Raw genomic sequence first — 55,587 nt, forward strand, 5'->3', positions numbered from 1 at the left:
TAGCCGCCGCGGCGAACACGACGGCGGGGACGGCCCCCAGCGCCAATGGCGGAGCGGTGGCGGCCCCGTCGGCGCTTGCGGCCCCTTCGGCCTCCGCGCCGGCGCTGAGCCAGGACGCGATCGATGCCGCGCGCAAGACGGCGCTGTGGATGTTCGTGTCGCTGCTGATTGGCGCATTCACGGCGAGCTGGCTGGCCACCATCGGCGGCCGCCAGCGCGACCGGTTCGAGTGACCGGGACCTTCATCCAACGACAAGGAGAACCGACATGCGATCACTGCTGCTCTACCTGCTCGGCGTGCCCATTCCGATCATCATCCTGATCGCGCTGATCCGATGAGCATGGCTGACGCCGGACCGCGCTTCGCGGTCCGGCGAATCAGTTCAGCGCCGTGGGCGCCAGCGCGCCAGGCGCGTCGGCGCTTTCGCCATAGCGGCGCCACGTCTCGGGCGCATGTGACAGCCTGTCCGCCACGACCTTGAGCACCGCGGGATTCCAGACCAGGCCGCAGTGGCTGCCGTCGACCTCGACGTTCTCGATCATCGGGTGGTCCTCCGGCTGCACGCAGGCCTGCCAGGCGACGACGCCATCCGTGCGGCTGTAGATCGAAGTCGTGGGCACTGGGGGCGCCGTGATGAGACGCGACTTGAAGTCCTCGTCCAGCACCGGCAGCGTGCCGTTCACCCATCGATAGATCAGGCTGACGTTGGTCTGCGCGGCTTCGCCGGTGATCGGCGTGCCGATCGTGATGACCTGGCGCACGGGCAGCGCGATGCGCTTGGCGACTTCGCGCGCATAGATGCCGCCCAGGCTCCAGCCCACCAGCGACACGGGCTGGGGCCGATCCGCCACCAGCGCCTCGATGTCGGCCGCGAGCGCGTCGAGCCAGCGGTCGATGTCGCCGGCGGGGCCGGTGTTGAGGCCGCGGCCCCAGTCGCGCGCGGCGTAGCCCAGGCCGTGGCAGAAGCCCACCAGCGGCGCGATCGACTGCGCGTCGGCGGCCAGGCCGGGGAAAACGATCACCGGATGACCATCACCGGGGGGATGGCCGCTGCGGTCCATCAGGCGGCAGCTGGCGTATTCCATCGCGGCGCGCAGCGGCTCGATGCCCAGCAGCGCCCAGGACGGGGAGGGGATCGGCGGTGCCGGGACGGGCACCACGCGCGGACGTGCGGCGATCTTTTTCATGTTGCCAGGGGCGGCCGCTCCAGCGCGTGCTGACGGGGCCGACGTAAGGACAGGTTGAGTCGATCTTTCCGCAAGGGCTGGCTGATGGATACCCCCCGAACGGCGCATTGCGCCGTCGGACGGAACCTACAGGAGAGGGAGCATCGGCGGGCGATCGAGCGTTCTCTCCCCCCATTGGGACTCAATGAAAATCCCGGCTCTCCGTCCTCAAGCGCCCCAGCATCGGCGTCAGGTCTTCCATGTGGCCGGCGATCAGGTTGCGGACCTCGCCGCTGCGCTGCCACTTCCCCTTCACCGCCATCAGCCGCGAATGCAGCATGACCTGGCGCTGGCGCTGCCACAACGCGCGGTGCACGATGACCTGGATGTCCCCCGTCTCGTCCTCCAGCGAGATGAAGATCGTCCCCTTGGCCGTCGCCGGCTGCTGCTTGACCGTCACGATCCCGCAGCCGCGCGCCGGCCGGCCATCCGGCAACTCGTTCAGCTCCCGCGCCGACATCCAGCGCTGCTCTCGCAGCATCGGCCGCAGCAGCGACAGCGGATGCCGCCGCAGCGTCAGGCCCAGCGACGCGTAGTCGAAGACGATCTCCTCGCCCTCCGGCGCCTGCGGCAGCGCCAGGAAGTCCTCCTGCACCGGCGCCGTCGCCAGCAGCGGTGGCGGCGCGTGCTGCGCGGCCGCGTCCCACATCTGCTGGCGCCGATGACCGCTCAGGCTCGTCAGCGCGTCGCCCGCCGCCAGCATCGTCATCTGCTGCTGGTTCAGGCCGGTGCGGCGCGCCAGATCTTCCGCGTCGTTGAACGGGCCGCGTCTGCGCTCGAGGCAGATCGCCGCCGCCGAGGCCTGCTGCAGGCCCTTCACCAGCCGCAGTCCCAGCCGCACCGCCACCGGCGCGGCGTCGATCGCCAACGCTTCGTCCGACTCCAGATAGGGGTCGCCGTCCTCGTCCTGCGCGATGCCGTCCTGGTCCAGCGGCCGCGCATCGAGCGCCTCGGTGTCCTTGCCGCGACGCGTGGGCCGGATCACGCGGCCATCGGCACGCTCCAGCGTGCAGTCCCAGTCGCTGTGCATCACGTCCGGCGGCCGCACCTCGACACCGTTGCGCCTGGCGTCCTGCACCAGCTGACTGGGTGAATAGAAACCCAGCGGCTGCGAGTTCAGCATCCCCGCCAGGAACTCCGCCGTCCGGTGCTTCTTGAGCCAACTGCTCGTGTAGACCAGCAACGCGAACGACGCGGCGTGCGACTCCGGGAAGCCGTACTCCGAGAAGCCCTTGATCTGCTCGAAGATCTGCTCCGCGAAGGACACCGGGTAGTTGCGCGCGCGCATCCCCTCGATCAGCCTCTCGCGGTATTTCCCCAGGTCGCCCTTGCGCTTCCAGGCCGCCATCGAGCGCCGCAGCTCATCGGCCTCGCCGCCGGTGAACCCGGCCGCGATCATCGCGATCTGCATCACCTGCTCCTGAAACACCGGCACCCCCAGCGTGCGGTCCAGCACCGATTCCAATCCGCTCGGATAGACCACCGGCTCCAGCCCCTGCCGCCGCTGCAGGTAGGGATGCACCATCCCGCCCTGGATGGGGCCAGGCCGCACGATCGCCACCTCGATGACCAGGTCGTAGAACTTCTCGGGCTTGAGCCGCGGCAGCATGCTGCGCTGCGCCCGGCTCTCGATCTGGAACACGCCAATCGTCTCGGCGCGCTGGATCATCTTGTAGGTGGCCTCGTCCTCGGCCGGGATGTCCTTGACCTCGAAAGGACTCCGCTGGCGCTTGCCGATGAAGTCCAGCGTCTTGCGGATCGCCGTCAGCATGCCCAGCCCCAGCACGTCGACCTTGAGCAGCCCGACCGCGTCGAGGTCGTCCTTGTCCCACTCGATCACCGTGCGGTCCGGCATCGACGCGTTCTCCACCGGCACCATGCGCGTCAGCGGTCCCTGCGTCAGCACGAAGCCGCCCGGGTGCTGCGACAGGTGACGCGGGAAGCCGAGCAGCTCCGAGGTGATCTCCACCAGTTGCCGCACCGCCAGGTCGTTGGCGTCCAGGCCCGATTCGCGCAGCCGCTCCGCGTCGATGGTCTGGCCATCCCACCACTGGTGGTTGCCGCACAGCGTGTCCAGCGTCTGCGGCTCGAAGCCCAGCGCCTTGCCGACGTCGCGCAGCGCGCTCTTGACGCGGTACGAGATCACCACCGCCGCCAGCGCCGCGCGCTCGCGCGTGTACTTGCGGTAGAGGTACTGGATGACCTCCTCGCGGCGCTCATGCTCGAAGTCGATGTCGATATCGGGCGGCTCGTTGCGCTCCTTGCTGATGAAGCGCTCGAACAGCACCTGCATCCGCTGCGGATCGACCTCGGTCACGTGGGTGCAGTAGCAGACGATGGAGTTGGCCGCGCTGCCGCGCCCCTGGCACAGGATGCCCTGCGAGCGCGCGAAGTGGACGATGTCGGCCACGGTGAGGAAGTAATGCTCGTAGCGCAGTTCCTCGATCAGCGCGAGCTCGCGCTCGATCTGCTCGCTGACCGCCGCGGGAATGCCGTCGGGCCAGCGCCGGCCCGCGCCTTCGTAGGTCAGCCGGCGCAAATGGCTGGCCGGCGTCTCGCCCTCGGGCACGACCTCGGACGGGTAGTGGTAGCGCAGCTCGTCGAGCGTGAAGTCGCAGCGTTCGGCCACGCGCAGGGTCTCGGCCAGCAGTTCGGCCGGGAAGGCCAGCCCGAGCCGGCCGCGCGCGCGCAGGTGGCGTTCGGCGTTGCGGTCCAGCGCCTGGCCGCACTCGGTCAGCGGCCGGCCCAGCCGGGTCGCGGTCAACACGTCCTGCAGCGGCTTGCGGCTGCGCACATGCATGGTGACGTCGCCGACGGCCACCAGCGGGATCTCGGTCAGCGCGGCCGCCTCGCGCAGCCGCAGCAGGCGGTTTTCGTCGTCGAGCTCGCGGGTCTGGGTCACGCCCAGCCAGCAGCGGCCGGTGAAGCGCGACAGCAGCCAGCGCGCCATCGTCAGCAGCGGCGCTGGCGCCGCGTGCCGGTCCGGGCAGGCGATGACGACGCAGTCATCCAGCGCCTGGGGGCCGATGTCGTCGATCGTGCAGCGATAGCTGCCCTTGTCGGCCGAGCGCCGCAGCCGCGAGATCAATTGGCACAGGTTGCCGTAGCCGTTCAGGTTGCAGGCCAGCGCCACCAGCGTGAAGGGGGTCTCTCCGTCCGGGCCGGCGCCGTCGCGCGGGTCGATGCGGAACTGGCTGCCCACGAGCAGCTTCAATCCATGCTGCTTCGCGGCCACGTGCGCGCGCACGATGCCGGCCATCGAGCATTCATCGGTGATCGCGAGCGCGCTGTAGCCGAGTTCCTGGGCGCGCTCGACCAGTTCCTCGGGCCAGCTGGCGCCCTTGAGGAAGCTGAAGTTGCTCAGGCAGCGCAGTTCGGCGTAGTCCGGCAGCGCGGGGGGCAGGGCGGGCGGGGCGGTCATCGCTCGACCCCTGTCAGGCGTAGACGCCGTGCAGGAACCAGGCGCTGCCGCCATCGTCCAGCGGCTGCCGGAAGATGGCGACGACGCCGGCGTTGTCGTTGACCGCGATCCAGTAGTCGCGCACGACGTTGCGGTGGCCGGCCGTCACCGTCGCCGCGTCGTCGTGCGGCACGAGCGCGGTGAAGGCCGGCGCGCTCTTGTCCCGGGCGCCGGCACCGGTGTCTGACGCCTCGTGCGCGGGCGCTCGCGCCGGCAGGCGATCCCACCAGCCGCCTTCGACGCGGTCGGGACCGAGCAGCAGCGTCAGCGCGCCCTGGTAATGCGGCCGGTGCTCGCGCAGCGCCAGGCGCAGCGGCGGCTCCAGCAGGAAGCCCGGCTCGGGCATCGACGGCGCGGCCCGCGCCGCCGCGCGGCGCCGGCCCGTGCTCCGGCCTTCGGTGGCGGGCTGCCAGCGCGTCATCCATTCGAGCCGGTGATCGTCGCCAGGCGCCGGCTGCAGCACCCGCTCCGGGCCGAAGCGCGCGGCGATGCGCTCCAGCGTCAGATAGAGCGTCTCGCCGGTGCGCACCGTGTCGGGCAGCAGCGAGGCGCTGTCCTCGGTCAGGGCCTGGACGCCGATCGCTTCCAGCCGCAGTTCGCCCACCGGCGCCAGCAGCCGGGTCTTGGCCAGGTGCTCGGCCATCAGCCGGCAGAAGTGCTCGAGCGCGCGGATCGGCTCGGCGGTGCGGATCGTCAGCGATCCACCGTCGCCGGCATCCTTGGCGCGCATCGAGTCGTGCACCCAGTGCAGCGTCACGCCGGTCGCGCCGGCATGGCGCGCCGCCAGCCAGCCGCACAGCCGCATCAGCAATGGGCGGGCGCCCAGCAGCAGCGCCGGCGCGTGGTCCACGCGGCCGGGCAACTCGATGCGGGCGTGGAAATCCTCGGGCAGCGTTTCCCAGCGATGCGCCTCCGGACGCAGCCCGTAGGCCTGGTCCAGCATCGCCAGCAGCGCCGCCCCGAAGCGCCGGCTGATGCCGCCGCGCGGCAAGGCCCGCAACTGGCCCAGCGTGTTGATGCCGGCGCGGCTCAGCGGCTCGGCGTGGCCGGCCCCGGCGCTCAGCGCCTGCAGCGGGAGCGGATCCAGCACCGCCTGCAGCAGCCGGCCGCCCAGGTCGGGCACGCCGCAGCGCGCCAGCACCAGCGCGGCGGTGGCCGTCGGTGCCCAGCCGATGCCGGCGGCGCCCAGGTCCGGCGCCTCGTCGGCGATGCGCGCCTTGAGCGCGCCCAGGCCGCGGAACAGCCGCAGGCTGGCCTCGACCTCCATGACGACAGCGTCCTCCATCAGCGCCACGCGCGGCGTGAACTGCAGGCACCACACGGCCAGTCCCGCCTGCGTCTCCGGACAGATCCCCCAGGGATGGTCCGGCGGCGCGGCCGGATCAGCGGACGGCGCTGGCGGACGAGGCGGCAGGATCAGCGCGACCCACAACATCGGGGGACTCCGGGAACAGGGCGAGCGGCTGGGGCGCGCGCGAGGATTCGGACAAAGCGCCGGGCAGTGCGCCGGGCACGGCCTCGCGCGGGGCGGCCGGGACCGGCGCGACCGGGCGCATCGTGCTGGGCCGCATCACGCGCGGCGTCAGCACGCGCTCGAGCCCGCCGGGGATGGACGCCAACCGCAGCGGCGTCTCATGGGCGGGGCCCTTGCGCTTGAGGATCTGGACATCCAGCGCCCAGTCGACGTCGATCGTCGCCTGCAGCCGCAGCGGCGCGGGCGAGGGGTCGTGACGCGCCGCCAGCGGCCGGAACAGGAACACCGGGCCCTCGAAGGACTGGGCCAGCACCTGCAGGCGCCGAAGCTGCTCGGGCGCGGCCTGCGGCATCCAGGCCAGCACCGCGCCAGCGGCATTCGACTTGATCAGCTGTTCAGCGCACCAGAGCCGCTCCGAGGGCGTGCGCGCGTCGATCCACACCAGATGACGCTCGTCCAGCCCCAGATGCATCAGGCCGGGCAGGTGCGGGCGCTTGGGCGGTCCGACCAGGGCCACGGCCGCGCCGTCCGCGACGACGCGCCGCAGCGCCGGCCCCGCGAGCCGCCATTCGGCCAGCGAGAACTGCGGCAGCAGCAGCTCGGTCAGTTGGCGGCCGGGCCAGCCGCCGCCGGGCAGTTCGGCGTCGAGCGCGTCGAAGCCGCTGGGCCAGACCGTGTCGGTGCCGCGACCCAGCGCGTCGCCGCGCCAGACGGCCTCGGCCACGGCGGGGGGAAGGGGCAGGGACGGGGAAGGCATGGCGGGTCGGTCGGGAGAGACGACAACGCCGGTCGTGACACCGGCGTTGAGAACTGTATGTGCATACAGTATAGGGTGACGGCCGACCCGTCCAGCGGATGTTTCACTTCAAGTGGGGAGAATGTCCGTCCCGAAGCTCAGCGCGAAGCGCGTCCCGCCATGGGCGGGCGCTTCCAGGCTGACGGTCCAGCCCAGGTGCTCGGCCACCCGCTTGACGATGGCCAGCCCCAGCCCGGCGCTTCCAGCGCCGGCCGGGTCGACCTGCATGAAGCGGTCGAAGATGCGGTCGCGCACGGCCGGCGGAATGCCGATGCCGGTGTCCTCGATGACGACGCGGCCGGCCTCGAGCCGGATGTCGACGCGGCCTTCCTCGGTGAACTGGCAGGCGTTGCGGATCAGGTTGCCCAGCGCGATCGCGGCGAGCTCGGGCCGCGCCGGCACTTCCAGGCCGGCATCGGCGGGGGCAGCATGCAGCGTCATCTCGACGGCCTTGCCCTTGAGCAGCGGGCGGCAGCGCTCCATCTCCTGGCGCAGCAGCGGCAGCACCGCGGTCGGCGGCGCGCCGATGCTGGCCGGATCGCGCGACAGCAGCAGCATCGCGACCACGCGCTCGCTGGTGTCGGCAGCGGTGCGGCGGATGCGCTCGGCCAGTTCGACCATGTCGTCGCGGCCCTGCAGGCGCGCCTTCAGCACCTCGGCGGCGCCCAGCATGATGGCCAGCGGCGTGCGCAGCTCATGGCTGACGTCGCCGGTGAACCAGCGCTCGCGGTCCAGGTAGCGCTGCTGGGCCTCGGTCTTGGCGGCGAAGGCGCGCGACAGCACGCCCAGTTCGTCGGTGGACTCCTGCAGCGGGTATTCGCGCGGCGCGGCGCCGGTCTCGACGGCGCGGGCCAGCGCCGTGACCGGCGCGACGATGCGGCTCGCGGTCAGTTGCGCCAGCAGCAGCGCCAGGCCCAGGCAGCACACGAAGGCCAGGCCGAGCAGGCCGTAGACGCCGGCCTCGATCTTGGCGAAGTCGTCGTCGCGGTCGGTCAGCACGAAGGGCGCGCCCAGGTCGTCGCGGATCAGCACGTTGACCTCGACGCCGTCCTGCAGGATCGAGTACTTGCCGGGCGGCTGGCCGCGCAGCGGCGCGGGGATGCCGGCGCCGCGGTAGAGCGTGACGCTGGGCGGGAGGTCGGGCGCCAGGCCCTGGCGCTCGCGCGCGACGAGTTCGTCGGCGGTGCGGCTCAGGCGCTGGTCGATCAGCCGGTCCTCGATGCTGGAGGCGATGCGCACCGCCGCGACCGCGAAGGCGCCGCAGACCAGCAGCGTGAGCAGCAGGAAGGCGGCGGCGACGCGGGTGCGCAGCGTGGTCGGCGCGGCGGTCGAGCGCGGCCGCCGGCCGTCGCCCTCGTCACGCATCGGGCGAGACCAGGCGGTAGCCGATGCCGGGGTGGGTCTTGAGCAGCGGCACGGGGAAGGGCTTGTCCAGCGCCGCGCGCAGCGCGTGGATGTGGGTGCGCAGGGCGTCGCTGTCGGGCGGGTCGTTGCCCCAGACCTCGCGCTCGAGATCCTCGCGGCGGACCAGCTTGGGAGCCTCGCGCAGCAGCGCGGCCAGCAGCTTGTAGCCGGTCGGGGTCAGCTGCAGCGGCTTGCCGGCGCGGGTGGCCTCGAGCGTGTCGGGGTCGAAGTTGACGTCGGCGTAGCTGACCGCGGCGCTGAGCTGCAGGCCGTGGGAGCGGCGCATCAGCGCCTTCAGGCGGATTTCCAGCTCGACCAGCGAAAAGGGTTTGACCAGGTAGTCGTCGGCGCCGTTCTCGAAGCCGTTGACCTTGTCGGCGATGGTGTCGCGCGCGGTCAGCATCAGGATGGGGGTGGGGCGGCGGAAGTCCTTGCGCAGCCGGCGGGCGACGTCCAGGCCGTCCAGGCCGGGCAGGGTCAGGTCCAGCACGATCGCGTCGTAGGAGCCGGCGGCGGCTTGCGCCAGGCCGCCCAGGCCGTTGCGGGCCACGTCCAGCTGGTAGCCCATCGGCTCGAGGTAGGCGAACAGGTTGGCGACGATGTCCGGGTTGTCTTCGATGACCAGCAGCTTCATCTCGAGGCTCTCGTTCTGCGGCGCCAATTCGCCGCGTCGTCCGACGGAAGCGGGCCCGGAAAGGGGGAGGTCCCTCGCGGCAGGCCCGCGGAAGCTGGGAATCCTATGCCAGGGCCCGGGGGCCGACCTTGCGCGGGGCTGTCGGCTGGCCTACCGGGGGCTGTACGCGGCGGCGCGGCGGTTTCCGCGCGCGGCGCTCGCCCATTCCGGTTGGAAGAAAGAAGCCGCAAGAAGCCGCTGACCGTGCGCAAGTGCCGCCATCGGCGCGCGGCCCATGGAACCGGTGGAGACTTGATTTTTGGCGCAGGCGCATAATGTGCGGGTTAACCCTATGTTTGCACCTGCCTTCTCCATTCCCGCGGTCGAGCGGCTCACCGGCACCCGCCGGCTGATCCTGCGCCCGCCCGCGGCGGCCGATGCCCGGGCCTTCCGCGAGTTGCTGGTCGACCCGGCCAACCGGCGTTTCGACGTCGGCGGTCCGGCCGCGTCCGAGCGGCTGGAGCTGTGGCGCGCGCAGTGGGCGCGGGATGGGCTCGGACCGTGGGCGGTGTCGCTGCGGGAGCAGCCATCGCTGGGCGCGATCGGGTTTGGCGGCCTGAGCCGGGGAATGGCGGGTGGCACGCCGGCGCTGCTGCTGGAGTTCCACTTCCTGTCCGACCACTGGGGCCGCGGCTATGCGGCGGAGATGTCGCTGGCGGCGCTGGGTCTGGCCTTCGAGGGGCTGCATGCGGGCTCGGTGCAGGCGCTGCTGGGCGCGAGCAACACGGCGGCGCGCAAGACGCTGGAGCGGGTAGGGCTGAGGCTGACCGGCTCGGTCGCCGACCACCCCGGCGAGGCCGCCAGCCTGCTCTACGAGATCAATGCCGCGCAGTACGCGGCGCTGCCGCGCCAGCAGCCGGAAGCGACGCCGTTCGGGGCCTGATGGGCGAGGGCCGGGAGGCTCTGCGCCGCGACGTCTTCCAGCACAACGAGTCAGACAGACCACCGATTCGTTGGGAAGCTGCACGAAGCTGCCCATCCTTGATCGCCTTCCTGCTGCTCGTCTTCGGCGCCAACGCGCTGCTGATGCTCGATCGATTCGCCGTGCTGGAGTCGATCGCGCGAGCGAGCGGCATTGCCTTGCTCATGGGAGCTGGCGTGTATGTCCTGGCCATCTGGAACGCCCGCCAACGACGCCGGAAAGCCGCCGAGGCCGCCGCCCCGATCGTCACTGCTGCGGATAGACCCGCAGCCCCGCCAGGTCCAGCACCCTGAGGCCGCCGTATTCGACGGCGATGAGGCGCTGCTCCTGCAGATGGCGCAGCGCCTCGTTGACGCGCTGGCGCGAGAGCCCCACCAGATGCCCCAGCTCCTGCTGCGTGATCCGCAGCAGGCCGTTCACGCCCGGGTACAGCTGCGGATGGAACAGCGCCGCCAGGTTGCGCGCCACCCGCAGGTCGGGATCGCTCTGGCGATCGATCTCGCGCGCGGCGATGAACTGGCCCAGCCGCTCGTTCAGCTGGTTCAGCACGTAGCGGTTGAAGCCCAGGCTGGTCTCCAGCAGTTCATGGAAGCTCTCCAGCGGCAGCCCCGCCACCACGCTGCGCCGCAGCGCCTGGATGTTGTAGCGGTAGCACTCGCGCTTGAGCAGCGTCCCTTCGCCGAACCAGCCGCCCGGCGGCACGCCGGTGAAGGTCACCGGCCGCGCCGCGGCGTCGTCGTTGCTCATCTTCAGCAGGCCGTCGATCACGCCGAACCAGAAATTGGCTTCGCGCCCGATCCGGCAAACGCGCTCGCCGACCTCGACCTCCGCCACCTGGATGCTGGAGGCCACGCGCTCGCGGCGCTCCGGCTCCAGCGCCTTGAGCCACGGAATGGCCGCCATCTCCTGCGCCGACGCAGCGCGGGCGCGCAGCCGCAGCGGCTGCGCCGGCAGAGCAACGGACGCGGCGGATGCGGCGGATGCGGCGGACGCGGGCGAGCGCAGGGGCGCGTCGAGCGCGGCGCGGACATCGGTGTCGGACGTGGCAGCCATCCCCCGTTCATCGCGCCCGCGCATGACAGCAACCTGACGCGACCCCCTGGGGAAAACGCTCCCCCGAACTCTCCCTAGGAATGTCGTCGCAACGACAACACGGCGTCAATGAGCCGGCCTACAGTCCGCCCAGGCCCGCGCCACGAGCGTCTCCTCCAGAGAGGCGACCGCGGGACACAAGGAGACGACGGTGGAGCAGACCTTCCCCCGATGGTTGCTCGCCCATGCCCGGCAGCGTCCCGACGCTCCCGCGCTGCGCGAGAAGGAACTCGGCATCTGGCAGACGCTCAGCTGGTCGGCGCTCGCGGCGCTGGTGCGCGATCTCGCGCACGGCTTCGCCGCCGCCGGCATGACGCGCGGCCAGCATGTCGTCGTCGTCGGCGAGAACCGCCCCCGGCTCTATGCATCGATGCTGGCGGCGCAGTCGCTGGGCGCGATCCCGGTGCCGCTCTACCAGGACGCCGTCGCCGCTGAGTTCGTCTTCCCGCTCAAGAACGCCGAGGTCGCCTACGCCGTCGTCGAGGACCAGGAGCAGGTCGACAAGCTGCTCGAGATCCGCGACCAGTGCCCCGCGCTGCGCCGCGTCTGGTTCGACGACCCGCGCGGCCTGCGCCATTACGAGGCCCAAGGCCTGGCTTCGCTCGACAGCCTGTGTGGCGAGGGCCGCGCCCATGCGCTGCGCCATCCGGGCTGGTTCGAGCGCGAGGTCGACGCGGGCCAGGCCGGCGATGTCGCGGCGATGTTCTTCACCTCCGGCACGACCGGCCATCCCAAGGGCGTGGTCCACACGCACGCGACGCTGATCGATCGCGCGCTGGCCGGCGCGCGCTTCGACAAGCTCACGCCGCGCGAAGAGGTGCTCGCCTACCTGCCTTGCGCCTGGATCGGCCAGAACATCTTCAGCTATGCCCAGTGGCTGGCCTGCGGCTACGTCGTCAACTGCCCCGAGTCGGCCAGCACCGTCAGCATCGACCTCAAGGAGATCGGTCCGACCTACTACTTCGCGCCGCCACGCGTCTTCGAGGGCCTGCTCACCAGCGTGATGATCCGCATGGAGGACGCTGGCGCCGTCAAGCGCTGGCTGTTCGCGCGCTGCATGGCGCTCGCGCGCCGCGTCGGCCCCGCGCTGATGGACGGCCAGCCGGCCGGCGCCTGGGACCGCTTCAAGTACCGGCTCGGCGACCTCGCGATCTACGGGCCGCTGCGCAACTCGCTGGGTTTCTCGCGGGTGCGCGTGGCCTACACCGCCGGCGAGGCCATCGGCCCGGACCTGTTCAGCTTCTACCGCTCGATCGGCATCAACCTCAAGCAGCTCTACGGCTCGACCGAGACCGCCGTCTTCGTCTGCCTGCAGCCCGACCACGAGGCCAGGTCCGACACCGTCGGCGTGCCCATCGATGGCGTGGAGATCAAGCTCGCCGACAACGGCGAGATCCTGGTGCGCTCGCCCGGCCTGCTCAAGGGCTACTACAAGAACCCGGAAGCGACCGCCGAGGTGCTGGGCGCCGACGGCTGGTACCGCACCGGCGACGCCGGCTTCCTCGATGCCGGCGGTCATCTGAAGATCATCGACCGCGCCAAGGATGTCGGCCGGCTGCGCGGCGGCGCGCATGACGGCGCGATGTTCGCGCCCAAGTACGTCGAGAACAAGCTCAAGTTCTTCGCCTTCGTGAAGGAGGCGGTGGCCTTCGGCGATGGCCGCGACCGGGTCTGCGCCTTCATCAACATCGATGTCGAGGCGGTGGGCAACTGGGCCGAGCGCCACAACCTGCCTTACGCCGGCTATACCGACCTGGCCGGCAAGCCCGAGGTCTACGCGCTGATCAAGGACTGCGTCGAGCAGGTCAACGCCGACCTGGCGCAGGACGAGCGCCTGGCCGGCAGCCAGATCACGCGCTTCCTGGTGCTGCACAAGGAGCTGGACGCCGACGACGGCGAGCTCACCCGCACGCGCAAGGTCCGCCGCGCCGCGATCGCCGAGAAATACCGCGTGCTGATCGACGCGCTCTACGAGGGCCGGACCTCGCAGTTCATCGAGACGGCGGTCCGCTTCGAGGACGGCCGCGCCGGCAAGGTCGCCGCCGACCTGCGCATCGAGGAGGCCAGGACCTTCTCCCCCACCCGGAGGGCCGCCTGATGAGCGCCATCGCTACCGCCGACGCGCCAGCCCTGGCGCCACCCGCGTCCGGGGACCGACAGGACGGCACCGATGCCGGCAGCGAGCCCGGCGCGCCGGCCGCCGCCCCGACGCCGGCCGCGCGGCGCGGCGTCGGCGAGGTGATCCTGGAAGTCGCCAACATCACGCTGTCCTTCGGCGGCGTGAAAGCGCTCAACGACATCAGCTTCGACGTCCGCGAGCACGAGATCCGCGCCATCATCGGCCCCAACGGCGCGGGCAAGAGCTCGATGCTGAACTGCATCAACGGCGTCTACCAGCCGCAGCAGGGCCGCGTGCTCTTCCGCGGCGAGGACATGCGGCAGCTCGGCCCGCGCATCCGGCTGCGCCGCATGGCCGAGATGGGCGTCGCGCGCACCTTCCAGAACCTGGCGCTGTTCAAGGGCATGAGCGTGCTGGACAACATCATGAGCGGCCGCAACCTGCGCATGCGCACCGGGCTGCTGGCGCAGGCGCTGCGCAACCCGTGGTGGAGCCCCGCCGAGCGCGAGGAGATCGCGCACCGCGAGCAGGTCGAACGCATCATCGATTTCCTCGAGATCCAGGCACATCGCAAGACGCCGGTGGGCCGGCTCCCGTATGGCCTGCAGAAGCGCGTCGACCTGGGCCGCGCGCTGGCGATGGAGCCCAAGGTGCTGCTGCTGGACGAGCCGATGGCCGGCATGAACGTCGAGGAGAAGCAGGACATGTGCCGCTTCATCCTGGACGTCAACGACGAGTTCGGCACCACCATCGTGCTGATCGAGCACGACATGGGCGTGGTGATGGACATCAGCGACCGCGTGGTGGTGCTGGACTACGGCCGCAAGATCGGCGACGGCCGGCCCGACGAGGTCCGCGCCAACGAGGACGTGATCCGCGCCTACCTCGGCGCCTCGCATTGACGGCAGGACGCAGGAGCGATCGACATGGGCTTCTTCCTCGAAACGCTGATCGGCGGCCTGATGACGGGCATGCTGTATTCGCTGGTGGCGCTGGGCTTCGTGCTCATCTTCAAGGCCAGCGGCGTCTTCAACTTCGCGCAGGGCGCGATGGTGCTGTTCGCGGCGCTGGCGATGGCGCGTTTTGCCGAATGGATCCCGCGCTGGACCGGCCTGAGCGGCAAGCTGGCCGTCAATCTGCTGGCCTTCCTGGTGGCGATGGCGCTGATGGTGGCCGTCGCCTGGCTGATCCAGAAGCTGGTGCTGTCGCGCCTGGTGAACCAGGAGGGCATCACGCTGCTGATGGCCACGCTGGGCATCACCTACTTCCTGGACGGCTTCGGGCAGACGCTGTTCGGCTCGGACATCTACAAGATCGACGTGGGACTGCCCAAGGACCCGGTGTTCCTGATGGAGCAGAGCTTCCAGGGCGGCGTGATGGTCAACCAGGAGGACCTGGCGGCGGCGCTGATCGCGGCCTCGCTGGTGGCGGCGCTGACGCTGTTCTTCCGCTTCACCGGCACCGGCCGCGCGCTGCGCGCGGTGGCGGACGACCACCAGGCGGCGCAGTCGATCGGCATCCCGCTGTCGCGCATCTGGGTGATCGTGTGGAGCGTGGCGGGCTTCGTCGCGCTGGTGGCCGGCATCATCTGGGGCTCCAAGCTGGGCGTGCAGTTCTCGCTCTCGCTGGTGGCGCTCAAGGCGCTGCCGGTGGTGATCCTGGGCGGGCTGACCTCGGTGCCGGGCGCGATCATCGGCGGGCTGATCATCGGCGTCGGCGAGAAGCTGTCCGAGATCTACATCGGTCCGTCGCTGGGCGGCGGCATCGAGATCTGGTTCGCCTACGTGCTGGCGCTGGTCTTCCTGCTGGTGCGGCCGCAGGGCCTCTTCGGCGAGAAGATCATCGACCGCGTCTGAACGGCTCGAACGCCTGAAACGGAGAACGACATGCTCTATCGCGAGAACGGCCAGTTCAAGACGAGCTACGGCGCGGACCAGCAGATCTTCCCGATCGCGCAGGACCGCGTGGCGATGCTGCTCCTGCTGGCGCTGGCGGCCGTGGTGGTGCCTGGCCTGGCCAGCGAATACCTGCTGCGCGCGATCCTGATCCCCTTCCTGATCCTGTCGCTGGCCGCGCTGGGTTTGAACATCCTGGTGGGCTACTGCGGACAGATCTCGCTGGGCACTGGCGGCTTCATGGCGGTGGGCGCCTACGCGGCCTTCAACTTCCTGGTGCGCGTGGACGGCCTGCCGCTGGTCGCGGCCATCCTGCTGGGCGGGCTGTGCGCGACGGTGGTGGGCGTGCTCTTCGGCATCCCGTCGCTGCGCATCCGCGGCCTGTACCTGGCGGTGGCGACGCTGGCCGCGCAGTTCTTCTGCGACTGGGCCTTCCTGCGCATCAAGTGGCTGACCCACGATTCGTCCTCCGGCTCGGTCGGCGTGTCCGGCCTGTCGGTGCTCGGCATGCCGATCGAGACGCCGGTGCAGAAGTACCTGTTCTGCCTGGCCTTCGTGCTGGTGTTCGGGCTGATCGCCAAGAACCTGGTGCGCGGGCACATCGGCCGCAGCTGGATGGCGATGCGCGACATGGACGTCGCCGCCGCCGTCATCGGCATCCGCCCGATGGCGGCCAAGCTCAGCGCCTTCGCGGTCAGCAGCTTCATCGTCGGCGTGGCCGGCGCGCTGTGGGCCTTCATCCATCTGGGCTCGTGGGAGCCGGCGGCGTTCTCCATCGACCGCAGCTTCCAGCTGCTGTTCATGGTCATCATCGGCGGGCTGGGCTCGATCGCCGGCGCCTTCTTCGGCGCGGCCTTCCTGGTCGTGCTGCCCATCGTGCTGGACAACCTGCCGTACTGGTTCGGCATCCCGATCGACACGGCGCTGGCCTCGCACCTGACCACGATGATCTTCGGCGCGCTGATCGTGTTCTTCCTGATCGTCGAGCCGCACGGCCTCGCGCGGCTCTGGCAGATCGCCAAGGAGAAGCTGCGCCTGTGGCCCTTCCCGCATTGACTCCACATTGATTCCGCAGTTCCTCCGCAGTTCCTCCGCAGTCCTTCCGGTTCCGACACATTCAACAAGGCATCACGAGTGCCACCAGGAGACAGACCGATGAAGCCGAACAAGACCTCGACGATCGCGGCGCGCGCCGCGCTGATGCTGGCCGCGGCGGCCAGCCTGCTGGGCGGCTCGGGCGCCGCGCTGGCGCAGGCCAAGGAGCAGTTCATCCCGCTGCTGGTCTACCGCACCGGTCCCTACGCGCCCAACGGCACGCCCTGGGCCAACGGCAAGCAGGACTACCTGAAGCTGATCAATGCGCGCGATGGCGGCATCAACGGCGTGAAGATCGCCTTCGAGGAATGCGAGACCGGCTACGCCACCGACAAGGGCGTCGAGTGCTACGAGCGCATGAAGGGCAAGGGCGCGTCGCTGTTCGATCCGCAGGCCACCGGCATCACCTTCGCGCTGACGGACAAGGTGCCGGTCGACAAGATCCCGCTGATCACGCTGGGTTACGGGCTGTCGGCCTCGCAGGACGGCAACGTGTTCAAGTGGAATTTCCCGATGATGGGCAGCTACTGGACCGCCGCCGACATGCTGATCCAGCACCTGGCGAAGAAGGAGGGCGGCTTCGACAAGCTCAAGGGCAGGAAGATCGCGCTGGTCTATCACGACTCGCCCTTCGGCAAGGAGCCGATCCCGCTGCTCGAGGAGCGCCAGAAGATGCATGGCTTCGAGCTGGTGAAGATCCCGGTGACGGCGCCCGGCGTGGAGCAGAAGTCGGCCTGGCTGCAGGTGCGTCAGCAGCGGCCCGACTACGTGCTGCTGTGGGGCTGGGGCGTGATGAACTCGACCGCGCTGAAGGAGGCCCAGGCCACCGGCTATCCGCGCGAGAAGATGTACGGCGTCTGGTGGGCCGGCGCCGAGCCCGACGTCAAGGACGTGGGCGAGGGCGCCAAGGGCTACAACGCGCTGGCGCTCAACGGCCACGGCCAGCAGGCCCGGGTGATGCAGGACATCCTGAAGTACGTGCACGAGAAGGGCCAGGGCAGCGGACCCAGGGACGAGGTGGGCTCGGTGCTGTACACGCGCGGGATGATCATCTCGATGCTCAGCGTCGAGGCCATCCGCCGCGCGCAGGAGCGCTTCGGCAAGGGCAAGGTCATGACCGGCGAGCAGGTCCGCTGGGGCCTGGAGAACCTGGCCATCGACCAGAAGCGGCTCGACGCGCTGGGCATCGGCACGCTGATCCGGCCGATCTCGACCTCCTGCCAGGACCACATGGGCTCGACCTGGGCGCGCGTGCACACCTGGGACGGCAGCAAGTGGAACTTCTCGTCGGACTGGCTGCAGGCCGATGAGCAGATCCTCAAGCCGATGGTGAAGGCCGCGGCGGACAAGTACGCGAGCGACAAGAAGCTCACCCGCCGCGCGCCGGCGGACTGCCAGAGCTGACCCCGCGATGCCGGAGCGCGCCATGAGCCAGATCCTTTTGAACGTCAACGGCATCGAGGTCATCTACAACCACGTGATCCTGGTGCTCAAGGGCGTCTCGATGCAGGTGCCGCAGGGGCGCATCGTGGCGCTGCTCGGCGGCAACGGCGCCGGCAAGACCACGACGCTGCGCGCGGTGAGCAACCTGCTCGCCGGCGAGCGCGGCGAGGTGACCAAGGGCTCGATCGAGCTGCGCGGCGAGCGCGTCGAGCGCTTGTCGACCTCGGCGATGGTCGACCGCGGCGTGATCCAGGTGATGGAGGGGCGGCACTGCTTCGCGCACCTGACCATCGAGGAGAACCTGCTCACCGGCGCCTACACGCGCCGCGACGGCAAGGCCGCGATCGCCCAGACGCTGGAGAAGGTCTACGCCTACTTCCCGCGGCTCAAGACGCGGCGCGGCTCGCAGGCGGCCTACACCTCCGGCGGCGAGCAGCAGATGTGCGCCATCGGCCGGGCGCTGATGGCCAATCCGAAGATGGTGCTGCTCGACGAACCCTCGATGGGGCTGGCGCCGCAGATCGTCGAGGAGGTGTTCGAGATCGTGCGCGACCTCAACCAGAAGGAGGGCACCACCTTCCTGCTGGCCGAGCAGAACACCAGCATGGCGCTGCGCTACGCCGACTACGGCTACATCCTGGAGAACGGCCGCGTCGTCATGGACGGTCAGGCCGCCGCGCTGCGCGACAACGAGGACGTGCGCGAGTTCTACCTCGGCATGGGCGGCGGCGACCGCAAGAGCTTCCGCGACGTCAAGAGCTACAAGCGCCGCAAGCGCTGGCTGGCCTGAGCAACGAGTAAGGCGACGAGTAGGCGACGAGCGAGCGACGAGCGAGCGGCGATCGCCGGCTGATCCGATTCAAGGGAGACCCGTTCATGGACAACGACTTCTTCGCGCCCCCGCCGTTCAAGGCCGAGGAGGCGCTGGTGCAGCTGCGCCGCGCGCTGCGCGAGTTGCGCGCGCTCACCGAGCGCGGCGACGCCTGGAGCTTCGAGGGCCAGGAGGTGCTCAAGCTCTCGGCCGGCGATGGCCAGATCACCGCGAAGCTGGCGAAGAAGCCGGCGCGCAGCCCGGACTGGGAGACGCGTGCGTGCCGCAACGCGGCGGACGTGCGCAAGCTGCAGGACGAGCTCAAGCGCCGCCTGGCGCAGTGGGCCGAAGAGTGACGCCGCTCCGGCGATGAGGGGAGCTTCCATGAGGAATCCGCGATGAGCGCCGAGTTCTACGACACCCTCGAGCACCGAGACCCGGCCGCGCGCGAGGCCGCGCTGATGGCGGCGCTGCCGCGTCAGGTGGCGCACGCGCGCCAGCACACCGAGGCCTTCGGCGCGCTGCTGTCGGACGTCGATCCCGAGCGCGTGCGCAACCGCGCCGAACTCGCGCGGCTGCCGGTGACGCGCAAGTCGGAACTGCTGGCGCGCCAGCAGGCCGTGCGCGCCGATGGCAGCCGGGCGCTGTTCGAGCCCTTCGGCGGCTTCTCGACCATCGGCTGGCGCGGCCTGCTGCGCGACAGCGGCGCACGGCGCGTGTTCCAGTCGCCCGGCACGATCTACGAGCCCGAAGGGCGGGGGCGGGACTACTGGCGCCTCGGACGCGCGCTGCACGCTGCGGGGCTGCGCGCGGGGGATCTGGTCCACAACTCGTTCAGTTATCACCTGACCCCGGCCGGGGCCATGATGGAAGGCGGTGCCGAGGCGCTGGGCTGCACCGTGTTCGCGGGTGGCGTCGGCAACACCGAGCTGCAGCTGCAGGCGATGGCCGAGCTGCGTCCGCACGCCTACATCGGCACGCCCAGCTTCCTGAAGATCCTGCTCGACAAGGCGGCGGAGCAGGGGCAGCCGCTGTCGGTGCGCAAGGCGCTGGTCAGCGGCGAAGCCTTTCCGCCCTCGCTGCGCGACTGGTGCGGCGAGCGCGGCGTCAGCGGCTTCCAGTGCTACGCGACGGCGGACCTCGGCCTCATCGCCTATGAGACGCAGGCCCGGCAGGGCCTGGTCGTCGACGAGGGCGTGATCGTCGAGATCGTGCGCCCCGGCACCGGCGAACCGGTGCCCGACGGGGAGGTCGGCGAGGTCGTCGTCACCACGCTGAACCCGGACTACCCGCTGATCCGCTTCGGCACCGGCGATCTGTCGGCGGTGTTGCCGGGCGCCTGCCCGACCGGGCGGACCAACGTCCGCATCAAGGGCTGGATGGGCCGCGCCGACCAGAGCGCCAAGGTGCGCGGCATGTTCGTCCATGCCGGGCAGGTGGCCGAGGTGCTGCGGCGTTTCCCCGAGGCGCGCCGCGGCCGGCTGGTGGTCGAGGGCGAGATGGCGCAGGACCGGATGACGCTGCGGGTCGAGACCGAGGGCGCCGCCCCCGGCGGGCTCGCCGAAGGGCTGGCCGCGGCGCTGCGCGAGGTCACCAAGCTGCGCGGCGAGGTGGCGTTCGTCGCGGCGGGGGCGCTGCCCAACGACGGAAAAGTCATCGAGGACCTGCGCAAGTTCGATTGAGGCACCGGCTTACGTAGTTTCCGTAGGCCGCGGGCGGGGGCGCCGACCTAGCATCCGCGCCATCACCCACACCTCCATCGAGGAAGAGACACCATGAAGAAGATCCTGCTCGCCTGTGCCGCGGCGCTGAGCGTTGGCGCCGCCTGGGCCGAATACCCGGACAAGCCGGTGACCATCGTCGTTCCGTTCGCGGCGGGCGGCCCGACCGACAAGGTCGCGCGCGATCTGGCCGAGGCGCTGCGCAAGCCGCTGAACGCCACCATCGTGATCGAGAACGTGGGGGGCGCCGGCGGCACGCTGGGCGCGACCAAGGTGTCCAAGGCCGCGCCGGACGGCTACACGCTGCTGCTGCATCACATCGGCATGTCGACCTCGCCGGCCCTGTACCGCAACCTGCAGTACAAGACGCTGGACGACTTCGAGTACCTGGGCCTGATCAACGAAGTCCCGATGACGCTGATCGGCCGTCCCAGTCTGCCGGCCGCCAGCTACACCGACCTGGTGAAGTGGCTGAACGCGAACAAGGGCAAGATCAACCTGGCCAACGCGGGCCTGGGTTCGGCCTCGCACCTGTGCGGCCTGCTCTACATGAGCACCATGAAGATCGACATGACCACCGTCCCGTACAAGGGCACGGGCCCGGCCATGACCGACCTGATCGGCGGCCAGGTCGACATCATGTGCGACCAGACCACCAACACCACGACGCAGATCGATGGCGGCAAGGTCAAGGCCTTCGCGGTGTCGACGCCCAAGCGCCTGGGCGGTTCGCTGTCCAAGCTGCCGACGCTGGACGAGTCGGGCCTGAAGGGCTTCAACGTCACGATCTGGCACGGCATGTATGCGCCCAAGGGCACGCCCAAGGCGGTGCTGGACAAGATCAACACCGCGCTCAAGACCGCGCTGAAGGACGCCGAGTTCCACAAGCGCGAGGAAGCGCTGGGCGCCGTGATCGTGACCGACCATCGCGTCAACCCGGCCGATCACAAGAAGTTCGTCGCCGACGAGATCGCCAAGTGGACGCCGATCATCAAGGCCGCCGGCCAGTACGCCGATTGATCACGGACTGATCGCGGACTGATCGCAGCTTCCGCGCTGAAACGCAAAGCCCGCCTTCCGGCGGGCTTTTTCCTTGCGCGGGCGCGGGCCGGCGTCCGGGGCAGTGCTCAGGCCAGTGCTCAGGCGGGGGAGCGGCACACCACCGCCAGCTTGTTGCCGTCCAGGTCGCGGAAGTAGGCCGCGTAGAAGTTGGGGCCGTACTGCTCGCGCGGACCGGGCCGGCCCTCGTCGCGGCCGCCGCCGGCCAGCGCCGCCGCGTGCACCGCGTCGACCTGCGCGCGGGTCGAGGCCGCCAGCGCCACCATGGTGCCGTTGCCGGCCGTCGCGTCCAGGCCGTTGAAGGGCGCCACCACCCACAGCTGCGTCTCGCCGCCGTCGGGGCCGTAGCCCACCATCTCGTCGTCCGAGTAGCCCGGCTTCAGGCCCAGCGGCGCGAGTGCGGCGTCGTAGAACTCCTTGGCGGCGCGGCGGTCGTTGCTGCCCAGGGTCACGTAGGTGATCATTGTTCGCTCCTCTGTCATTGCGATGCGGATGCCGCATTCTCGTCAGTTCGGAGCGCGAGATCAGCCATTCACATCCGCATCGGAATGGTCACCGGCCCATCGTTGACCAGGCTGACCTGCATGTCGGCGCCGAACTCGCCGGTCTCGACCAGCGGGTGCTGCGAGCGCGCGAAGCGTACCGCGTGCTCGTAGAGCCGCCGGCCGGGTTCGGCCGGCGCGGCGCCGGTGAAGCTGGGCCGGTTGCCGCCGCTGGTGTCCGCCGCCAGCGTGAACTGCGAGACGATCAGCAGCCCGCCGCCCACGTCCTGCACGCTGCGGTTCATCTTGCCCGCCTCGTCGCTGAAGATCCTCAGCTTGAGGATCTTGGCCAGCAGCTTCTCCGCGACCGCCTCATCGTCCTGCGGCTCGGCGCAGAGCAGCAGCAGCAGCCCCTGGCCGATCCGCCCGGTGCAGCGGCCGCCGACTTCGACCCGGGCCTCCTTCACGCGTTGCAGCAGCGCGATCATCCTCGTCCCTCCTCGGATTCCTGTTGACTCTGTTCTTCCGCCGCCAGTTCGGCGAAGCGGGTCTCGACATCCACCGGCAGCAGCTGGATGCTGGCGCGCAGCCCGGGCAGCGCGCGCATCAGCGCCTGCTCGACTTCGCCGCGCAGCGCCGCGGCGCGGCCCAGCGTCCAGCGCGCCGGCACGTGCAGGTGGAAGTCCACGTAGCGCAACTGTCCCGCGGCGCGCGTGGCGACATGGTCGAAACGCAGCTCGGGCGATTCGAAGCGCTGGAGCACCCCGGCGATTGCCTGCTGGTCGCCGGGGTCGAGCGCCATGTCCATCAGCCCGCCGGTGGAGCGCCACATCAGGTGCATCGCCTCGCGCAGGATGTTCAGCGCCACCAGGATCGCCAGCAGCGGGTCCAGCCAGGCCCAGCCCGTCAGCATCACGCCGATCAGGCCCGCGACGACGCCCACCGAGGTCCACACGTCGGTGAACAGGTGGCGCGCGTCGGCCTCGAGCGCGATCGAGCGGTGCTCGCGCGAGGCCTTCAGCATCTTCCAGGCCAGCGCCGCGTTGATCGCGGTGCTCACCAGCGACAGCGCCATGCCGATGCCCAGCTGCTCCAGCGGCTGCGGCGCGCGCAGCCGCTCGACCGCGGCCCAGCCGATGCCCAGCGCCGCGATCAGGATCAGCGCGCCCTCGAAGGCGCTGGAGAAGTACTCGGCCTTGTGATGGCCGAAGGGGTGGTCCTCGTCGGGCGGGCGTCGCGCGATCGTCACCATCGCCAGCCCGAAGAGCGCGCCGGCCAGGTTCACCCCCGATTCGAGCGCGTCCGACAGCAGCCCCACCGACCCGGTCCACCACCAGGCGGCCGTCTTCAGGGCGATGGTCGCCAGCGCGACGGCCACCGACAGCTTCATGTATTGCTGGACTTGCATGGCGGCGATTTTGCCGCTCCTACAATTGCCGCCGTCTTTCCCTCAGACCCCCCTTCACCCCCCGTCCAACCCAGCCCCCACTCAGCCGGACAGCACCATGAGCAACCCACCGCCCGTTCACGACGCCGACCTCAGTCACATCCCGCCGCGCGACAAGGCCGAGCTGCTGTCCCAGGCGCTGCCCTACATCCGCAAGTACCACGGCAAGACCATCGTCATCAAGTACGGTGGCAACGCGATGACCGACCCCGCGCTGCAGCAGGACTTCGCCGAGGACGTGGTGCTGCTCAAGCTGGTCGGCCTGAACCCGGTGGTGGTGCACGGCGGCGGCCCGCAGATCGAGGACGCGCTCAACAAGCTCGGCAAGAAGGGCCACTTCATCCAGGGCATGCGCGTGACCGACGAGGAGACGATGAGCGTCGTCGAATGGGTGCTCGCCGGCGAGGTGCAGCAGGACATCGTCGGCCTGATCAACGTCGCCGGCGGCAAGGCCGTGGGCCTGACCGGCCGCGATGGCGGCATGATCCGCGCCAAGAAGCTCAAGCTGATCGACAAGGACGACCCGGCCAAGGAGCACGACGTCGGCTCCGTCGGCGACATCGTCGCCATCGACCCCAGCGTCGTGAAGGCGCTGCAGGACGACCAGTTCATCCCCGTCATCAGCCCGATCGGCTTCGGCGAGAGCAACGAGAGCTACAACATCAACGCCGACGTCGTCGCCGGCAAGCTGGCCGAGGTGCTCAAGGCCGAGAAGCTGGTGCTGCTGACCAACACCCCGGGCGTGCTAGACAAACAGGGCAAGCTGCTGACCGACCTGTCCGCGCGCGAGATCGACGAGCTCTTCGCCGACGGCACGCTGTCGGGGGGCATGCTGCCCAAGATCGCCTCGGCGCTGGACGCCGCCCGCAGCGGCGTCAAGGCCGTCCACATCATCGACGGCCGCGTCCCTCACGCGATGCTGCTGGAGATCCTGTCGGAGCAGGCCTACGGCACGATGATTCGCTCGCACTGAGCCCGCGCCCCCGCGAGCCCCCTCCGAACGAGGGGGCTCGCGCGTTGATGGGAGCGCGGATTGCCCTGCGCAGCGCTTTGGAGCGTGGGACTGGTCGAAGGTCATACCACTGCAAGCTGGGGATTGCCGCTGAAACACGCGACATCCCAGAATGCGCCCCACAGCGGCTCCATAGCCGTGAGGGATTGCATGTCACTTTTCAGCGTCTTGATCGTCGAGGACCAGCTTCGCTTCCGCGAGGCCTTCGCCCATGCCCTCGAGAAAGCCCCCGACATCCGTCTGGTCGGCATGGCCACCGATCTGCAGCAGGGCCGGAAGATGTTCGACCAGACACGTCCCGACGTGCTGCTGGTCGACCTGGACCTGCCCGGCGGCAGCGGTATCGAACTGATCCGCCACGCCGCGCATGTCGCGCCGGAGTGCGAGGTGATGGTCATCTCCGTCTTCGGGGACGAGCAGCACGTGCTTTCGAGCATCGAGGCCGGCGCGACCGGCTACCTGCTCAAGGACTCGCTGGCGCTGGACCTGCCGGGCCAGCTGCGCTCGCTGCGCGCGGGCGGCAGTCCGATCTCCCCCGTGATCGCCCGCCGGTTGCTGCTGCGCCTGGCACCGCAGGGCGGCGGCGCGCATCCGCGCGGCTTCGGCGACTCGGCCCCGATGCCGCTGGTGGACGAGCAGGTCGTCGCGCTGTCCGAGCAGGAATCGCGCGTGCTGCACCTGGCCGCCAAGGGCTTCACCTTCGACGAGATCGCGCAGTTCATGAATGTGTCGCCGCACACGATCATGACTTACGTGAAGCGCACCTATCGCAAGCTGCAGGTGCGCTCCAAGGTCGAGGCCATCTACGAGGCGCGCCGCCTGGGCTGGCTGAGAGACTGAAGCGGGCCGCCCAAGGGGGGTGGACGGCGTCCGGCACCCGCGCCGGGACGCGGGTCGGGGTGTGCCAGAATCGCCGCACACTTCGGCCCCTCTCATGCATACCAGCCCTTCGGATACCCCGGACTCCGCCGCTGCCAAGCCGGCGGAGCTGCCACGCAAGCGGCTCAAGCCGGGCGAGCGCCGGGTGCAGATCCTGCAGACGCTGGCGAGCATGCTCGAGCAGCCCGGCGCCGAGCGCGTGACCACCGCCGCGCTGGCCGCCCGGCTGGAGGTCAGCGAAGCGGCGCTGTACCGCCACTTCGCCAGCAAGGCCCAGATGTTCGAGGGCTTGATCGAATTCATCGAGACCAGCATCTTCTCGCTGCTCAACCAGATCGCCGAGCGCGAGACCGACGGCCTGGCCCAGGCGCAGCGCATCGTCGCGGTGCTGCTGCAGTTCGGCGAGCGCAACCCGGGCATGGCCCGCGTGATGGTCGGCGACGCGCTGGTCTATGAGAACGAGCGCCTGGTCGCGCGCATGAACCAGTTCTTCGACAAGGTCGAATCCTCGCTGCGCCAGGCGCTGCGCACGGCGGCGGAGGCCTCGGGTTCCAGCACCCCGACCGTCGAGGCGCAGGCTCAGGCTTCGGTGCTCGTCAGCTTCATCATTGGCCGGCTGCAGCGCTATGCGCGCTCCGGCTTCAAGCGCCTGCCGACCGAACAGTTGGATGCCGCGATGCGAATGCTCGCGTGAGCATTCACCATGCCCGGCGCCGTCCGAGCGCCCGGCCGCCGCCTACACTCGGCGGCTATGTCCCAAGCCCCCGACGCCCTTGATGCCCTGCTCCGGCGCGCCGACGCGCTGCTGAGCCGCCTGGAGGCCGTGCTGCCCCAGCCCCTGACGCCGCCCGACTGGAGCGCCGCTGTCGCCTTCCGTTACCGCAAGCGCGGCGCGAGCGCCCGGATCGAGCCGGTGCGCCACCTGTCGGCGATCCGGCTGGCCGACCTCCGGGAGGTCGAGCCGCAGAAGGAGCGCCTGCTGCGCAACACGCGCCAGTTCGTGCAGGGACAGCCCGCCAACAACGTGCTGCTCACCGGCGCCCGCGGCACCGGCAAGAGCTCGCTGATCAAGGCCTGCCTGAACGAGTTCGCCGGCCAGGGCCTGCGCCTGATCGAAGTCGACAAGGCCGATCTGGTGGATCTGCCGGACCTCGCCGACCTGGTCGCCGATCGGCCGGAGCGCTTCGTGATCTTCTGCGACGACCTCAGCTTCGACGAGGGCGAGGCGGGCTACAAGGCGCTGAAGTCGATGCTGGACGGCTCGGTCGCCGCCGCCACCGACAACCTGCTGATCTACGCGACCAGCAACCGCCGCCACCTGCTGCCCGAGCAGATGAAGGACAACCTCGGCTACACCCACTCGGAGCGGGATGGCAACGTCGAGGTGCATCCGGGCGAGGCGGTGGAAGAAAAGATCTCGCTGTCCGAGCGCTTCGGGCTGTGGATCAGCTTCTACAGCTTCAGCCAGCAGGAATACCTGGCGATCGTGGCCCAGTGGCTGTCGCACTTCGGCCTGGACGCCGCCCGCATCGAGGCCGCGCGCCAGCCGGCGCTGGTCTGGGCGCTGGAGCGCGGCTCGCGCTCGGGCCGCGTCGCCTACCAGTTCGCCCGCGACCTGGCCGGCCGGGGAGGGACCACCGAAGAGGGGACCCCGCCATCGAAGGAGCGGGATGCCCCCGAGGGACTCGACCATGTCTGAGCCGCAGAAGCCCAATCCCCACAGCCCCGTCGAGGCCACCGACCGCGTGCCGGTGGACGTGGCCGTCGGCGTGCTGGTGCGCCGCGACCCGCAGGGCCGCGAGACGGAATTCCTGCTGACCTCGCGCCCCGAGGGCAAGGTCTACGCCGGCTACTGGGAGTTCCCCGGCGGCAAGCTGGAGGCGGGCGAGACCGTCGAGCAGGCGCTGCGGCGCGAACTGCACGAGGAACTAGGCATCACCATCGCCGCCGCCCACCCGTGGAAGATCGAACTGATGGAGTACCCGCACGCGAAGGTGCGGCTGCACTTCTGCAAGGTCCACGAGTGGTCCGGCGAATTCGAGATGCGCGAAGGTCAGGCCATGAGCTGGCAGCACCTGCCGGTGCAGGTCCAGCCGGTGCTGCCCGGCACGATCCCGGTGCTGCAGTGGTTCGCCGCGGAACGCTTCCATGTCGGGCTCACCCATGTCGTCTGAAGGCGCGCGCACCGCTGCCAGCCCGGGCGGGGACTACACTGACGCGATGGACTGGCTGGATCAGATCAAGTGGGACCGCGACGGGCTGGTGCCCGTCATCGCCCAGGAGCAGGGCTCGAAGGACATCCTGATGTTCGCGTGGATGAACCGCGAGGCGCTGGCCCGCACCGCCGAGCTCGGCCAGGCCGTGTACTGGAGCCGCTCGCGCGGCCGGCTGTGGCACAAGGGCGAGGAGTCCGGCCACGTGCAGCAGGTGCACGGCATCCGGCTCGATTGCGACAACGACGTCGTGCTGCTGACCATCACGCAGCATGGCCATGAGCCCGGCATCGCCTGCCACACCGGCCGGCACAGCTGCTTCTTCCAGAAGCTCCAGAACGGGCAGTGGACGACCGTCGAGCCGGTCCTGAAGGACCCCGCCAGCATCTACAAGGCATGAGCGCCATGAACACGATGGGCACGATGCGCACGAACGACACCCCAGCCCCGGCGGCGGCCCCCGCCAAGGGCCTGACGGCGCACGACGTGCTGGCGCACCTGGGCGACGTGGTCGCGCAGCGGCGCGCCGAGGGCGATCCAGACAAGAGCTACGTCGCCAGGCTGTTCGCCAAGGGCCTGGACCAGATCCTCAAGAAGGTCGGCGAGGAAGCCACCGAGGTGGTGCTCGCCGCCAAGGACGGCGCGCCCGACAAGCTGGTCTACGAAGTCGCCGACCTGTGGTTCCACTCGATCGTCGCGCTCGCCGCGCTCGACGTGCGGCCCGAGCGGGTGCTGGCCGAACTGGCCCGCCGCGAGGGCCTCTCCGGCCTCGAGGAATTCGCCAGCAGAAGCCCCAAGGAGCAGGCATGACCGACTCGTACGAAACGCCGTCGCCGACCGTGGTCCTGGATCCGGCCCGCGAGGCCAGCCTGCGCAGCGTGGGCATCGTCAGCTACGTGCTGCACGCGATCGTCGCCATCGGCGCGCTGCTGCCCGGCGTGCAGGCCAGCATCGTGCTGCTGATCGTGGCGGTCATCGTCGACCTGGTGAAGCGCGACGAGGCCGCCGGCACCTGGCAGGCCAGCCACTTCTCCTGGCGGCTGCGCAGCGTGCTGTGGTGCGGCATTCTTTACGTGGTCACGATCCCGCTGTGGTTCCTGTTGTTCGTCCCGGGCTGGATCGCCTGGTGCGTGATCTCGATCTGGTTCCTCTACCGCATCGTGCGCGGCTGGCTGGCGATGAACGATCGCCGTCCGATGCCGATGTGAATCCCTGGTTTCCGCCACCGGAATCCCGAATCCCTGTCCGCCGCCCGCCACCATGAGCCACGACCCCAACTGCCTCTTCTGCAAGATCGTCCAGGGCCAGATCCCCGCCAGGAAGGTCTACGAGGACGACGACATCGTCGGCTTCCATGACATCCACCCCTGGGCGCCGGTGCATTTCCTGCTGATTCCCAAGCGCCACATCGCCAGCATGGCCGACCTGCAGCCCGAGGATGCGCCGCTGCTGGGCAAGATGGGCGTGCTGGTGCCGCAGCTGATGAAGGAGCTGGGCGTCACCAACGGATTCCGCACGGTCGTGAACACCGGGGCGGACGGCGGCCAGGAGGTCTTCCACCTCCACATGCATGCCATCGGCGGCCCGCGCCCCTGGTTGAAAGGCTGAGCGCGGGAACCAGCTCGGGCTGCGCGCCCATGACCGGCGGCCGGGTTCCGGCCACCGACGCCCGTCCGCCGGTTGGATCTTCGTGCGGATTTTCGTGTGGGCTTTCGTGCTTAAGCCGCTGATGCGGGCAAGGGCAGGCATTGATCGCCGAGATGCCTGTCATGTGCGGACCTTAGAATTTCGGCTTCGACTCTGGAGAATGTCATGGGTAGTTTGAGCATCTGGCACTGGCTGATCGTGCTGGTGGTTGTGATCGCCGTGTTCGGCACCAAGAAGCTGCGCAACGTGGGCTCCGACCTGGGTGCCGCGGTGAAGGGCTTCAAGGACGGCATGAAGGACGGTTCGACCGACACGCCGCCGCAGCAGGTGGCCAACGCCAACAAGGCCGCTGATCCGAACACCGTCGACGTCGACGCCAAGCAGCGTCACTGAGCGCGGCCGGCATGGTCGATTTCGGTTTCGACAAGCTGGCGCTGATCGGCGTGGTGGCGCTGGTCGTGCTCGGCCCTGAGCGCTTGCCGCGGGTGGCCCGCACGGTCGGGCACCTGCTGGGCAAGGCGCAGCGCTACGTGGCCGACGTGAAGGCGGAGGTGAACCGGTCCATCGAATTGGAAGAGCTCCAGAAGATGAAGGGCCAGTTCGAGACCGCCGTCAGCGACGTGCACGCCAGCGTGCAACAAGGTGTGGCTTCGGCCAATCAGGCGCTGCAGTCGACCTGGTCCGACCTGTCCGTCGACGGCACGTCGGCGGACGGCTCGATCGGCGGCTACACCCCGCCGGTGCCCGTCTACACGCATCCGAAGAAGAACTGGCGCCTGAAGCGCGGCGCGACGCCGCTCTGGTACAAGCAGCAATCCGGCGTGCGCCGGCACGCGCAATCCGGCGCGGCCCGCGTGGCGCGCTTCCGCCCCCCTCGCCGAGCGACATGAGCCAACAAGAAGACGAACTCGCCGGCACCGAACAGCCCTTTGTGTCCCACCTGATGGAGCTGCGCGACCGGTTGATCCGGGCGCTGCTGGCCGTGGCGGTGGCCTTCGGGTTGCTGTGCCTCTGGCCCGGCACCAGCGGTCTGTTCGACCTGCTGGCCAAGCCGCTGGTGGCGCATCTGCCGCAGGGCTCGTCCCTGATCGCGACCAATGTGCTGTCGCCCTTCCTCGTCCCGCTGAAGGTCACGCTGCTGGCGGCCTTCCTGCTGGCGCTCCCGGTGGTGCTCTACCAGGTCTGGGCCTTCGTGGCGCCGGGCCTGTATTCCCACGAGAAGCGGCTGGTGATGCCGCTGGTGGTGTCGAGCACGCTGCTGTTCTTCGCGGGGGTGGCGTTCTGCTACTTCTTCGTCTTCGGCAAGGTCTTCACCTTCATCCAGAGCTTCTCGCCCAAGAGCATCTCCGCGACGCCCGATGTCGAGGCCTATCTCGGCTTCGTGATGAACATGTTCATCGCCTTCGGCGCCGCGTTCGAAGTGCCGGTGGTGGTGGTGGTACTGGCGCGCATGGGCATCGTCACGGTGACGCAGCTCAAGCAGTTCCGCGGCTACTTCATCGTGCTGGCCTTCGTCATCGCGGCGGTCATCACGCCGCCGGACATCGTCTCGCAGCTCGCGCTCGCGATCCCGATGTGCCTGCTGTACGAGGTCGGCCTCTGGGCCGCCGGCGCCTTCGGCCGCTACTCCCGCGCGCCCGACGCCGAGGAGGAAGGCAAGGGCCACACGGCGAACTGATCGGCCAACTGAGCGGCCGAGCTCCAGAAAGCAGAACGCCCGATGCGCATGCATCGGGCGTTTGTCATTGAGGAGCGGCTGAAGCGATTGCTCGGCAACTCGCTCGGCAGGCTTGCCGGGCTTATTCGGTCTTGGCTTCCGCCTTGCGCTCCTGCGCGACCTTGGACACCGCGACCGGCTTGCCCTGCAGCTGGTTCAGCGCCTGGCGCAGCGGGAAGTCCTCGGTGCTGCCGAATTCGGGCAGCGGCTTGGCCGGTTCGCCGCGCTTGGCGTAATCGGCTTCCAGCTTCTGGCGGCGCTCTTCGCGGATCTTCTCGAGCTCCTTGGTCCGCGCTTCCTCGCCCTTCTCGTCGCTGGCGTTGAGGTGCTTCTCCAGATCGGCCTCGCGCATGCGCAGCTCGGCGAACACGTTGCCTTCGGCGGTCTCGTCCAGCGGGATGTCGGGGACGATGCCCTTGGCCTGGATGGAGCGGCCGCTGGGCGTGTAGTAGCGGGCGGTGGTGAGCTTGACCGCGGTGTCCGGACCCAGCTGGCGCACGGTCTGCACCGAGCCCTTGCCGAAGGTCTGCAGGCCCATCACGGTCGCGCGCTTGTGGTCCTGGAGCGCGCCGGCCACGATCTCGCTGGCCGAGGCCGAGCCTTCGTTGACCAGCACCACCATCGGCACGTTCTTGACGGCGTCCGGCAGCTTGCGCAGCGGATCGCCGGAGCCGCGGCGGGCGTAGAAGTCGGGATCGGCGCGGTAGCTGGCCTTGGATTCGGCGAGCTGGCCATTGGTCGAGACCACCTCCACGCCCTTGGGCAGGAAGGCCGCGGAGATCGCCACGGCGCCCTCGAGCAGACCGCCCGGGTCGTTGCGCAGATCCAGCACGACGCCCTTGATCTTGGGGTCCTGCTTGTAGAGCTCGGCGAGCTTGAGCGCGAAGTCGTCGACGGTGCGGTCCTGGAACTGGCTCACGCGGACCCAGGCGTAGCCGGGTTCGACCATCTTGGCGCGCACGCTCTGGACGCGGATCTCTTCGCGCGTGATCGTCACGGGGAAGGTGCGGCTCTCCGACTTGCGGAAGATGGAGAGCATCACCTTGGTGTTGGGTTCGCCGCGCATCTTCTTGACCGCCTGATCGAGCGTCAGACCGCGCACCGCCGTGTCGTCGATCTTGCTGATCAGGTCGCCGCTCTTGAGGCCGGCGCGGAAGGCGGGGCTGCCTTCGATCGGCGAGACGATCTTGACCAGGCCGTCCTCCATGCCGATCTCGATGCCGACACCGACGAACTTGCCGGAGGTGCTCTCGCGGAATTCCTTGAAGCTCTTCTTGTCGAAGAACTGGGAGTGGGGGTCCAGACCGCTGACCATGCCGGAGATGGCGTCGTTGATCAGCTTCTTCTCGTCGACGGGTTCGACGTAATCGGACTTCACGATCCCGAAGACGGCGGCGAGCTGCTGCAGTTCCTCGAGCGGAAGGGGGCTGGCGGTGCTGCGGGCATTGGCCTGCAGCTGCATCGTCGTCATGACACCGGCCATCGCTCCCAATGCGACCCAGCCTGCGACCTTGAGTTTGGCGCCCATGATGAAAAACCTTGAATCAGTACAGCCTCGCTGCTTGGCGCCGGATGTCCGTCCCCGTTGCGCGAGACGGAACAATGGCGTTCCCAGTATATGCGTCGGGCAAAAAACCAGCCCGAGACGACACGCCGTTTTACCCCGCATTTACGCGTATCGCGTGGATTGATGGCGCTTCGCCGCCAGGCCCGGTGCGGCCTGCGATGACTTCCGGCAGGGGCTGGCGGCCGCGGGGATGCGGGCCGGGCGGGTCGGTGCCATGATGGACGGATCACGCGGCGCGCGATGCGCCGAAGTCGTCCGTCAACGAGGAGCAGTTCCATGGCCCTGCCGCATGCCGCCCCCGCCCAGCCGATCGACGTCGCGCCGCTTGGCGCCGCGCTGTCCGCTACGCCGACGTCCGCGCTGTTCAAGTCGCAGGGCCTGGAGGTGATGCGGCTGGTGCTGCCCGCGGGCAAGGCGATGCCGCCGCACAAGGTCGACGGCGAGATCACGCTTCACTGCCTCGAGGGCGAGCTCGAACTGAGCGTTCAGCGCGAGGGCGCCGAGCAGCGTCAGCGCCTGCGGGCGGGGCAGCTGTGCTATCTGGAGGGCGGGGTGATGCACGGCGTGGCCGGCGTGGTGGACGCGTCGGCGCTGGTGACGATCGTGCTGAAGCGCTGAGGGCGCTGAGGGCCTTGAGGGACGGTGGTCCCTCCGACAGGAATCGAACCTGTATCTGCCGCTTAGGAGGCGGCCGTTCTATCCATTGAACTACGGAGAGCCCGCGGGAGGCCGGCCTGAGTGGGGCCTGCCCGCGAAAGCGGCGGATTCTCGCATGGAAGCCGCCCGTGTCCGGCGCGCGGCCATTCCTGCTTCTATTCCCACTTCCATTGCCAGATCACATCCAGGCCTTGCTGATAGTCATTGGCCTGGGCCCGCAGCGTGAAGCGCTGCGCGACCTTGTACATCAGCTGCCAGGTGCCGGTCGTGGCGTTGAGTCCGCGCTCGTAGGCGACGAACACGTTGCGGCTGACCTGCTTGCCCAGCCGCACGACCGTGCCGCGCGCGTCGTCGCCCTCGCCGCTGAACGAGAGTTCGTCCAGCCCGATGTTGTGGATCAGCTTGTCGCTGGCGCTCTCGCCATCGCCGGAGATCAGCGCCATCGCCGCGCGCTGCATCAGCGCGGTGTCGCTGCGGCCGAGGTTGTCCGGCGAGCGGCCCAGCACCAGCCAGGACAGCTTGTTGGTCTCGCTCATGTCCGGTTCGGAGTACAGCCGGATCCGCGGGCTGGTGGCGGTGCCGGTCACGGTCACGCCCACGCGCACGCTCTCGTTCTCCATGCCGGGCCGGATCGCCAGCACGTCCAGGCGCGGGTTGTCCAGCGGACCGACGAAGCTGAACACGCCCCGTTCGACCACCAGCTTCTGGCCGTAGGCGTTGAAGGTGCCGCCCTCGCTGCGGACCTCGCCGGTCAGCTGCGGGCGCGGCTGTCCGTCCTGCGCCAGATGCAGCAGGCCGCGCAGCCGCGTGTCGATGCCATAGCCCTTGAGCTGCAGCCGTCTGCCCAGGTCCAGGTCGAGGTCGAGCTTGAGCCGCATCGGCTTGCCGCTGCCGTCGACGGCCTTGGGCGGCGCGCTCTGGCGCACCACCTGCACGTCGCTGTCGAGCTGCGGTGCGTCGCCGCGCGAGAAATCGAACAGGCCCTCGACGACGACGAACTGGCCCTTCAGGTCGAGCACTTGCGCCGAGGCCTTGAGCTGCGCCGCGCCGGTCGCCACGATGCGCCGGTCCACCCGCTGCAGCAGCGCGAAGGTGTCGGCCTTGAGCGCCAGTTCCGCGCTGGGCTGGGCGCCGAAGTGCAGCGTCCCGTCCATGCTGACCGTGCCGTTGCCGGCGCGGGCGCTGAACTTCTCGAGCCGCGCCTCGCGGCCGCTCATCGTCAGCGCGAGCTCGCCCTGCTGCATGTCCACGCCCAGCAGCGGATTGCGCAGCGAGAGCTTCTGCGCGCCGGCCTGGCCGCGGATCTCGGGCGCGCCCAGCGTGCCGGAGAGGTTCAGCGTCGCCGCCAGGCTGCCGCCCGCGCGCCAGCCGGCCGGCAGCCACGGGCCCCAGTTGCCGATGTTGTCGACCTTGGCCTCGATGCCGCCTTCGAGTTTGGCCTCCGGCGCCGGCAGCGCGTGCGCGTTGGCCGCGCGGAAGGTCACCGCGCCGCCGACCGCGCCCATGTTCTCGCCGGCCACGCCCTGCACGAGGTGCCAGACGCCCTGGTCCGCGAGCACGCCCAGGCGCAGGTCGGTCAGCCCCAGACGCTGGGTGCTGACTTCGTCGGTCACCGTCAGGTCGCCGCGGGTGCGTTCGATCATCGCGTCCAGCGTCAGGCCGCGCGCATCGCGGCGCGACTTCAGCCGGCCCTCGATCTGCAGGTCACCGCCCCAGCCGAAGTCCGGCTGCAGCTTGCTCAGCACTGGTGCCGCGGCCAGCGGCTCCATCACCGCCTGCACATCCCATTCCCCCGAAGCCAGGGCTGGCAGCGTCGAGGTCTGCCACATCAGCCGGTCCCAGCGCAGGCCGGCGCCCAGCACTTCCATCCGGCCCGGCGCGAGCGTCGCCTGCCGCGGCGACAGCCCCGGATCGAGCCGCAGCGCCAGCGCCAGCGGCCCCGCCTTGAGCAGCGGCGTCGGCTGCTGGCTGGCCTCCAGCGCGAGCGTCAGTCCGCGCGCCTGCCACAGCGCGCCCTGGCGCCAGGCCTGCAGCGGATCGGCCTCCAGCGCGCCGTCGAGCGCCAGGCGCGCGCGCGCGCCCTGCGGGTCCAGCGGCACGGTCTGCGCGCCGGGCAGGGCGGCCGCGCTCGCCGCCTGCGCGCGCGCGACGACCTTGGTCGCGGTGGGCTGCGTCAGCACCGGCGGCAGCGGCACCTGCCCCTGCGCCGACAGCGTCAACCGATGCTGGGCCCAGCTGCCGCCAAGTTCGAGCTGGACCTCGTCGAGCCGTGTGCTCTGCTGCGGCAGCCGCAGGCCGCGCAGCTGCGTCGTCCAGGCCAGCCTGGCGTCACGCAGGCTCGACAGCGTCCACTGGCCGGCGGCGTTCTCGAGCTGCAGCGCGGGACGGCTGCCGCCATTGGCGGGCAGCCCCGGCACGCCGGAGAGCGCGAGTCCCTGCACCTGCCACTTGCCGTCGCTGCCGTACTGGGCCTGGCGGGCGCCGGGCTGGATCAGCACGACGCTCGCCTGCGCCTGTGCGGCGCCCGCGATCGTGGCCTGCGGGAACTGCGCGCGCAGCATCGGCTGCAGGCTGGCCAGCTTGGGCGCGTTGAGTTCGATCGAGAGGTCGACCTGCTCGCGCCGCGCGGAGGCGTTGATGCGGCTGCGCGCCTGCAGCGTCGCGTCGGCCAGGCGCAGGTCGGCCAGCAGGTCCGGCGCCGCCGAGCCGTTGCGGGCATAGCGCACCTGGCCGCTGAGCGGCAGGCCCTCCCACTGGCTGGGCTGCAGCACGAGCTCGGCCTTGCCCTGCGGCCACGGGCTGCCGCGCACCGATTGCAGCGCGGCCTGCAGGCGGCCGTTGAGCGCCTGCGGGAGCGCGCCATCGGGCACCGGCGCGGCGCTCAGGCGGCGTGGATCCAGGCCCTGCACCGAGGCTTCCAGCCGGGTCTTCCAGCCCTCGGCGAGGCTGAGCGCCTGATTGAGCGTGAACTCGCCCTCGGCCTTCAGCGTGGCCGGACCGGAGCGCGCCTGCAGCCGCTGCAGTTCGATGGACTGAGCACGCAGCCCGGCCGCCAGCGCGACCTCCAGCGGCGCCTGCAGCCGGCCCTGACCGAGCAGGCCGGCGAGTTCGCCCTCGACCTGCAGCGACTGGTCGGCCGAGGCCTTCGAGAGATTGGCCTGGGTGCTGAGCTTGAGTTCGCCGCGGGCCTGGACCAGCGGCCAGCGCGCGTCGATCTGGCGGCTGTCCAGTCCGGTCAGGCGCAGCGTGAGCACGCTGCCCTCGGACTGGCTGGTCTGGCCGACCGCCTGCAGCCGTCCGCCGCCGGCCAGGCGCGCGTCCAGCCGCGGGAGCCGCAGCCGGGTCCAGTTCGCCGGATCGAGCAGCAGGTCCAGCTGCAGTTCGCGCAGCGGCAGCCGGTCCTGGTCGAGCCGGCCGGCGCCGTCGTTGTCCAGGTCCGCCTTGACGCTGAGCGAGCGATCCGCGTTCGGCGTCATCGTGACCTTGCCCGTCAGGCCGGTGCGCGGCACCCCGTCGGTGCCCGGGAGCAGGGCGGCGAGGTCCAGGTCCTTGGCCTGCGTCTCCAACTGAGCGACCGGGAAGGGCGCGAACGGCTTCAGCCGGGCCTGCACCTGCAGGCGCTGCTTCGCCGCCTCGAGCGAGCCTTTCAGCGCGAGGTCGGGCAGCGGGCCATCGAGCTGGAACGGCGCAGTCCAGGGCAGGTCGCCGGCGGGCTGGCGCAGCGTCCAGCGGCTGGCCAGCTTCAGGTCGCCTTGCGTCGCGATGCGGGCCTCGCCGGCGAGGGTCAGCTGTTGCCAGCCCAGCGACGTGACCTTGAGCGCATGCTGCCTGCCGCCGTCCGTGCCCAGCGAGGCGCTGCCGCGCAGGCCGCGCAGCGGCTGGTCGAGGCCGGGCGCGAAGAGTTCGCCGATCTCCAGATCCGCGATCGTCAGCGCCACCGGCGAGAGCAGGCTGGTGGGCGGCTTCACCGGCTCGGAGCTGGCGCTGGGCGCGAGTTGCACCCGCAGCCGCGCGACGGCCAGCCGGTCCGCCCGCAGCTCGCCCCACAGCAGCGGCGAGCGGTTCCAGGCCAGCCGCACGCCGCGCCACTGCAGGTGCTCGAGCACGAGGCGGTCCTCGCTGCCGGGCAGGATCAGTTCGGCGCGGTCGACGTCGAAATCGCCCAGCAGGCTGCCGCGCGCGTTCTGCAGCGACAGGCCCGGCACCTTGGCCAGCACGTAGGCGGTGCCGCCTTCGGTCTTGAGCGCCCAGGTCAGCGCCAGCAGCAGCGCGCCGGCGAGTACCGGGATCGCGAGCAGCGCCCAGAGCAGGCCGCGCGCGCGGCGGCGCCGGCGCGGCGCTGCGGCGGGCGCCGCGTCCGGCGAGTCGGAGGGGAGGTCGTCGCGCGGGTCGCTCATCGGATTACAGGCTGATCGCCACGCTGAAGTGCAGGCGCCATTTGTCGGCCAGGTTGCCCTTGGCGAAGTCGAAGCGCAGCACGCCGACCGGGCTGCGGTAGCGCAGGCCGGTGCCATAGGCCCAGGCGGGGTGGTAGTCGTTCCAGTTCTGCGCGGCCTGGCCGGCATCGACGAACAGTGCGCCCATCAGTTGCGGGATGCGCGGCGTGAGCGGATGCGAGACCTCGACGCTGCCGTTGAGCAGCACGCGGCCGCCGGTCTGGTTGCCGTTGGGGTCCAGCGGGCCCAGGTCGTTGTAGCCGTAGCCGCGCACGCTGTCGTCGCCGCCGGTGCGGAAGCGCAGGGCCTCGGGCAGGCCGATCCCGCTCTTGGCCAGGATCTGGCCGCCCTCGAGCCGGGTCGAGAACAGCCAGCGCCCCGGCAGCGGCGAGTACCAGTAGACCTTTCCCGTCGCGCGGGCGAAGGGGCCGTTGCGCTCGGCGGTGCTGTCGGCCCAGCCGCCGCCCACGGTCATGGTCGCGCTCCAGCCGCGCGTGGGCAGCACGCGCGAATCCAGCCGCCGCCACGTCATCTGCTGGTTCAGCGAGACCGCGCCTGCCACGGTGGTCGGCAGGTCGGGCTTGTGCTCCCAGGCGCGGATCACCTCGACGTAGCTGAGCCGGTCCTCGGGCTCGGTCTCCTTGGCGTAGCCGAGCCGGGTGCTCAGGTTGAGGTTGGTCTGGCCGTCGTTCTCCAGGCGCTCCACCTTCACCAGCGCCAGGCTGCGCTGCATGTTGGGCTGCGGGTGCGAGCTGATTTCGGTGTCGATGGCCTGGCGGTTGCGCGCCAGTTCGAGCTTGGTGCGCTCGCGGATGTTCAGGCCGAAGGGCTTGCGGTGCGTGTACTCGAGGCTGGCGCTGGGGCCGTCGACGCTGCGGTAGCCCACGCCCAGCGTGACCTGCTGGCGCGCCGCCTCGCGGATCTTCACGGTGACGGGCACTTCGACGGTCTCGGCGCCGGGCGGCGGGGTGACGCTCTCGGGCTGGATCTCGACGCTGGCGCTGTCGAACAGCTGCGTGCCGACCAGGCGCTCCTGGAAGTCCAGCAGCAGCTTCTCGTTGTAGGGCTGATGCAGCTGATAGCCGGCCAGGCGGCGCACGCTCTCCTCGGGCTGGTGTTTCAGGCCTTCGACGGTCAGTTCGCCGAGCGTGAACAGCGGGCCGCTTTCCAGCGTCACGGCGATGTCGACCTGGTTGTCGTCGGCCTGGACCACCGCCTCGCTGTGCGTCATGCGGGCCAGCGGATAGCCCTGCGCGCGGGCGCGGGTCAGCAGCGCGTTCTTGGCCGCGGCCCAGTCGCCCTGGCTGAAGCCGGTCTGCGGCTGCAGCAGCCAGCCCTGCGTCAGCGAGCGCTCGAGCGCCGTGGCCAGCTTGTCGCCGCGCTCGGCGGCGATCTTGAGCGGGCCTTCCAGGCGCAGGTCCATCTGGCGCACCAGCGCGCGCGGGCCGGTGTCGACGATCAGGCGCAGGTTGCGCACGCCGTCGGAGAGATCGCCGACTTCCTCGGTGCGCACCTTGGCGTTGAAGTAGCCGGCGGTCTCCAGCAGCTTGGTGGCCTGCTCGGGCGCGACGGCGGCCAGGCGGCGCAGCTCGGCGGCGGTCAGGCGCATGTCCTCGGGCGTGTCGCGGAAGCGCGCCAGGTCCAGGTGCGCCATCAGCAGCGAGCGCAGCTCGGGCGGCGCCTCGATCGTCAACTCATAGGCGGAGATGCGTTTGCGCGTGACGTTGGGATTGGATTCGTCGGGCTCCTCGGTGGCGGCGACCTTGAGCTCGGCCTTGCGGTCGGTGGGGAGCAGCGAGCAGCCGCCCAGCAACGCGCCGGCCAGGCCGATCAAGAGGACCGGCAGCAGGCGCCGCGCGAGGGGGGAAGAAAAAGGGCTCGGAGTCGGTGCCGTCATCGGTTGAGCATGCGCATCGCCTGTTCGAGGCCGCCCATCGTGAGCGGCATCATGCGTTGCTGCATCAGCTGCTGGATCAGCGAGATGCTCTGGCGGTACTGCCAGACCCCGGCCGGCTCGGGGTTGATCCAGACGTGCTTGGGAAAGGCGTTCGTCAGCCGTTGCAGCCATTGGGCGCCGGCTTCCTCGTTGTTGTATTCGACGCTGCCGCCGGGCTGCAGGATCTCGTAGGGGCTCATCGTCGCGTCGCCGACGAAGATCAGCTTGTAGTCGCGGTTGTACTTGTGGATCAGGTCCCAGGTCGAGGTCTTCTCGCTGAAGCGGCGCTGGTTGTTCTTCCACACGAAGTCGTAGACGCAGTTGTGGAAGTAGAAGAACTCCAGGTGCTTGAACTCGCTCTTGACGGCGGAGAAGAGTTCCTCGACGCGGTGCACGTGTTCATCCATGGTGCCGCCGACGTCCATCAGCAGCAGCAGCTTCACCTTGTTGTGGCGCTCCGGGATCATCCGGATGTCGAGCATGCCGGCGTTGGCGGCGGTCTTGTGGATGGTGTCGTCCAGGTCGAGCTCCAGGTCGGAGCCTTCGCGGGCGAAGCGGCGCAGGCGGCGCAGCGCGACTTTGATGTTGCGGGTGCCGAGCTCGATGCCGTCGTCGTAGTCGCGGTAGGCGCGCTGCTCCCAGACCTTGACGGCGCTGCGCTGGCCGCCGGGGCCGCCGATGCGCACGCCGCGCGGGTTCTGGCCGCCGTTTCCGAAGGGGCTGGTGCCGCCGGTGCCGATCCAGCGGTTGCCGCCTTCATGGCGCTCTTGCTGCTCCTCCAGGCGCTGGCGCAGCGTGTCCATCAGCTCGTCCCAGTCCAGGGCCTTGAGCTGGGCGAGCTGCTCGGGCGTGAGTTCGCGTTCGAGCTGCTTCGTGAGCCATTCGGGGGGGAGCGCCTTGACCAGGTCGGTCATCAGTTCGACGCCCTTGAAGTAGGCGGCGAAGGCGCGGTCGAACTTGTCGAACAGGGCCTCGTCCTTGACCAGGGCGGTGCGGGCGAGGGCGTAGAACTTGTCGACGGTGGGGCCGCCGCCGTCGTCCAGGACGCCGGCCTTCATCGCTTCGAGCAGGGTCAGGTACTCCTTGACGGAGACGGGCAGCTTGGCGGCGCGCAGCGTGTAGAAGAACTGGATCAGCATGGGCCTCCCCCTGAACTCCGGGGCATCCGGGCATTATCCATGCCGGGTGGCGGGGAGCCGGGCGTAGCATCGGCGGCAGCACGACTTCGCGGTCGCGAAGCGGCGGAGACACCATCAGGTTGGGATCGGGCGCATGGATCACGGGCGGGGCAACGACGGCGAGAACGCCGAGGTCGAGGCGATGCTGCGCGCGCTCTACGGGGCGATCGTGGAGGAGCGCGGGCGCTGGGTCGGGCACTACGGGCAGTACCGGCTGACGAGCGCGTTCCAGCCGGTGTACAGCTTTCCGCACCGGCGGCCGGTGGGGTACGAGGGGCTGATCCGGGTCGAGGACGACCGCGGGCGGCCGGTGACGCCGGTGACGGCGTTCGAGGGCGTGGGGACCTTCGACGAGCAGGTGCTGCTGGACCGGCTGTGCCGGCTGCTGCACGTGCACAACTTCGTGTCGCAGCAGCAGCCGGACTGCTGGCTGTTCCTGAACATCCACCCGGCGGTCTTCCTGCACGCGGCGCTGCAGGTGCGGATGCTGGCGCGGGCGGTGGAGGTGGTGCATCAACTGGGGCTGCCGACGCACCGGCTGGTGTTCGAGGTGACCGAGGACGTGATGGCGCGCGACGAGAGCTTCGAGGACGCGGTCGAGGCGGCCCGGGCGACGGGCTGCCTGCTGGCGCTGGACGACTTCGGCGTGGGGCATTCGAACTTCGACCGCATCTGGCGGATCCGGCCGGAGATCGTGAAGCTGGACCGATCGCTGCTGAGGCGCTCGCGCGGCTCGAAGCGGATGGCGCGGGTGCTGTCGCAGATGGTGGCGCTGCTGCACGAATGCGGCTCGCTGGTGCTGCTGGAGGGCATCGAGTCGGCGGAGGACGCGCAGCTCGCGATGGATGCGGACGTGGATCTGGTGCAGGGCTTCGTGTTCGGGCATCCGGCGCCGTTCCTGCGGGACGGGGCGGGGGTGTCGGAAGCGCTGGAGGGGGTGTGGAGCCTGTTCAACGAGCGGCAGACGCAGCTGCGGCAGGAGCAGCTGGACCGGCTGACGCCGTTCCGCACGGCGGTCGCGCTGGCGCTGCAGCCGCTGCAGCAGGGCAGGCCGCTGGTGGAGGCCGCGGCGCCCTTCCTGAAGCTGGAAGGGGCGCAGATGTGCTACCTGCTGGACGAGGACGGGCGGGAGCTCGGCCCGAGGGCGGTGCCGGCGAGCGGGCCGGCGCGGATCGATCCGCGCTTCCTGCCGATGGAGCGCGCCGGGGATGCGCGCTGGGCGCGGCGGCCGTACTTCAGGCGGGCGGTGGAGAGCGTCGGCGAGGTGCAGACCACCCGGCCCTATCTGAGCCTGCACGGGGCCAGGATGTGCGTGACCGTGTCGGTCGCGTACTGGCAGGACGGGCGATTGCGGGTGCTGTGCGGGGACGTGGACTGGAACGAGGCGTGAGTGGCGCGGCCCGGCGCGGCCCGCTTCATCGCGCCTTGAGCACGCCCAGCCGGTAAGGCAGGTGGTCGTAGTCCGCTGTCGACGCCGGGTCGACGCCCTGATACAGGTACTGCATGTTGCAGGCGTTGATGGTCAGGGTCTCGTCGTAGCCGGCGCGGATCATTTCGCCGTGGCTGATGTCGTTGGTCCAGCGCGGGCCGTCGAACGACACATTCGCGGCGCCCGCGAACGGGGCCGACTGCTTGTCCGCCAGCGCCGTCCAAGGACCGTCGAGACTGGTCGATGTCCAGGCGCGGAAGTAGCGCGGCCCGTAGGCCTCGACCAGCAGCAGGTACTGGTTGGTGCCTTCCACCTTGTAGACGTTGCTCGCTTCGAACAGGCGCGGCGCCTCGTCCGACATCACCGTCTCGTAGCCCGAGAAGTTGGGGAAGTTGCCGATGGGGGTCTTGGAGCGATACAGCTTGCCGTTGTCGGCGGAGAAGAACAGGTGGCAGTTCTCGCTGTCGCAGATGACCCAGTAGTCGAGCGCCTTGGGCGGTCCGCCGCTGAGCAGGGGCTGGGGCGCGGTCCAGCCGTCGGGATTGGCGATGTCGGTGTTGGTGGAGTACTTGGCGCCCCACTGCGAGATCAGGTACCACTTCTTGTGCGGCCGGAAGTAGAAGACCTGCGGCGCGACGGCGTCGCCCACCGGCTTGCCGGCCAGCGGCACCTGGACGGCGCTCGCGGCCTTGGAGAAGTCGCTGAAGTTCAGATAGACGGCGCTCCAGGCGCTCCTGGACGTGTCGAAGACGGTCGCGAAGACGTGATAGAGATTGTTGTAGCGGACGATCGTCGGATCCTTGATGGACATGAAGTTGCCCGACTGCGGCGCGATCAGGGGCTGCGTGGAGGTCCATGAGAACGAGGACGGGAGCGCGCAGGGGGCTGGCGTCGGAGCAGGCGCCGGAGCTGGCGCCGGTGCTGGTGCTGGTGCTGGTGCTGGTCCAGGTGCAGGCGAAGGTGCAGGCGCAGGCGCAGGCGCAGGCGCTGGTCCAGGTGCTGGTGCTGGTGCAGGCCCGGTTGCTGGCGCCGGCGCTGGCGGTGCAGGCACGGGCGGCGCGGGCACTGGCGCGGGCGCAGGCGAAGCTGCGGGGGCGGGGGCGGGCCCGCTGGCGCTTGGCTGATTGGCTGAGTTGCCGTCGCCGCCGCCGCCACACGCCGTCAGCAGAAACGGCAGCAGTGCCCAGCCGCGGGCGACCGCCGACAGGGTCCGGACGGTGCTCGACGGATCAACGGTGCATGCGCGAGGGGACATGGCGGTGTGGCGGCGGGTCGGGAGAGGGTCAGTTGGTTTTTCCGACGAAGGTCGTCAGGCCATACGCGATCGGCGCGGTGAAACGGCCCTGTGCCACCGGGATCGAGGCCGGGACCTTCTGCGACGCCGATCCAAGCGACAGGTTGCCGTCCGTGCCGATGGCGCCCAGGGCGGTGTTGGCCGTCACGTAGGCCGACACGGCGCTGCCGTCGGCGCCGGGGATGGCGAAGGTGCGTGTCGTCGCGGCGCCCGAGTTGACGGCGACGACGGCGAACTCGCCCGTGGCGGGGTTCTTGAAGGCGGTGATGAGGAGTCCGGCAGCACTGCCATCGACGCCGATCCGCACCCATCCCGGGCGCACGAAGCGCGAGAAGTTGCCCAGGGCGAAGAGCCGCTTGGTCAGCTGGAAGTCGCCCTTCTTGCCGATCAGTCCCTCGTTGTCGTCGTTGATGCCGTTGAGCCACCAGTAGTGCCAGGCGGTGACGTTGCCCGAGACGATCGCCTCGTTGATCCAGCCGCCCACTTTCAGCGCATTGGCGATGGAGGGATCGAAGGCTTCGAACGAGGACTGCTCGGTCTCCCACAGCGGCTTGTTCAGCGCCTGGTACTTGCCGACGCCGCCGTACTGGTGGGTGGCGTAGATGCCGACGTAGCCGCGGGCGGCGGGATCGGCGTTGATGGCGGCGGCATAGCTCCAGAGCTTGTCCCACGACGCCGATTCAGGCGCCAGGATCCTGGGCGGGGAGGGCAGGTTCAGCGCGGCGACGGCGGCCCCGAGCCGGCCGACGAAGGCGGCCATGTCGGGGAAGCTGTAGAGGCACATGTCGTAGACGCCCTTGGTGTCGAAGTCCGGTTCGTTCTGGGCGGAGATCGCGTAGAGGGGCGTGCCGACGTTGCCGTTGAAGTTGGTGACGAACGAGGCGAGGGTGGTGGCCCAGGTGGCATAGGCGTCGCTGCGCAGCGAGCCGGAATTGAGGTCGCCGGTGGTCTTCAGGCTGGCTGGGGGCGACCAGGGGGACGCCCAGACCTTGGCGCCGCGCGCGATGGCGAGCTTGGCGTTGTTCCAGGTGGAGAAGGTGCCGCCGTCGCGGTTGATGCCCATGCGCAGCAGCGACAGGCCGATCCCGGAGGAGGGGCTGAAGTAGAGGTCGGCCTGCGCGGTGGTCAACGGACCATGCCAGGCATCGGACGCGCCGAAGCCATCCATGGTCTGGTGGAGTTCGGTCCACTTGAGGGTGAAGTCGATCGCGGATGCCGGCGGCGGAGGCACGGGCGCGGGCGCGGGCGCTGGAGCCGGCGCAGGCGCAGGCGCAGGACTCGGCGCGGGTGCAGGTGCAGGTGCAGGTGTTGGTGTTGGTGTTGGTGTTGGTGTTGGTGTTGGTGTTGGTGTTGGTGCCGGGGCGGGGGCGGGGGCGGGGGCCGGCGATGGCGATGGCGTTGGAGCTGGCGCAGGTGCGGGCGAAGGTGCTGGACCAGGAGCCGGAGCAGAACCCGGCCCAGGTGCTGGTGCTGGCGCTGGCGCTGGTGGGGCGGGTGCCGGCGTGGCAGAAGGTCCAGGTGCAGGGGAGCCGGCGGTCGAAGGCGTCGTGGCGGCGCTGTCGCTTCCGCCGCCGCCACAAGCTGCGAGCGTGGAGGCCAACAGGAGGCCCAACAAGGCGGAATGGGCGGGCGGGCGGCTCGTGCTTGCGGACATGTGGAATGGGGCGGGAATGTGAGACGCGCGCATTCTTGCGGACGCATTCCGTTCGTCCCACCGTGGGCGTGGCACTCGATGGTGCGATTCGTTTCTGCGGCGTGAACGCCTTTCGTCATCGGCGACGATGGCACGATGCGGGCGAAACCCCGTGCGAATCGGCTTTGCGCCAAGCGGCGAATGATCGGCTTCATGCTGCCGATATGAATCGGTGATGACTTGGTTGGATTTGACCGGGCTGGGGAGAAACGTCTTTTACGCTCGCTTGCGTGTCCGGCGTGGCGCGGCTGCCGCGTCGCGCCGGAGGCAAGACCCGGCACGAATGCGCCTCCCGACGGTCATCGCGGTCCGGCAGAATCGCGGCCACATTCAACCAGCCTGCAACCGCAGGCCCATTCTTAAATCCTCGGGGACTTACTTCCCTTTGCGCTTCCCGCCGGTCTTCGGCGCCCCGTCATACCGCTTCAGCCACTCGAAGAACTCCGCATACCAGAGCCTCGAGTTCCTCGGCTTCATGACCCAGTGGTTCTCATCCGGGAACCAGATCAGCCTGGCATCTATCCCTTGCGCTTTCAGCGTGTTGTAGTACGCCAATCCTTGCGCATCCGGCACCCGGTAATCCAACTGCCCGTGAATCACCAGCGTTGGGGTATTGAAATGCTGGGCATATCCAATCGGGCTCTGCGCCGCGACCTTCGCCGGATCCTTCCAATACGCGGTCCCGAGTTCCTTCGCGTGCCACAGGTACGCATCGTTCGCGTACATCGCGGTCCAGTCGTAGCATCCCGCGTGGCAGACATATGCCTGGTATCTCCCCGCCGGCACATGCCCATTCATCCATGCGACCATGTAGCCGCCGTAGCTCCCGCCCGTGGCGAATACCCGTTTCGGATCCGCCCATTTCTGCTTGAGCAGCAGATCCGTCGCGATTTCCACGTCCTGCAATTCCAGCTCGCCCCAGCGCCCGGTGATCGAATCCGCGAAGCGATTCCCGAAGCTCGACGAGCCGTGATAGTTCACGCACGCGACCACATACCCCTGCGCCGTCATCGTCTGGTGATTCCAGCGCCAGTGCCAGCTGTCGCCCATCGCCGTGTGCGGACCGCCGTGGATCAGGTGCATCAGCGGCGTCTTCTTCTTCCCGTCGAATCCCGGCGGGTAGTACAGCCACATCTGGACCAGCTCGCCCAGCGCTCCTTCGTACCAGAGCTCCTCGATCTCGCCGACCCGCAGCCCCGCGAGCGCCTCGTCGTTGAAGGACTCGATGCGGTGCAGCACCTGCTCCTGCGCGTCGCCCTCGCGCTCGACCACCGACAGCCGCGGCGGGAAGGACGCGCTGTCGTGCAGCACGACCAGCGTGCCCGCCTCGAGCGCGAACGCGCCCACATGGCCGCCCTCGCACAGCGGGAAGGCATGCAGCGTCTTCACGTCGAAACGGTACAGATGCCGCCGTCCCTGCAGCTCTGAACAGAACAGCACGCCCAGGTCGTCCTCGTCCCAGCGCAGCGGCGCCGCCACCTCCTGGTCCCAGTCCTCCGACAGCACCGCCCAGTTGCCCTGCGTGTCCAGCACGCCCAGTTGCTGCGGCATCGTGTGCTTCAAGCCCTGATGGCAGGCGACGAACGCGATGTGATGCCCCGCGTGGCTGTACACCGGCGCGACCAGATCCCAGGCCGGCTCGCGCAGCAGCACCTGCGCCCGGCCCGAACGCACGTCGATCTCCGCCAGCGCGTTGCGATGCTCCAGCGTCTTGGGCGTGTTCGGGTCGAAGCTGAACACGATGCGGCCGCCATCCGGCGAGATGTCGAAGGTGTCCGCGTCCGGCTCCGCGCGGCTGAGCTCGAAATCAGTGCCTTCGAACAGATCGCGCACCTCGCCGCTGTCCAGCTCGACCACATGCAGATGCGGCACGCGGCCCATCGGCAGCGCGTGATCCCAGAAACGGTAGAAGCCTTCCTCGGTCACGTAGGCCGATTCCTTGCGGTCCTTCTCGGCCTTGCGGCGCTCCGCCTGCGCGGCCTGGCCCTTCAGCGCCGGATCGACCCATGACACGAAGGCCAGCCGCTTCCCGTCCGGGAACCATTTGAACGACTCGACGCCGAACGGCATCTTCGTCACCCGGCGCGCCTCGCCACCGTCGGGCGGGATCACGTAGAGCTGCGGCGCCTCGTCCTTCTCGCCTTCCTGCTCGCGGCGCGAGACGAAGGCCACCAGGTCGCCCTGCGGGCTCCAGCGCGGCTGGCCGTCCTTCTCGCCCGCCGCGGTCAGCATGCGCGGATCGCCGCCCAGCGTCGACAGCAGCCACAGCGAGGTCGCGCCCTTGTTCTTCTCCATGTCGAAACGCGTCACCGGCACCACCGCCTGCGCGCCATCGGGCGACAGGCTCGGCGCGCCCAGCCGCGCCAGCGCCCACAGCGCGTCGGCGTCGAAGGACTTCAGCGTCTTGGGCTCGGCGGCCTTCTTCACGGTCTTCTTCTTGGACGTGGCCATCAGGCGCTCCGGGGCTTGTCGAGTTGCCATTGCAGGTGGGTCTGGATCGTCGGCCATTCGGCCGCGGTGATGCTGTAGACGCAGGTGTCGCGCAGCGTGCCGTCCGGCATGCGCAGGTGCGCGCGCAGGATGCCGTCCAGCTGCGCGCCCAGCCGCTCGATCGCGCGCCGGCTCTGCTGGTTCAGCCGATGGGTGCGGAACTCCACCGCGATGCAGCCCAGCGTCTCGAACGCATGCCGCAACAACAGCAGCTTGCACTGCGTGTTCAAGCCGCTGCGCTGGCACGAGGCCCGCGTCCAGGTGGAGCCGATCTCGACGCGCCGGTTCGCCGCGTCGATGTTCATGTAGGTCGTCATGCCGGCCACGCGGCCCCCGGCGTCGAACACCACGAACGGATTCATCGAGCCCGCGTCGCGCAGACCCAGGCGGCGGTCGATCTCCGCGGCCATGCGCTCGGGTGCCGGCACCGAGGTGTACCAGAGCTTCCAGAGCTGGCCATCGTCGGCCGCCTCGGACAGCGCGGCCAGGTGCGCGGGGGAAAGCGGCTCGAGCCGCGCGTGCGGACCGGTCAGCGTGACCGGCGCGGTGAACGGATTGGAAGCGGTCATGCGTTCATGCCGGCCCACCGGCCGGGAGTGGGGAAAGAGAGAAGGCGCGCGAGCGTCAGCCCTTGCCGCCCAGGAGCCAGCGCCGCAGCAGCCAGCGGCAGCCGCCCATGCCGGCGAGGATCAGCGCCAGTCCGAGGATCTGCGGCAGGGCCCAGCCGGGCACGCCGATGAACTCCCAGCCCAGCGCGCGTCCGGCCAGCAGCCCGATCACGCCGCCGCCGACGAATCCCAGCGAATCCGCCAGCGCGGCGCGCCAGGCGGTGTTGAAGTCCCGGCTCATCGCGGCGGGCCTCAGCGGTTGCGGCTCTGCATGTAGACGAGCTTCTCGAACAGGGTCAGGTCCTGCTCGTTCTTCAGCAGCGCGCCCACCAGCGGCGGAATCGCCACCTTGTCGTCCTGCGTCTGCAGCGCCTCGGCCGGGATGTCCTCGGCCAGCAGCAGCTTGAGCCAGTCGATCAGCTCCGAGGTCGACGGCTTCTTCTTCAGCCCCGGCAGCTTGCGCACGTCGTAGAAGGTCTTCAGCGCCGCCGCCAGCAGTTCCTTCTTCAGACCGGGGAAGTGCACGTCCACGATGGCCTGCATCGTGTCGGCCTCGGGGAACTTGATGTAGTGGAAGAAGCAGCGACGCAGGAAGGCGTCCGGCAGTTCCTTCTCGTTGTTGGACGTGATGAAGACCAGCGGCCGGTGCTTGGCGCGCACCCACTCGCGGGTCTCGTAGACGTAGAACTCCATCCGGTCGAGCTCGCGCAGCAGGTCGTTGGGGAACTCGATGTCGGCCTTGTCGATCTCGTCGATCAGCAGCGCCACCGGCGTCTCCGACGTGAAGGCCTGCCACAGCGTGCCCTTGACGATGTAGTTGGCGATGTCGCGGACCTTGTCGTCGCCCAGCTGGCTGTCGCGCAGGCGCGAGACGGCGTCGTACTCGTACAGGCCCTGCTGCGCCTTGGTCGTGCTCTTCACGTGCCACTGCAGCAGCGGCAGTCCCAGCGACTTGGCGACCTCCTCGGCCAGCAGCGTCTTGCCGGTGCCCGGCTCGCCCTTGACCAGCAGCGGCCGCTTGAGCGTGATCGCCGCGTTCACCGCCAGCATCAGATCCGGCGTGGCGACGTAGTCCTGGGAACCTTGGAATTTCATGAGGGTCTTCTCTAGCGCAGCGGTGAAAACCAGTATATAGGGCCCCCCCTATAATCGCGCCGCCCCAAATCCTTGATGATCGGGACCATGAGAAGACAACTGCAGATCTCCCTCGCGTTGATGCTGGCTGGAAGTGCGTTTGTTGTATCCGCTCAGTCCAACGCCCCTTCGTCGCCCGCGCCGGGACAAGCGCCGGCGGCCACCGCCCCGGCCCCTGGCTCGACAGCCGCGGCAACACCTGGCCCCCAGCCGCCCGTGCAGGCCAAGGTCGCCATGTGCATCGGCTGCCACGGCATCCCGGGCTACCAGGCCACCTTCCCCGAGGTGCACAAGGTCCCGATGATCGCCGGCCAGAACGCCAAGTACATCGCCTCCGCGCTGACCGCCTACGCCAAGGGCGACCGCAAGCATCCGACGATGCGCGGCATCGCGCTGCCGCTGGGCGACAAGGACATCGCCGAGATCTCCGAGTACTACGCCGGCCTGGCCAAGGTCGACGCGGTCCCGGCCACCGTCGAGGCCCCCGCCGACATCAAGAAGCTGCTCGACAAGGGCGCCTGCGCCAGCTGTCACGGCGCCAACTTCAGCAAGCCCATCGACGGCACCTATCCGAAGATCGCCGGCCAGCACGCGGACTACCTCTACGTCGCGCTGAAGTCCTACCAGTCCGACAACAAGGCCTACATCGGCCGCACCAACGCGGTCATGGCCGGGCAGGTCAAGCAGTTCAGCCATGCCGAGCTCAAGCAGCTCGCGCAATACCTGGCGAGTCTGCCGTCCGAACTCCGTACAGTCCCGCAGTCGCGGTTCCGCTGAACCGTGGCACGCTGAGGCCCGGCTCGCGGGCCGCGGCGCGGAGACAATCACGAACCGCCCCGAGGGGCGGTTTTTTTCATGGTCGCCTGACTGTGCGAGCGCCAGGGAGGGCGCCATACTGTGTTGTCCTGGACGAAATCGCCAGTCATGCTGAAGAAGATCCCGACCGCTGACGTGAAGCTGGGGATGTACCTGCAGGGGATGGAGGGCTCGTGGCTCTCGCACCCTTTCTGGAAGACCAAGTTCGTGCTGGCCGACCCCGAGGACCTGAAGGCCTTGAGGGCGAGCGGCGTGCCGTTCTGCTGGATCGATGCCTCCAAGGGCTTGGACGTGGATGCGCCGGCCGCCGCGCCCGCGCCGCCGCCGGCACCGGTCGAGGCCGCTGCGGCGGTGATCGCCGCGCCGCCCAAGCTGGCGCTCGACACCGCGCCCGCGTCGATGGGCGATGAACTCGAGCGCGCCGCGCAGGTGGTGCAGCGGTCCAAGCGGGCGGTGATGAGCCTGTTCGGCGAGGCCCGGCTGGGCAAGGCGGTGGACGCCGAGGCATGCCTGCCGCTGGTGGAGGAGGTCGCCAGCTCGGTGGCGCGCAATCCGTCGGCGCTGATCAGCCTGGCGCGGCTCAAGACCAAGGACGATTACACCTACATGCACTCGGTGGCCGTGTGCGCGCTGATGGTCTCGCTGGCGCGGCAGATGGGCCTGGACGAGGCACGCACGCGCGAGGCGGGCCTGGCCGGGCTGCTGCACGACATCGGCAAGATGGCGATGCCGCTGAACGTGCTGAACAAGCCGGGCGCGCTGACGGATGCCGAGTTCGCCATCATGCGCGACCACCCCGCGCGCGGCTTCGAGATGCTGAAGGAGGGCGCGTCGGTGCCCGAGGCGGCGCTGGACGTGGCGCTGCGGCATCACGAGAAGATGGACGGCACCGGCTACCCCGGCAAGCTGGCCGGCGAGCAGATCAGCCTGCTGTCGCGCATGGGCGCGGTGTGCGACGTCTACGACGCGATCACCTCGAACCGGCCCTACAAGAACGCGTGGGATCCGGCCTCGTCGCTGGCGCGGATGGCGCAGTGGTCGGGCCATTTCGATCCGCGGGTGTTCCAGGCCTTCGTCAAGTGCGTGGGCATCTATCCGGTGGGGACGCTGGTGAAGCTGCAGTCGGGCCGGCTGGCCGTGGTGCTGGAGCAGAACGTGACGGCGCTGACGGCGCCGCGGGTGCGGGTGTTCTATTCGACCAAGTCGCAGATGCCGATTCCGACACAGGTGCTGGATCTGTCGTCGCCGGGTGCGACGGACCGGATCATCGGCCGCGAGGACCCGGCGACCTGGGGCTTCCAGAAGCTCGATGAGCTGTGGCAGGCGCCGCCCGCGTGAGTGGTGTGTCGCGCGACAACGGCATGTCTCGGTAGGCGGCGCAGACTTGATTGAGTGGCGGCCCTCGAGGTTCGAGGCAAGAGTCTCCTAGTCCGGGCCATGGCCCTCGCGAACGCGCCGCTCGAAGATGCGGACCTCGCGCCGATGTCTGGCGCTGGAGGGCATCCGATGGCAGTGCTTTGGAACGATGGCTCAGCCGGGACGGCGACAGAGGCGTCTGCCGGCAATGCGCGAGCGGGAGCTCGGGGTGCCTGGTGGGAGCCACCCTTCGATGTGGTGGGCTACGCCGGACCGGTCACGGTGGAAGGATATGAGCAGCTTTGCGACCTGCTCGAATCACGCAAGCGCAGCGAGCAAGCAGTGGTTGTACTGGAGACCTCGGGTGGCGATCCTCATGCGGCGTTTCGCATTGCGCGCGCGCTGGGCTGCCACTACAGGTCTGTTCAGGCCTTGGTCCCGAGGTACTGCAAGAGTGCAGGCACGCTGATCATCCTCGCTGCAGCCGTCCTTCACATGGATGACAAAAGCGAGCTTGGACCTCTCGACATTCAAGTGCCGCGCGTGGATGAGCTGGACGGCCGAAGCTCCGGCCTCGAGTACGTCGGCGCGCTGGAACTGCTGGGAGCTCGCCAGCTCGCGGCATTCGAGGCCGCAGTGTCCGATCTCGTGAATCGGGGACTCTCCACGGCTGTGTCTTCCAAGATCGTGACTGCGCTCATCAACGGGCTGCTGTGGCCGATCGCCGCCCAAGTGGATCCTCATCGGCTCGTCGAGATGCATCGGGCAGTGTCGATTGCCCAGGCCTACGGCGAACGGCTCGCCGCCCAGGGAGGGAATCTGCGTGCCCAAGCGCTCGGCGATTTGATCGGCGCGTATCCGTCCCATTCGTTCGTTATCGATCGGAAAGAAGCACGAAGCCTCTTTCAAGACGTTCGGCCAGCCCAAGGCGTCTTCAAGATGATCTCGAACCAGACGCGCACCTGGATGCCTGCCGCATTGCATGGACCATCACCGGTGCTCTCGTTTCAATCATTTCCCATCGACCTGGAGGAGTGCACCGATGCTGTACGACCCGATCAAGACCATCCGATACATGGAGAAGATGCGGCGCAAAGCCGTGGAGAACGTCCGTCGGATGCACCCGCGGCTGTTTGAGTTGGGCCGGGAATGCGAGCCGGTAGCGGAGCTCCCGGCCATCAATCAGCCGTCCGGAAAGACCCCGACCACGCGCTGACCCCTGCCTGCCTACACTCGGCCGACATTCACAGAGTCGTTGGGAGACCGGGATGACGCGCATGCTCATGCTGCTGGCGCTGTGCGCCGGCGTGGTCGGTGGGGCGGTCGGCGCGGCGTCGACCGCCGCGGCGCAGACGCTGCGATGGGCCAGCCAGGGCGATGCCCAGACCATGGACCCGCACTCGCAGAACGAGAGCCTGACCAACGGCATGAACTCGCAGGTCTACGAGCGCCTCACCGCTCGAGACCGGCAGCTCAACATCGTGCCGGGCCTTGCCACCGAATGGACCCAGGTCGGTCCGCTGGTCTGGCGCTTCAAGCTCCGCCCCAACGTGAAGTTCCACGACGGCTCGGCCTTCACCGCCGACGACGTCGTCTTCTCGCTCCAGCGGGCGAAGGCGCCGAGCTCGCAGATCGCCGTCTATGCCAACGCGGTGGGCACCGCGCGCAAGGTCGACGAGCTCACCGTCGAGATCACCCAGCCACGCTTCGATCCGATCTTCCTGCAGCACCTGGACCTGATCTTCGTCATGAGTAAGTCCTGGTGCGAGCAGCACAGGGTCACGCGGCCGCTCAGCTTCAAGGACAACGAGGAGAGCTTCGCCAGCTTCAACGCCAATGGCACCGGCCCCTACCTGCTGAGCAGCCGCCAGCCCGGCATCCGCACCGTCTACAAGCGCAATCCGAACTGGTGGGGCCGCTTCGAGGGCAACGCGCAGGAGGTCCAGTTCACGCCGATCTCCAACGACGCGACGCGGCTGGCCGCGCTGGTCTCCGGCGAGGTGGACCTGCTGCTCGATCCCTCGCCGCGCGATGTGCCGCGCCTGCGCACGACGCCCGGCGTGCAGGTGATCGACGGGCTGGAGAACCGGCTGATCTTCATCGGCATGGACCAGGCGCGCGACACGCTGGTCTATGGGCGCGCCCCGGGCGGCCGCAACCCGTTCCAGGACCTGCGCGTGCGCCGCGCGATGTACCAGGCCATCGACATCGACGCCATCCACAAGCGCCTGATGAACGGCCTGTCGCAGCCCACCGGCGGGCTGACGCCATCGCCGCTGGGCGCCTACAACGATCCCGCGCTGGAGACCCGGCTGCCCTTCGACGTCGCCGCCGCGCGCAAGGGCATGGCGGAGGCCGGCTACGCCGACGGCTTCGAGGTGACGCTGGACTGCCCCAACAACCGCTACATCAACGACGAGCGCCTCTGTCTGGCGCTCGCCTCGATGTGGGCGCAGATCAACGTGAAGGTGAAGGTCAACGCGATGCCGCGCGTCCTGTACTTCCCGAAGCTGGAGCGCTACGAGACCAGCCTGTACTTGATGGGCTGGGGCGGCGCCATCACCGACGCCGAGACCATCCTCACGCCGGTCTATCGCAGCGAGGACAGAGCCTCGGGCGCGGGCTACTACAACTATGGACGCTCGAAGGATCCGAAGTTCGACCAGCTCGCGGCCGCGTCGTCGAGCGAGGCCGACCCCGCGAAGCGTGAGCAGCTGATCAAGGCCGCGCTGCAGGCCTACCGCGAGCAGTTGCACGTGCTGCCGCTGCATCGCCAGGCCGCGCCGTGGGCGGTCCGTCAGGGCGTGAAGGCGGTGCATCGCGCGGACAACTGGCTGGACTACGCCTGGGTCACGCTGCCCAAGTGAGCGAGCCTGGGCCCGGATGCGCCTAACATCCGCCGCCATGACCGCGTTGACGAGCCCTCCCTCCAACACTCCCACTTCAGAGGACCTGCCTGCCAAGGACTGGCTGGCGCGGCTGCGCGCCGACTATCGCGTGGAGCGCGGGCGCTGCGTGGTCAGCCACGCGCACGAGGGGCCGCTGCGGCTGCTGAAGAGCCTCTATCCGGAAGGCGAGGCGATCTGTCACAGCGTGCTGGTGCATCCGCCCAGCGGGCTGGTCGGGGGCGACACGCTGGACATCGGCGTCACGGTGGGCGAGGGCGCCCATGCGCTGATCACCACGCCGGGCGCAACGCGCTTCTACCGCAGCGCGGCCGGCGCGCTCGCCACGCAGCGCGTGGCGGCCTCGCTGGGCGACGGCGCGCGGCTCGAATGGCTGCCGCTCGAGGCGATCGCCTATCCGGGCTGTCGGGCCGTCAACGAGGCGCGCTTCACGCTCGCGCCTTCAGCGGAGCTGCTGGCTTGGGACATCACCGCGTTGGGGCTGCCCGGCGCGGGTCAGCCCTTCGCGAGCGGCTGCTTCGAGCAGCACCTGGAGATCCCGGGACGATGGCTGGAACGCGGCCGGCTCGAGGCATCGGACGCGCTGCTGATGGATGGCGCGCTGGGCCTGGCCGGGCATCGTTGTCTGGGGACGCTGGTATTCGCGGCGGGGGCCGCGATCGGCCGGGAGCGCCGCGAGCGGGCGCTGGAGGCGGTCCGCGCGCTGATCGAGTCCGACCCGCTGCGCCTGGATGCCGGCGTGACGGCGGCCGAGGACGGGGTGCTGGTGCTGCGGGCGCTGGGGCCAGTCGTCGAGCCGGTGTCGCTGCTGCTGCGCCGCTGCTGGGCCGAGTGGCGTCAGGTCTTGTGGGGCCTGGAAGGCAGCTCGCCACGACTCTGGGCGATGTGATCCGGCATGCCGCCGAACGCGCCGGCGCGTTCCCGTGCCCGCCGCGCGCGGGCGGCATCCCTCAGAGAGGGGACGGCGCTTCTTGCCGGTGTGGCAACGATGTCTCAACGATGTAGCCAGCGCCCCGGCGCTGCGCTTAGCATGGCCGTTCCACATCCGGTCTCCAGGGAGGTGATCGAATGGCTTCACGTACCGCCTCGTGCAGTTGCGGCCAATTGAAGATCGTGGTGCAGGGAGAACCGTTAGGAACCGGCCTCTGCCATTGCCTGTCGTGCCAGCGTCGCACGGGTAGCGTGTTCGCGGCGCTCGCCGCGTTCGCTGAGCCTTATGAGGTCATCGGCATCGCCACCGAGTTCGTCCGCGCCGGCGATCAAGGCGCGCGCTTCCGCTTCCACTTCTGCCCGGTCTGCGGCACCAGCCTCTTCCATACGGAAGAGGGGGTTGAAGGCACGGTGGGAGTGGCGGTGGGGGGATTCGCGGATCCGACGTTCCCGCCGCCGCAGGACTCGGTCTACACCTGCCGGATGCACGGTTGGGTCAGATTGCCGGACGAGGTCCGGACCTACGACCGCGATCCGATGTAGCGCCCTGCAATCCTCGTCCGAGAGAA

Annotated in this window: 52 protein-coding genes and 1 tRNA gene (1 of these 53 running past the window's edge); 32 read left to right on the top strand and 21 right to left on the bottom strand. The window is 69.5% G+C overall.

Annotated elements, in window-relative coordinates; all coding sequences use genetic code 11:
• A protein-coding gene (locus ABDW61_RS11490) for a hypothetical protein (protein ID WP_343638744.1) crosses the window boundary here: on the top strand, positions 1–233 show its 3' portion. 469 nt of this gene lie to the left of the window's left edge; only the last 233 of its 702 coding nucleotides appear in the window; its start codon lies beyond the left edge, outside the window; the stop codon is at positions 231–233.
• A 145-nt stretch (positions 234–378) separates the two neighbouring features.
• On the opposite strand, the gene ABDW61_RS11495 is transcribed toward ABDW61_RS11490, so the two are convergent.
• The 6 genes from ABDW61_RS11495 to ABDW61_RS11520 form a co-directional block, all read right to left on the bottom strand.
• Positions 379–1,188, bottom strand: coding sequence for an alpha/beta hydrolase (locus tag ABDW61_RS11495; RefSeq protein ID WP_343638746.1), 810 nt, complete (start codon positions 1,186–1,188; stop codon positions 379–381).
• A gap of 181 nt (positions 1,189–1,369) precedes the next feature.
• On the bottom strand, positions 1,370–4,648 hold the full coding sequence (locus ABDW61_RS11500; protein WP_343638747.1) for an error-prone DNA polymerase: 3,279 nt from the start codon (positions 4,646–4,648) through the stop codon (positions 1,370–1,372).
• Between the two features lie 13 nt (positions 4,649–4,661).
• Entirely contained in the window at positions 4,662–6,122 is a 1,461-nt protein-coding gene (locus tag ABDW61_RS11505; RefSeq protein ID WP_343638748.1) for a DNA polymerase Y family protein, read from the bottom strand.
• On the bottom strand, positions 6,070–6,918 hold the full coding sequence (gene imuA / locus ABDW61_RS11510) for a translesion DNA synthesis-associated protein ImuA (protein ID WP_343638749.1): 849 nt from the start codon (positions 6,916–6,918) through the stop codon (positions 6,070–6,072). Before imuA ends, ABDW61_RS11505 begins: the two co-directional genes overlap by 53 nt.
• A gap of 108 nt (positions 6,919–7,026) precedes the next feature.
• Complete coding sequence (locus ABDW61_RS11515) at positions 7,027–8,322, bottom strand: HAMP domain-containing sensor histidine kinase (RefSeq protein ID WP_343638750.1); 1,296 nt, start codon at positions 8,320–8,322, stop codon at positions 7,027–7,029.
• Positions 8,315–8,995: a response regulator transcription factor gene (locus tag ABDW61_RS11520; RefSeq protein ID WP_343638751.1), complete on the bottom strand. Its 681-nt coding sequence runs from the start codon at positions 8,993–8,995 to the stop codon at positions 8,315–8,317. Before ABDW61_RS11520 ends, ABDW61_RS11515 begins: the two co-directional genes overlap by 8 nt.
• Before the next feature lie 331 nt (positions 8,996–9,326).
• Between ABDW61_RS11520 and ABDW61_RS11525 the strand changes: the two genes are divergently transcribed.
• Both ABDW61_RS11525 and ABDW61_RS11530 read left to right on the top strand, forming a co-directional pair.
• Complete coding sequence (locus ABDW61_RS11525; RefSeq protein ID WP_343638752.1) at positions 9,327–9,917, top strand: GNAT family N-acetyltransferase; 591 nt, start codon at positions 9,327–9,329, stop codon at positions 9,915–9,917.
• Positions 9,918–10,015: 98 nt separating this feature from the next.
• Positions 10,016–10,249 carry a hypothetical protein gene (locus ABDW61_RS11530; protein WP_343638754.1) on the top strand — a complete coding sequence of 78 codons (234 nt, stop codon included), beginning with the start codon at positions 10,016–10,018 and terminating at the stop codon, positions 10,247–10,249.
• On the opposite strand, the gene ABDW61_RS11535 is transcribed toward ABDW61_RS11530, so the two are convergent.
• A complete protein-coding gene (locus ABDW61_RS11535; protein ID WP_343638863.1) occupies positions 10,203–10,859 on the bottom strand; it encodes a Crp/Fnr family transcriptional regulator in 657 nt (218 codons plus the stop codon). The genes ABDW61_RS11530 and ABDW61_RS11535 overlap by 47 nt on opposite strands.
• 340 nt (positions 10,860–11,199) lie before the next feature.
• Between ABDW61_RS11535 and ABDW61_RS11540 the strand changes: the two genes are divergently transcribed.
• The 9 genes from ABDW61_RS11540 (at position 11,200) to ABDW61_RS11580 (ending at position 21,152) form a co-directional block, all read left to right on the top strand.
• Positions 11,200–13,146 carry an AMP-binding protein gene (locus tag ABDW61_RS11540; RefSeq protein WP_343638756.1) on the top strand — a complete coding sequence of 649 codons (1,947 nt, stop codon included), beginning with the start codon at positions 11,200–11,202 and terminating at the stop codon, positions 13,144–13,146.
• Positions 13,146–14,069, top strand: a complete 924-nt coding sequence (locus ABDW61_RS11545) for an ABC transporter ATP-binding protein (protein ID WP_343638758.1) — start codon at positions 13,146–13,148, stop codon at positions 14,067–14,069. The genes ABDW61_RS11540 and ABDW61_RS11545 overlap by 1 nt, the downstream gene beginning before the upstream one ends.
• 24 nt (positions 14,070–14,093) lie before the next feature.
• Entirely contained in the window at positions 14,094–15,023 is a 930-nt protein-coding gene (locus ABDW61_RS11550; RefSeq protein WP_343638760.1) for a branched-chain amino acid ABC transporter permease, read from the top strand.
• A 30-nt stretch (positions 15,024–15,053) separates the two neighbouring features.
• Positions 15,054–16,118: a branched-chain amino acid ABC transporter permease gene (locus tag ABDW61_RS11555; protein ID WP_343638762.1), complete on the top strand. Its 1,065-nt coding sequence runs from the start codon at positions 15,054–15,056 to the stop codon at positions 16,116–16,118.
• A 99-nt stretch (positions 16,119–16,217) separates the two neighbouring features.
• Complete coding sequence (locus ABDW61_RS11560; RefSeq protein ID WP_343638764.1) at positions 16,218–17,561, top strand: ABC transporter substrate-binding protein; 1,344 nt, start codon at positions 16,218–16,220, stop codon at positions 17,559–17,561.
• Between the two features lie 22 nt (positions 17,562–17,583).
• Positions 17,584–18,390, top strand: coding sequence for an ABC transporter ATP-binding protein (locus tag ABDW61_RS11565; protein ID WP_343638766.1), 807 nt, complete (start codon positions 17,584–17,586; stop codon positions 18,388–18,390).
• Between the two features lie 86 nt (positions 18,391–18,476).
• Complete coding sequence (locus ABDW61_RS11570) at positions 18,477–18,767, top strand: hypothetical protein (RefSeq protein ID WP_343638767.1); 291 nt, start codon at positions 18,477–18,479, stop codon at positions 18,765–18,767.
• A 42-nt stretch (positions 18,768–18,809) separates the two neighbouring features.
• Entirely contained in the window at positions 18,810–20,093 is a 1,284-nt protein-coding gene (locus ABDW61_RS11575) for an AMP-binding protein (RefSeq protein ID WP_343638768.1), read from the top strand.
• Positions 20,094–20,186: 93 nt separating this feature from the next.
• On the top strand, positions 20,187–21,152 hold the full coding sequence (locus ABDW61_RS11580) for a tripartite tricarboxylate transporter substrate-binding protein (RefSeq protein WP_343638770.1): 966 nt from the start codon (positions 20,187–20,189) through the stop codon (positions 21,150–21,152).
• 119 nt (positions 21,153–21,271) lie between these two features.
• Here ABDW61_RS11580 and ABDW61_RS11585 read toward each other — a convergent pair whose 3' ends face one another.
• From ABDW61_RS11585 to ABDW61_RS11595, 3 genes are all read right to left on the bottom strand, one after another.
• Positions 21,272–21,655 carry a VOC family protein gene (locus tag ABDW61_RS11585; protein ID WP_343638772.1) on the bottom strand — a complete coding sequence of 128 codons (384 nt, stop codon included), beginning with the start codon at positions 21,653–21,655 and terminating at the stop codon, positions 21,272–21,274.
• Positions 21,656–21,723: 68 nt separating this feature from the next.
• Complete coding sequence (gene dtd / locus ABDW61_RS11590; protein WP_343638774.1) at positions 21,724–22,161, bottom strand: D-aminoacyl-tRNA deacylase; 438 nt, start codon at positions 22,159–22,161, stop codon at positions 21,724–21,726.
• A complete protein-coding gene (locus tag ABDW61_RS11595) occupies positions 22,158–23,081 on the bottom strand; it encodes a cation diffusion facilitator family transporter (RefSeq protein WP_343638776.1) in 924 nt (307 codons plus the stop codon). The genes dtd and ABDW61_RS11595 overlap by 4 nt, the downstream gene beginning before the upstream one ends.
• Positions 23,082–23,178: 97 nt before the next feature.
• Here ABDW61_RS11595 and argB point away from each other — a divergent pair, with 97 nt between their 5' ends.
• From argB to tatC, 12 genes are all read left to right on the top strand, one after another.
• On the top strand, positions 23,179–24,093 hold the full coding sequence (gene argB / locus ABDW61_RS11600) for an acetylglutamate kinase (protein ID WP_343638778.1): 915 nt from the start codon (positions 23,179–23,181) through the stop codon (positions 24,091–24,093).
• Between the two features lie 189 nt (positions 24,094–24,282).
• Positions 24,283–24,972 (top strand): response regulator transcription factor, encoded by a 690-nt coding sequence (locus tag ABDW61_RS11605; protein WP_279760353.1) that lies wholly within the window; start codon positions 24,283–24,285, stop codon positions 24,970–24,972.
• 94 nt (positions 24,973–25,066) lie between these two features.
• A complete protein-coding gene (gene slmA / locus ABDW61_RS11610; RefSeq protein WP_343638781.1) occupies positions 25,067–25,705 on the top strand; it encodes a nucleoid occlusion factor SlmA in 639 nt (212 codons plus the stop codon).
• A 57-nt stretch (positions 25,706–25,762) separates the two neighbouring features.
• Positions 25,763–26,710 (top strand): ATP-binding protein, encoded by a 948-nt coding sequence (locus ABDW61_RS11615; protein WP_343638782.1) that lies wholly within the window; start codon positions 25,763–25,765, stop codon positions 26,708–26,710.
• Positions 26,703–27,185, top strand: a complete 483-nt coding sequence (locus ABDW61_RS11620; RefSeq protein ID WP_343638783.1) for an NUDIX domain-containing protein — start codon at positions 26,703–26,705, stop codon at positions 27,183–27,185. Before ABDW61_RS11615 ends, ABDW61_RS11620 begins: the two co-directional genes overlap by 8 nt.
• A 46-nt stretch (positions 27,186–27,231) precedes the next feature.
• The gene (gene hisI, locus ABDW61_RS11625) at positions 27,232–27,624 is read left to right on the top strand and encodes a phosphoribosyl-AMP cyclohydrolase (protein ID WP_343638865.1); all 393 of its coding nucleotides are present in this window, start codon (positions 27,232–27,234) and stop codon (positions 27,622–27,624) included.
• 23 nt (positions 27,625–27,647) lie between these two features.
• Positions 27,648–28,034: a phosphoribosyl-ATP diphosphatase gene (locus ABDW61_RS11630; protein WP_343638866.1), complete on the top strand. Its 387-nt coding sequence runs from the start codon at positions 27,648–27,650 to the stop codon at positions 28,032–28,034.
• Entirely contained in the window at positions 28,031–28,432 is a 402-nt protein-coding gene (locus tag ABDW61_RS11635) for a hypothetical protein (RefSeq protein WP_343638784.1), read from the top strand. The genes ABDW61_RS11630 and ABDW61_RS11635 overlap by 4 nt, the downstream gene beginning before the upstream one ends.
• 52 nt (positions 28,433–28,484) lie before the next feature.
• Positions 28,485–28,832, top strand: a complete 348-nt coding sequence (locus tag ABDW61_RS11640) for a histidine triad nucleotide-binding protein (RefSeq protein ID WP_343638786.1) — start codon at positions 28,485–28,487, stop codon at positions 28,830–28,832.
• A gap of 204 nt (positions 28,833–29,036) precedes the next feature.
• Complete coding sequence (gene tatA / locus ABDW61_RS11645) at positions 29,037–29,264, top strand: Sec-independent protein translocase subunit TatA (protein WP_343638788.1); 228 nt, start codon at positions 29,037–29,039, stop codon at positions 29,262–29,264.
• A gap of 11 nt (positions 29,265–29,275) precedes the next feature.
• Positions 29,276–29,761 (top strand): Sec-independent protein translocase protein TatB, encoded by a 486-nt coding sequence (tatB, locus tag ABDW61_RS11650; RefSeq protein ID WP_343638790.1) that lies wholly within the window; start codon positions 29,276–29,278, stop codon positions 29,759–29,761.
• On the top strand, positions 29,758–30,549 hold the full coding sequence (gene tatC / locus ABDW61_RS11655; protein WP_343638792.1) for a twin-arginine translocase subunit TatC: 792 nt from the start codon (positions 29,758–29,760) through the stop codon (positions 30,547–30,549). The genes tatB and tatC overlap by 4 nt, the downstream gene beginning before the upstream one ends.
• Positions 30,550–30,670: 121 nt before the next feature.
• Here tatC and ABDW61_RS11660 read toward each other — a convergent pair whose 3' ends face one another.
• A complete protein-coding gene (locus ABDW61_RS11660; RefSeq protein ID WP_343638794.1) occupies positions 30,671–32,116 on the bottom strand; it encodes a S41 family peptidase in 1,446 nt (481 codons plus the stop codon).
• A gap of 315 nt (positions 32,117–32,431) precedes the next feature.
• Here ABDW61_RS11660 and ABDW61_RS11665 point away from each other — a divergent pair, with 315 nt between their 5' ends.
• Positions 32,432–32,773, top strand: coding sequence for a cupin domain-containing protein (locus ABDW61_RS11665; RefSeq protein ID WP_343638795.1), 342 nt, complete (start codon positions 32,432–32,434; stop codon positions 32,771–32,773).
• A gap of 25 nt (positions 32,774–32,798) precedes the next feature.
• Here ABDW61_RS11665 and ABDW61_RS11670 read toward each other — a convergent pair.
• From ABDW61_RS11670 to ABDW61_RS11685, 4 genes are all read right to left on the bottom strand, one after another.
• Positions 32,799–32,873, bottom strand: a tRNA-Arg gene (locus ABDW61_RS11670).
• A 94-nt stretch (positions 32,874–32,967) separates the two neighbouring features.
• Entirely contained in the window at positions 32,968–37,209 is a 4,242-nt protein-coding gene (locus ABDW61_RS11675; RefSeq protein ID WP_343638796.1) for a translocation/assembly module TamB domain-containing protein, read from the bottom strand.
• Positions 37,210–37,213: 4 nt separating this feature from the next.
• Positions 37,214–39,145: a BamA/TamA family outer membrane protein gene (locus tag ABDW61_RS11680; protein WP_343638798.1), complete on the bottom strand. Its 1,932-nt coding sequence runs from the start codon at positions 39,143–39,145 to the stop codon at positions 37,214–37,216.
• Positions 39,142–40,323 (bottom strand): VWA domain-containing protein, encoded by a 1,182-nt coding sequence (locus tag ABDW61_RS11685; RefSeq protein WP_343638799.1) that lies wholly within the window; start codon positions 40,321–40,323, stop codon positions 39,142–39,144. Before ABDW61_RS11685 ends, ABDW61_RS11680 begins: the two co-directional genes overlap by 4 nt.
• 133 nt (positions 40,324–40,456) lie before the next feature.
• On the opposite strand from ABDW61_RS11685, the gene ABDW61_RS11690 reads away from it, so the two are divergent.
• Entirely contained in the window at positions 40,457–41,752 is a 1,296-nt protein-coding gene (locus tag ABDW61_RS11690; protein ID WP_343638800.1) for an EAL domain-containing protein, read from the top strand.
• A gap of 25 nt (positions 41,753–41,777) precedes the next feature.
• Here the strand turns inward: ABDW61_RS11690 and ABDW61_RS11695 are convergent, their stop codons facing one another.
• From ABDW61_RS11695 to ABDW61_RS11720, 6 genes are all read right to left on the bottom strand, one after another.
• Positions 41,778–43,046: a non-reducing end alpha-L-arabinofuranosidase family hydrolase gene (locus ABDW61_RS11695; RefSeq protein ID WP_343638801.1), complete on the bottom strand. Its 1,269-nt coding sequence runs from the start codon at positions 43,044–43,046 to the stop codon at positions 41,778–41,780.
• Between the two features lie 28 nt (positions 43,047–43,074).
• Complete coding sequence (locus ABDW61_RS11700) at positions 43,075–44,316, bottom strand: hypothetical protein (protein ID WP_343638802.1); 1,242 nt, start codon at positions 44,314–44,316, stop codon at positions 43,075–43,077.
• Positions 44,317–45,153: 837 nt separating this feature from the next.
• Positions 45,154–47,229: a S9 family peptidase gene (locus ABDW61_RS11705; RefSeq protein ID WP_343638803.1), complete on the bottom strand. Its 2,076-nt coding sequence runs from the start codon at positions 47,227–47,229 to the stop codon at positions 45,154–45,156.
• Positions 47,229–47,837: a GNAT family protein gene (locus ABDW61_RS11710; RefSeq protein ID WP_343638804.1), complete on the bottom strand. Its 609-nt coding sequence runs from the start codon at positions 47,835–47,837 to the stop codon at positions 47,229–47,231. The genes ABDW61_RS11705 and ABDW61_RS11710 overlap by 1 nt, the downstream gene beginning before the upstream one ends.
• 55 nt (positions 47,838–47,892) lie before the next feature.
• Positions 47,893–48,117, bottom strand: coding sequence for a hypothetical protein (locus ABDW61_RS11715; RefSeq protein WP_343638805.1), 225 nt, complete (start codon positions 48,115–48,117; stop codon positions 47,893–47,895).
• 11 nt (positions 48,118–48,128) lie between these two features.
• Entirely contained in the window at positions 48,129–48,971 is an 843-nt protein-coding gene (locus ABDW61_RS11720) for a MoxR family ATPase (RefSeq protein WP_343638806.1), read from the bottom strand.
• A gap of 273 nt (positions 48,972–49,244) precedes the next feature.
• On the opposite strand from ABDW61_RS11720, the gene ABDW61_RS11725 reads away from it, so the two are divergent.
• The 6 genes from ABDW61_RS11725 to ABDW61_RS11750 all read left to right on the top strand — a co-directional run bounded on the left by ABDW61_RS11725 (position 49,245) and on the right by ABDW61_RS11750 (position 55,561).
• Positions 49,245–49,787: a c-type cytochrome gene (locus tag ABDW61_RS11725; RefSeq protein WP_343638867.1), complete on the top strand. Its 543-nt coding sequence runs from the start codon at positions 49,245–49,247 to the stop codon at positions 49,785–49,787.
• 147 nt (positions 49,788–49,934) lie between these two features.
• Entirely contained in the window at positions 49,935–51,164 is a 1,230-nt protein-coding gene (locus ABDW61_RS11730; RefSeq protein ID WP_343638807.1) for an HD-GYP domain-containing protein, read from the top strand.
• Between the two features lie 99 nt (positions 51,165–51,263).
• Positions 51,264–52,319 (top strand): hypothetical protein, encoded by a 1,056-nt coding sequence (locus ABDW61_RS11735; RefSeq protein WP_343638808.1) that lies wholly within the window; start codon positions 51,264–51,266, stop codon positions 52,317–52,319.
• A 131-nt stretch (positions 52,320–52,450) separates the two neighbouring features.
• Complete coding sequence (locus ABDW61_RS11740; protein WP_343638809.1) at positions 52,451–54,049, top strand: ABC transporter substrate-binding protein; 1,599 nt, start codon at positions 52,451–52,453, stop codon at positions 54,047–54,049.
• A gap of 37 nt (positions 54,050–54,086) precedes the next feature.
• Positions 54,087–54,977, top strand: a complete 891-nt coding sequence (locus ABDW61_RS11745) for an urease accessory protein UreD (RefSeq protein WP_343638811.1) — start codon at positions 54,087–54,089, stop codon at positions 54,975–54,977.
• Positions 54,978–55,156: 179 nt separating this feature from the next.
• Positions 55,157–55,561 carry a GFA family protein gene (locus ABDW61_RS11750; protein WP_343638813.1) on the top strand — a complete coding sequence of 135 codons (405 nt, stop codon included), beginning with the start codon at positions 55,157–55,159 and terminating at the stop codon, positions 55,559–55,561.
• Positions 55,562–55,587 lie beyond the last annotated feature (26 nt).

The organism is Roseateles sp. (assembly GCF_039595595.1).
In the GTDB taxonomy this organism is placed as follows: domain Bacteria; phylum Pseudomonadota; class Gammaproteobacteria; order Burkholderiales; family Burkholderiaceae_C; genus Roseateles.

Bases quoted from the DNA above. Each gene is read 5' to 3' on its own strand.
- ABDW61_RS11495 (WP_343638746.1), bottom strand. From the start codon at position 1,188: ATGAAAAAGATCGCCGCACGTCCGCGCGTGGTGCCCGTCCCGGCACCG.
- ABDW61_RS11500 (WP_343638747.1), bottom strand. From the start codon at position 4,648: ATGACCGCCCCGCCCGCCCTGCCCCCCGCGCTGCCGGACTACGCCGAA.
- ABDW61_RS11505 (WP_343638748.1), bottom strand. From the start codon at position 6,122: ATGTTGTGGGTCGCGCTGATCCTGCCGCCTCGTCCGCCAGCGCCGTCC.
- imuA (WP_343638749.1), bottom strand. From the start codon at position 6,918: ATGCCTTCCCCGTCCCTGCCCCTTCCCCCCGCCGTGGCCGAGGCCGTC.
- ABDW61_RS11515 (WP_343638750.1), bottom strand. From the start codon at position 8,322: ATGCGTGACGAGGGCGACGGCCGGCGGCCGCGCTCGACCGCCGCGCCG.
- ABDW61_RS11520 (WP_343638751.1), bottom strand. From the start codon at position 8,995: ATGAAGCTGCTGGTCATCGAAGACAACCCGGACATCGTCGCCAACCTG.
- ABDW61_RS11525 (WP_343638752.1), top strand. From the start codon at position 9,327: ATGTTTGCACCTGCCTTCTCCATTCCCGCGGTCGAGCGGCTCACCGGC.
- ABDW61_RS11535 (WP_343638863.1), bottom strand. From the start codon at position 10,859: ATGGCGGCCATTCCGTGGCTCAAGGCGCTGGAGCCGGAGCGCCGCGAG.
- ABDW61_RS11545 (WP_343638758.1), top strand. From the start codon at position 13,146: ATGAGCGCCATCGCTACCGCCGACGCGCCAGCCCTGGCGCCACCCGCG.
- ABDW61_RS11550 (WP_343638760.1), top strand. From the start codon at position 14,094: ATGGGCTTCTTCCTCGAAACGCTGATCGGCGGCCTGATGACGGGCATG.
- ABDW61_RS11555 (WP_343638762.1), top strand. From the start codon at position 15,054: ATGCTCTATCGCGAGAACGGCCAGTTCAAGACGAGCTACGGCGCGGAC.
- ABDW61_RS11560 (WP_343638764.1), top strand. From the start codon at position 16,218: ATGAAGCCGAACAAGACCTCGACGATCGCGGCGCGCGCCGCGCTGATG.
- ABDW61_RS11565 (WP_343638766.1), top strand. From the start codon at position 17,584: ATGAGCCAGATCCTTTTGAACGTCAACGGCATCGAGGTCATCTACAAC.
- ABDW61_RS11570 (WP_343638767.1), top strand. From the start codon at position 18,477: ATGGACAACGACTTCTTCGCGCCCCCGCCGTTCAAGGCCGAGGAGGCG.
- ABDW61_RS11575 (WP_343638768.1), top strand. From the start codon at position 18,810: ATGAGCGCCGAGTTCTACGACACCCTCGAGCACCGAGACCCGGCCGCG.
- ABDW61_RS11580 (WP_343638770.1), top strand. From the start codon at position 20,187: ATGAAGAAGATCCTGCTCGCCTGTGCCGCGGCGCTGAGCGTTGGCGCC.
- ABDW61_RS11585 (WP_343638772.1), bottom strand. From the start codon at position 21,655: ATGATCACCTACGTGACCCTGGGCAGCAACGACCGCCGCGCCGCCAAG.
- dtd (WP_343638774.1), bottom strand. From the start codon at position 22,161: ATGATCGCGCTGCTGCAACGCGTGAAGGAGGCCCGGGTCGAAGTCGGC.
- ABDW61_RS11595 (WP_343638776.1), bottom strand. From the start codon at position 23,081: ATGCAAGTCCAGCAATACATGAAGCTGTCGGTGGCCGTCGCGCTGGCG.
- argB (WP_343638778.1), top strand. From the start codon at position 23,179: ATGAGCAACCCACCGCCCGTTCACGACGCCGACCTCAGTCACATCCCG.
- ABDW61_RS11605 (WP_279760353.1), top strand. From the start codon at position 24,283: ATGTCACTTTTCAGCGTCTTGATCGTCGAGGACCAGCTTCGCTTCCGC.
- slmA (WP_343638781.1), top strand. From the start codon at position 25,067: ATGCATACCAGCCCTTCGGATACCCCGGACTCCGCCGCTGCCAAGCCG.
- ABDW61_RS11615 (WP_343638782.1), top strand. From the start codon at position 25,763: ATGTCCCAAGCCCCCGACGCCCTTGATGCCCTGCTCCGGCGCGCCGAC.
- ABDW61_RS11620 (WP_343638783.1), top strand. From the start codon at position 26,703: ATGTCTGAGCCGCAGAAGCCCAATCCCCACAGCCCCGTCGAGGCCACC.
- hisI (WP_343638865.1), top strand. From the start codon at position 27,232: ATGGACTGGCTGGATCAGATCAAGTGGGACCGCGACGGGCTGGTGCCC.
- ABDW61_RS11630 (WP_343638866.1), top strand. From the start codon at position 27,648: ATGCGCACGAACGACACCCCAGCCCCGGCGGCGGCCCCCGCCAAGGGC.
- ABDW61_RS11635 (WP_343638784.1), top strand. From the start codon at position 28,031: ATGACCGACTCGTACGAAACGCCGTCGCCGACCGTGGTCCTGGATCCG.
- ABDW61_RS11640 (WP_343638786.1), top strand. From the start codon at position 28,485: ATGAGCCACGACCCCAACTGCCTCTTCTGCAAGATCGTCCAGGGCCAG.
- tatA (WP_343638788.1), top strand. From the start codon at position 29,037: ATGGGTAGTTTGAGCATCTGGCACTGGCTGATCGTGCTGGTGGTTGTG.
- tatB (WP_343638790.1), top strand. From the start codon at position 29,276: ATGGTCGATTTCGGTTTCGACAAGCTGGCGCTGATCGGCGTGGTGGCG.
- tatC (WP_343638792.1), top strand. From the start codon at position 29,758: ATGAGCCAACAAGAAGACGAACTCGCCGGCACCGAACAGCCCTTTGTG.
- ABDW61_RS11660 (WP_343638794.1), bottom strand. From the start codon at position 32,116: ATGGGCGCCAAACTCAAGGTCGCAGGCTGGGTCGCATTGGGAGCGATG.
- ABDW61_RS11665 (WP_343638795.1), top strand. From the start codon at position 32,432: ATGGCCCTGCCGCATGCCGCCCCCGCCCAGCCGATCGACGTCGCGCCG.
- ABDW61_RS11675 (WP_343638796.1), bottom strand. From the start codon at position 37,209: ATGAGCGACCCGCGCGACGACCTCCCCTCCGACTCGCCGGACGCGGCG.
- ABDW61_RS11680 (WP_343638798.1), bottom strand. From the start codon at position 39,145: ATGACGGCACCGACTCCGAGCCCTTTTTCTTCCCCCCTCGCGCGGCGC.
- ABDW61_RS11685 (WP_343638799.1), bottom strand. From the start codon at position 40,323: ATGCTGATCCAGTTCTTCTACACGCTGCGCGCCGCCAAGCTGCCCGTC.
- ABDW61_RS11690 (WP_343638800.1), top strand. From the start codon at position 40,457: ATGGATCACGGGCGGGGCAACGACGGCGAGAACGCCGAGGTCGAGGCG.
- ABDW61_RS11695 (WP_343638801.1), bottom strand. From the start codon at position 43,046: ATGTCCCCTCGCGCATGCACCGTTGATCCGTCGAGCACCGTCCGGACC.
- ABDW61_RS11705 (WP_343638803.1), bottom strand. From the start codon at position 47,229: ATGGCCACGTCCAAGAAGAAGACCGTGAAGAAGGCCGCCGAGCCCAAG.
- ABDW61_RS11710 (WP_343638804.1), bottom strand. From the start codon at position 47,837: ATGACCGCTTCCAATCCGTTCACCGCGCCGGTCACGCTGACCGGTCCG.
- ABDW61_RS11715 (WP_343638805.1), bottom strand. From the start codon at position 48,117: ATGAGCCGGGACTTCAACACCGCCTGGCGCGCCGCGCTGGCGGATTCG.
- ABDW61_RS11720 (WP_343638806.1), bottom strand. From the start codon at position 48,971: ATGAAATTCCAAGGTTCCCAGGACTACGTCGCCACGCCGGATCTGATG.
- ABDW61_RS11725 (WP_343638867.1), top strand. From the start codon at position 49,245: ATGTGCATCGGCTGCCACGGCATCCCGGGCTACCAGGCCACCTTCCCC.
- ABDW61_RS11730 (WP_343638807.1), top strand. From the start codon at position 49,935: ATGCTGAAGAAGATCCCGACCGCTGACGTGAAGCTGGGGATGTACCTG.
- ABDW61_RS11735 (WP_343638808.1), top strand. From the start codon at position 51,264: ATGGCCCTCGCGAACGCGCCGCTCGAAGATGCGGACCTCGCGCCGATG.
- ABDW61_RS11740 (WP_343638809.1), top strand. From the start codon at position 52,451: ATGACGCGCATGCTCATGCTGCTGGCGCTGTGCGCCGGCGTGGTCGGT.
- ABDW61_RS11745 (WP_343638811.1), top strand. From the start codon at position 54,087: ATGACCGCGTTGACGAGCCCTCCCTCCAACACTCCCACTTCAGAGGAC.
- ABDW61_RS11750 (WP_343638813.1), top strand. From the start codon at position 55,157: ATGGCTTCACGTACCGCCTCGTGCAGTTGCGGCCAATTGAAGATCGTG.